Origin of the sequence: Flammeovirga sp. EKP202, from assembly GCF_014534745.1 — a bacterium.
Lineage (GTDB): Bacteria > Bacteroidota > Bacteroidia > Cytophagales > Flammeovirgaceae > Flammeovirga.
The window spans coordinates 1-57671 of record NZ_JACVVP010000006.1; the positions used below are offsets into that span (position 1 = coordinate 1).

At 33.8% G+C, this 57671-nt stretch carries 54 protein-coding genes, 2 tRNA genes and 1 pseudogene; 26 read left to right on the forward strand and 31 right to left on the reverse strand.

What is annotated here, in order from left to right; all coding sequences use genetic code 11:
* Nucleotides 1-109 precede the first annotated feature (109 nt).
* From IC221_RS04720 to IC221_RS04735, 4 genes are all read right to left on the reverse strand, one after another.
* A tRNA-Leu gene (locus IC221_RS04720) sits at nucleotides 110-192 on the reverse strand.
* Between the two features lie 23 nt (nucleotides 193-215).
* Nucleotides 216-298: transfer RNA gene (locus tag IC221_RS04725), tRNA-Leu, on the reverse strand.
* 581 nt (nucleotides 299-879) lie between these two features.
* Nucleotides 880-1647: a 5'/3'-nucleotidase SurE gene (surE, locus tag IC221_RS04730; protein ID WP_188167864.1), complete on the reverse strand. Its 768-nt coding sequence runs from the start codon at nucleotides 1645-1647 to the stop codon at nucleotides 880-882.
* A gap of 173 nt (nucleotides 1648-1820) precedes the next feature.
* Nucleotides 1821-2471 carry a hypothetical protein gene (locus tag IC221_RS04735; protein ID WP_188167865.1) on the reverse strand — a complete coding sequence of 217 codons (651 nt, stop codon included), beginning with the start codon at nucleotides 2469-2471 and terminating at the stop codon, nucleotides 1821-1823.
* Between the two features lie 536 nt (nucleotides 2472-3007).
* Here IC221_RS04735 and aceB point away from each other — a divergent pair.
* Nucleotides 3008-4609, forward strand: a complete 1602-nt coding sequence (aceB, locus tag IC221_RS04740) for a malate synthase A (RefSeq protein ID WP_188167866.1) — start codon at nucleotides 3008-3010, stop codon at nucleotides 4607-4609.
* Between the two features lie 163 nt (nucleotides 4610-4772).
* On the forward strand, nucleotides 4773-6047 hold the full coding sequence (aceA, locus tag IC221_RS04745) for an isocitrate lyase (RefSeq protein ID WP_188167867.1): 1275 nt from the start codon (nucleotides 4773-4775) through the stop codon (nucleotides 6045-6047).
* A 415-nt stretch (nucleotides 6048-6462) separates the two neighbouring features.
* Here the strand turns inward: aceA and IC221_RS04750 are convergent, their stop codons facing one another.
* The 3 genes from IC221_RS04750 to IC221_RS04760 all read right to left on the reverse strand — a co-directional run bounded on the left by IC221_RS04750 (nucleotide 6463) and on the right by IC221_RS04760 (nucleotide 8716).
* The gene (locus IC221_RS04750) at nucleotides 6463-7761 is read right to left on the reverse strand and encodes a deoxyribodipyrimidine photo-lyase (RefSeq protein ID WP_188167868.1); all 1299 of its coding nucleotides are present in this window, start codon (nucleotides 7759-7761) and stop codon (nucleotides 6463-6465) included.
* Nucleotides 7762-7850: 89 nt separating this feature from the next.
* Nucleotides 7851-8345, reverse strand: a complete 495-nt coding sequence (locus tag IC221_RS04755) for a flavodoxin family protein (protein WP_188167869.1) — start codon at nucleotides 8343-8345, stop codon at nucleotides 7851-7853.
* Between the two features lie 8 nt (nucleotides 8346-8353).
* On the reverse strand, nucleotides 8354-8716 hold the full coding sequence (locus IC221_RS04760; protein WP_188167870.1) for a helix-turn-helix domain-containing protein: 363 nt from the start codon (nucleotides 8714-8716) through the stop codon (nucleotides 8354-8356).
* Nucleotides 8717-8826: 110 nt separating this feature from the next.
* Between IC221_RS04760 and IC221_RS04765 the strand changes: the two genes are divergently transcribed.
* Both IC221_RS04765 and IC221_RS04770 read left to right on the forward strand, forming a co-directional pair.
* Nucleotides 8827-9420 carry an NAD(P)H-dependent oxidoreductase gene (locus IC221_RS04765; RefSeq protein WP_188167871.1) on the forward strand — a complete coding sequence of 198 codons (594 nt, stop codon included), beginning with the start codon at nucleotides 8827-8829 and terminating at the stop codon, nucleotides 9418-9420.
* Between the two features lie 2 nt (nucleotides 9421-9422).
* Nucleotides 9423-10070 (forward strand): peroxiredoxin-like family protein, encoded by a 648-nt coding sequence (locus tag IC221_RS04770; RefSeq protein WP_188167872.1) that lies wholly within the window; start codon nucleotides 9423-9425, stop codon nucleotides 10068-10070.
* A gap of 71 nt (nucleotides 10071-10141) precedes the next feature.
* On the opposite strand, the gene IC221_RS04775 is transcribed toward IC221_RS04770, so the two are convergent.
* The 3 genes from IC221_RS04775 to IC221_RS04785 all read right to left on the reverse strand — a co-directional run bounded on the left by IC221_RS04775 (nucleotide 10142) and on the right by IC221_RS04785 (nucleotide 12192).
* A complete protein-coding gene (locus tag IC221_RS04775; RefSeq protein ID WP_188167873.1) occupies nucleotides 10142-10549 on the reverse strand; it encodes a GNAT family N-acetyltransferase in 408 nt (135 codons plus the stop codon).
* 80 nt (nucleotides 10550-10629) lie between these two features.
* Entirely contained in the window at nucleotides 10630-11589 is a 960-nt protein-coding gene (locus IC221_RS04780; protein WP_188167874.1) for a hypothetical protein, read from the reverse strand.
* A gap of 57 nt (nucleotides 11590-11646) precedes the next feature.
* Nucleotides 11647-12192, reverse strand: a complete 546-nt coding sequence (locus tag IC221_RS04785) for a GNAT family N-acetyltransferase (RefSeq protein ID WP_188167875.1) — start codon at nucleotides 12190-12192, stop codon at nucleotides 11647-11649.
* A gap of 280 nt (nucleotides 12193-12472) precedes the next feature.
* Between IC221_RS04785 and IC221_RS04790 the strand changes: the two genes are divergently transcribed.
* From IC221_RS04790 to IC221_RS04835, 10 genes are all read left to right on the forward strand, one after another.
* Nucleotides 12473-13360, forward strand: a complete 888-nt coding sequence (locus IC221_RS04790; RefSeq protein ID WP_188167876.1) for a protoglobin domain-containing protein — start codon at nucleotides 12473-12475, stop codon at nucleotides 13358-13360.
* 5 nt (nucleotides 13361-13365) lie between these two features.
* Entirely contained in the window at nucleotides 13366-13737 is a 372-nt protein-coding gene (locus tag IC221_RS04795) for an STAS domain-containing protein (protein ID WP_188167877.1), read from the forward strand.
* Nucleotides 13734-14123: an ATP-binding protein gene (locus IC221_RS04800; RefSeq protein ID WP_188167878.1), complete on the forward strand. Its 390-nt coding sequence runs from the start codon at nucleotides 13734-13736 to the stop codon at nucleotides 14121-14123. Before IC221_RS04795 ends, IC221_RS04800 begins: the two co-directional genes overlap by 4 nt.
* On the forward strand, nucleotides 14111-14695 hold the full coding sequence (locus tag IC221_RS04805; RefSeq protein WP_188167879.1) for a SpoIIE family protein phosphatase: 585 nt from the start codon (nucleotides 14111-14113) through the stop codon (nucleotides 14693-14695). Before IC221_RS04800 ends, IC221_RS04805 begins: the two co-directional genes overlap by 13 nt.
* Nucleotides 14695-16326 carry a SpoIIE family protein phosphatase gene (locus tag IC221_RS04810; RefSeq protein ID WP_188167880.1) on the forward strand — a complete coding sequence of 544 codons (1632 nt, stop codon included), beginning with the start codon at nucleotides 14695-14697 and terminating at the stop codon, nucleotides 16324-16326. Before IC221_RS04805 ends, IC221_RS04810 begins: the two co-directional genes overlap by 1 nt.
* Before the next feature lie 3 nt (nucleotides 16327-16329).
* Nucleotides 16330-16662, forward strand: coding sequence for an STAS domain-containing protein (locus IC221_RS04815; RefSeq protein WP_188167881.1), 333 nt, complete (start codon nucleotides 16330-16332; stop codon nucleotides 16660-16662).
* 870 nt (nucleotides 16663-17532) lie between these two features.
* Nucleotides 17533-18060: a TlpA disulfide reductase family protein gene (locus IC221_RS04820; RefSeq protein WP_188167882.1), complete on the forward strand. Its 528-nt coding sequence runs from the start codon at nucleotides 17533-17535 to the stop codon at nucleotides 18058-18060.
* A gap of 96 nt (nucleotides 18061-18156) precedes the next feature.
* A complete protein-coding gene (locus tag IC221_RS04825; protein ID WP_188167883.1) occupies nucleotides 18157-18831 on the forward strand; it encodes a thioredoxin family protein in 675 nt (224 codons plus the stop codon).
* 181 nt (nucleotides 18832-19012) lie between these two features.
* Nucleotides 19013-19876, forward strand: coding sequence for a glycoside hydrolase family 25 protein (locus tag IC221_RS04830; RefSeq protein ID WP_188167884.1), 864 nt, complete (start codon nucleotides 19013-19015; stop codon nucleotides 19874-19876).
* 101 nt (nucleotides 19877-19977) lie between these two features.
* Complete coding sequence (locus tag IC221_RS04835; RefSeq protein ID WP_188167885.1) at nucleotides 19978-20652, forward strand: hypothetical protein; 675 nt, start codon at nucleotides 19978-19980, stop codon at nucleotides 20650-20652.
* A 79-nt stretch (nucleotides 20653-20731) separates the two neighbouring features.
* Here IC221_RS04835 and IC221_RS04840 read toward each other — a convergent pair whose 3' ends face one another.
* Together IC221_RS04840 and IC221_RS04845 are read right to left on the reverse strand one after the other, a co-directional pair.
* Nucleotides 20732-21430, reverse strand: coding sequence for an SDR family oxidoreductase (locus IC221_RS04840; protein ID WP_188167886.1), 699 nt, complete (start codon nucleotides 21428-21430; stop codon nucleotides 20732-20734).
* A 218-nt stretch (nucleotides 21431-21648) separates the two neighbouring features.
* A complete protein-coding gene (locus IC221_RS04845; protein ID WP_188167887.1) occupies nucleotides 21649-22521 on the reverse strand; it encodes a phosphatase PAP2 family protein in 873 nt (290 codons plus the stop codon).
* Between the two features lie 380 nt (nucleotides 22522-22901).
* On the opposite strand from IC221_RS04845, the gene IC221_RS04850 reads away from it, so the two are divergent.
* The 5 genes from IC221_RS04850 (at nucleotide 22902) to IC221_RS04870 (ending at nucleotide 30656) form a co-directional block, all read left to right on the forward strand.
* Entirely contained in the window at nucleotides 22902-23723 is an 822-nt protein-coding gene (locus tag IC221_RS04850) for an SdiA-regulated domain-containing protein (RefSeq protein WP_188167888.1), read from the forward strand.
* Nucleotide 23724: 1 nt separating this feature from the next.
* A complete protein-coding gene (locus IC221_RS04855) occupies nucleotides 23725-27354 on the forward strand; it encodes a metallophosphoesterase (RefSeq protein WP_188167889.1) in 3630 nt (1209 codons plus the stop codon).
* A 10-nt stretch (nucleotides 27355-27364) separates the two neighbouring features.
* Nucleotides 27365-28576, forward strand: coding sequence for a Pycsar system effector family protein (locus IC221_RS04860; protein WP_188167890.1), 1212 nt, complete (start codon nucleotides 27365-27367; stop codon nucleotides 28574-28576).
* A gap of 11 nt (nucleotides 28577-28587) precedes the next feature.
* Nucleotides 28588-29760, forward strand: a complete 1173-nt coding sequence (locus IC221_RS04865) for an adenylate/guanylate cyclase domain-containing protein (RefSeq protein WP_188167891.1) — start codon at nucleotides 28588-28590, stop codon at nucleotides 29758-29760.
* Nucleotides 29761-30299: 539 nt separating this feature from the next.
* Entirely contained in the window at nucleotides 30300-30656 is a 357-nt protein-coding gene (locus tag IC221_RS04870) for a hypothetical protein (RefSeq protein WP_188167892.1), read from the forward strand.
* Between the two features lie 76 nt (nucleotides 30657-30732).
* On the opposite strand, the gene IC221_RS04875 is transcribed toward IC221_RS04870, so the two are convergent.
* The 7 genes from IC221_RS04875 to IC221_RS04905 form a co-directional block, all read right to left on the reverse strand.
* A complete protein-coding gene (locus IC221_RS04875) occupies nucleotides 30733-31050 on the reverse strand; it encodes an antibiotic biosynthesis monooxygenase (protein ID WP_223241301.1) in 318 nt (105 codons plus the stop codon).
* A 45-nt stretch (nucleotides 31051-31095) separates the two neighbouring features.
* On the reverse strand, nucleotides 31096-31608 hold the full coding sequence (locus IC221_RS04880) for an adenine phosphoribosyltransferase (RefSeq protein WP_188167893.1): 513 nt from the start codon (nucleotides 31606-31608) through the stop codon (nucleotides 31096-31098).
* 94 nt (nucleotides 31609-31702) lie between these two features.
* Nucleotides 31703-32233, reverse strand: a complete 531-nt coding sequence (locus IC221_RS04885) for a mechanosensitive ion channel domain-containing protein (protein ID WP_188167894.1) — start codon at nucleotides 32231-32233, stop codon at nucleotides 31703-31705.
* Between the two features lie 12 nt (nucleotides 32234-32245).
* Nucleotides 32246-32857, reverse strand: coding sequence for a MarC family protein (locus IC221_RS04890; protein ID WP_188167895.1), 612 nt, complete (start codon nucleotides 32855-32857; stop codon nucleotides 32246-32248).
* 261 nt (nucleotides 32858-33118) lie between these two features.
* Nucleotides 33119-33682: a hypothetical protein gene (locus IC221_RS04895; protein ID WP_188167896.1), complete on the reverse strand. Its 564-nt coding sequence runs from the start codon at nucleotides 33680-33682 to the stop codon at nucleotides 33119-33121.
* Between the two features lie 303 nt (nucleotides 33683-33985).
* A complete protein-coding gene (locus IC221_RS04900; RefSeq protein ID WP_188167897.1) occupies nucleotides 33986-34579 on the reverse strand; it encodes a hypothetical protein in 594 nt (197 codons plus the stop codon).
* A gap of 16 nt (nucleotides 34580-34595) precedes the next feature.
* Nucleotides 34596-35123 (reverse strand): hypothetical protein, encoded by a 528-nt coding sequence (locus IC221_RS04905; protein WP_188167898.1) that lies wholly within the window; start codon nucleotides 35121-35123, stop codon nucleotides 34596-34598.
* A gap of 153 nt (nucleotides 35124-35276) precedes the next feature.
* Between IC221_RS04905 and IC221_RS04910 the strand changes: the two genes are divergently transcribed.
* Complete coding sequence (locus tag IC221_RS04910; RefSeq protein ID WP_188167899.1) at nucleotides 35277-38636, forward strand: CHAT domain-containing protein; 3360 nt, start codon at nucleotides 35277-35279, stop codon at nucleotides 38634-38636.
* 78 nt (nucleotides 38637-38714) lie between these two features.
* Here the strand turns inward: IC221_RS04910 and IC221_RS04915 are convergent, their stop codons facing one another.
* The 6 genes from IC221_RS04915 to IC221_RS04940 all read right to left on the reverse strand — a co-directional run bounded on the left by IC221_RS04915 (nucleotide 38715) and on the right by IC221_RS04940 (nucleotide 42741).
* Entirely contained in the window at nucleotides 38715-39167 is a 453-nt protein-coding gene (locus IC221_RS04915) for a hypothetical protein (RefSeq protein WP_188167900.1), read from the reverse strand.
* A 183-nt stretch (nucleotides 39168-39350) separates the two neighbouring features.
* Nucleotides 39351-39659, reverse strand: a complete 309-nt coding sequence (locus IC221_RS04920; protein WP_044208853.1) for an MTH1187 family thiamine-binding protein — start codon at nucleotides 39657-39659, stop codon at nucleotides 39351-39353.
* A gap of 61 nt (nucleotides 39660-39720) precedes the next feature.
* A complete protein-coding gene (locus IC221_RS04925; protein ID WP_188167901.1) occupies nucleotides 39721-40170 on the reverse strand; it encodes a hypothetical protein in 450 nt (149 codons plus the stop codon).
* Nucleotides 40171-41045: 875 nt separating this feature from the next.
* Nucleotides 41046-41555 (reverse strand): hypothetical protein, encoded by a 510-nt coding sequence (locus tag IC221_RS04930; RefSeq protein WP_188167902.1) that lies wholly within the window; start codon nucleotides 41553-41555, stop codon nucleotides 41046-41048.
* Nucleotides 41555-42208, reverse strand: coding sequence for a bifunctional 4-hydroxy-2-oxoglutarate aldolase/2-dehydro-3-deoxy-phosphogluconate aldolase (locus tag IC221_RS04935; protein ID WP_188167903.1), 654 nt, complete (start codon nucleotides 42206-42208; stop codon nucleotides 41555-41557). Before IC221_RS04935 ends, IC221_RS04930 begins: the two co-directional genes overlap by 1 nt.
* A gap of 2 nt (nucleotides 42209-42210) precedes the next feature.
* Nucleotides 42211-42741, reverse strand: a complete 531-nt coding sequence (locus IC221_RS04940) for a DinB family protein (protein ID WP_188167904.1) — start codon at nucleotides 42739-42741, stop codon at nucleotides 42211-42213.
* Nucleotides 42742-42968: 227 nt separating this feature from the next.
* On the opposite strand from IC221_RS04940, the gene IC221_RS04945 reads away from it, so the two are divergent.
* Both IC221_RS04945 and IC221_RS04950 read left to right on the forward strand, forming a co-directional pair.
* Nucleotides 42969-43799 (forward strand): sulfurtransferase, encoded by an 831-nt coding sequence (locus tag IC221_RS04945; protein ID WP_188167905.1) that lies wholly within the window; start codon nucleotides 42969-42971, stop codon nucleotides 43797-43799.
* A gap of 117 nt (nucleotides 43800-43916) precedes the next feature.
* Entirely contained in the window at nucleotides 43917-44852 is a 936-nt protein-coding gene (locus IC221_RS04950) for a CPBP family intramembrane metalloprotease (protein ID WP_188167906.1), read from the forward strand.
* A 65-nt stretch (nucleotides 44853-44917) separates the two neighbouring features.
* On the opposite strand, the gene IC221_RS04955 is transcribed toward IC221_RS04950, so the two are convergent.
* The 5 genes and pseudogenes from IC221_RS04955 to IC221_RS29485 all read right to left on the reverse strand — a co-directional run.
* Nucleotides 44918-45295 carry a hypothetical protein gene (locus IC221_RS04955; protein WP_188167907.1) on the reverse strand — a complete coding sequence of 126 codons (378 nt, stop codon included), beginning with the start codon at nucleotides 45293-45295 and terminating at the stop codon, nucleotides 44918-44920.
* A gap of 144 nt (nucleotides 45296-45439) precedes the next feature.
* Nucleotides 45440-46210, reverse strand: coding sequence for an AraC family transcriptional regulator (locus tag IC221_RS04960; protein ID WP_188167908.1), 771 nt, complete (start codon nucleotides 46208-46210; stop codon nucleotides 45440-45442).
* A gap of 11 nt (nucleotides 46211-46221) precedes the next feature.
* Nucleotides 46222-46608 (reverse strand): VOC family protein, encoded by a 387-nt coding sequence (locus IC221_RS04965; RefSeq protein ID WP_188167909.1) that lies wholly within the window; start codon nucleotides 46606-46608, stop codon nucleotides 46222-46224.
* 111 nt (nucleotides 46609-46719) lie between these two features.
* On the reverse strand, nucleotides 46720-48084 hold the full coding sequence (locus tag IC221_RS04970) for a DEAD/DEAH box helicase (protein WP_367397760.1): 1365 nt from the start codon (nucleotides 48082-48084) through the stop codon (nucleotides 46720-46722).
* Between the two features lie 108 nt (nucleotides 48085-48192).
* A pseudogene (locus IC221_RS29485) lies at nucleotides 48193-48780 on the reverse strand (histidine phosphatase family protein); the annotation flags it as partial.
* A gap of 158 nt (nucleotides 48781-48938) precedes the next feature.
* Here IC221_RS29485 and IC221_RS29820 point away from each other — a divergent pair.
* Complete coding sequence (locus tag IC221_RS29820; protein WP_188167910.1) at nucleotides 48939-50942, forward strand: OmpA family protein; 2004 nt, start codon at nucleotides 48939-48941, stop codon at nucleotides 50940-50942.
* A 69-nt stretch (nucleotides 50943-51011) separates the two neighbouring features.
* On the opposite strand, the gene IC221_RS04980 is transcribed toward IC221_RS29820, so the two are convergent.
* Nucleotides 51012-51530: a hypothetical protein gene (locus IC221_RS04980; RefSeq protein WP_188167911.1), complete on the reverse strand. Its 519-nt coding sequence runs from the start codon at nucleotides 51528-51530 to the stop codon at nucleotides 51012-51014.
* A gap of 538 nt (nucleotides 51531-52068) precedes the next feature.
* Between IC221_RS04980 and IC221_RS04985 the strand changes: the two genes are divergently transcribed.
* Genes IC221_RS04985 through IC221_RS04995 form a run of 3 tightly spaced genes read left to right on the forward strand, consistent with a single transcriptional unit; the run spans nucleotide 52069 to nucleotide 57523 of the window.
* Entirely contained in the window at nucleotides 52069-53157 is a 1089-nt protein-coding gene (locus IC221_RS04985; protein WP_188167912.1) for an efflux RND transporter periplasmic adaptor subunit, read from the forward strand.
* Nucleotides 53158-53177: 20 nt separating this feature from the next.
* Complete coding sequence (locus IC221_RS04990; protein ID WP_188167913.1) at nucleotides 53178-56210, forward strand: efflux RND transporter permease subunit; 3033 nt, start codon at nucleotides 53178-53180, stop codon at nucleotides 56208-56210.
* A 2-nt stretch (nucleotides 56211-56212) separates the two neighbouring features.
* Nucleotides 56213-57523: a TolC family protein gene (locus IC221_RS04995; RefSeq protein ID WP_188167914.1), complete on the forward strand. Its 1311-nt coding sequence runs from the start codon at nucleotides 56213-56215 to the stop codon at nucleotides 57521-57523.
* The last annotated feature ends 148 nt before the right edge of the window (nucleotides 57524-57671 follow it).

A 57671-nucleotide genomic window follows, 5' to 3' on the forward strand; every position in this document is an offset into this window, starting at 1 on the left:
GGGTGGGACTCGAACCCACACGAGCAAAGCTCACAAGATTTTGAGTCTAGCGTGTCTACCAATTCCACCACCTAGGCAAATTGTTTTTTAATTTCAATATGGACAAAAGTACTTGAGGTGGGACTCGAACCCACACGAGCAAAGCTCACAAGATTTTGAGTCTAGCGTGTCTACCAATTCCACCACTCAAGCGAAAAATAAGAAAATGAACGTAGTACCTAGGGTGGGACTCGAACCCACACGAGCAAAGCTCACAAGATTTTGAGTCTAGCGTGTCTACCAATTCCACCACCTAGGCGGTTCATTTCATATTTTGTGTACTTGCTTTTCGTTTAAAGCGATGCAAATATGCAAGGTTAATTCATATAAAACAAACTGAATTTCGCATCACAATAGAATTACCTTATTAAATCCTTGAATCACAGGTAGAAATTCTTAGAATAATAAATGTAAAGTGGGTTATAAGTACCAAGACAAAATTATATACTACTAATTCTATTTATTGTTTTGCGATTACTTCCTTCAAAAAACTTTCAATAGAACCACTATTAATGCGTTTTTTAGCGTTGTACTCACAAAAAATAAATTAGAATTAACTATGATTTATTTTTGGCTTAGTACTTATAGGCAAAATATGTAAGATAGATAAGCTTTGTTAGTACTTGTATAAAGGATTGATTTTTCCAATGTATATCAAAGTAATAGGTCATTGATAATACATTCATTAATTCTCTTCTTCTTAAAAGAAGCTGTACAATTAAAATTAAACCCCTCACCAACTACTCCATTTTGTGTTAATGAGGGGTTTATTTTGAAAGCATTACAAATAAAACTGTAAAACAACTTTATTGATCGCTTTCCTTTTTAAATCAACAGTTATTATTCCCAAAGACCTTTTAAACTGTCCATATACTTATAGTCCGTCAGGTCAATTTTGGTTGGAACGATACTACCATAATTATGTTCTATCGCATATTCATCAGTATCTTCCGCATTATCAGGATTTACAAACTTTCCGGTCAACCACAAGTATTTTCTTCCACTAGGGTTTACTCTTTCATCAAACTGCTCATGCCAACGTCCTTTTGCTTGTCTGCCAACTTTCATACCTTTAATGGGCTCTCCATTGTATTTCGGAAAGTTGACGTTGAGTGCCGTTCCTTGAGGAAGACCATTTTCTAATACTGATGTAGCTACTTTTTTGACCCACTCTCGTGTATGTTCAAACTCCGCATCGTAACTGTAATCACATACACTAAAACCCACACTTGGTAATCCTTCAATAGTTCCTTCCAAAGCCGCTGACATTGTGCCCGAGTAGAGTACACTGACAGAGGTGTTACTTCCATGATTGACACCACTTACTACCAAGTCTGGTTTTTTGGGAAGAATATGATTTTTGGCCAACTTAATACAATCGGCAGGTGTACCCGAACATTGGTAGGCTTCTATACCCCAATCGCTAAATAAATCTGACTTATGGTATCTTAATGGATCTTCAATGGTGATTGCATGCCCCTGCCCCGATTGTGGACTATCCGGAGCCACAATAACTACTTCACCAAGTTCACGCATTATATCTGCTAAAAATTTAATTCCCTTTGATGTGATTCCATCATCATTGGAAATAAGAATTAAGGGTTTCATATTATTATTTTGTTTTTATTCAAAGCGAACATTTATGACCTATAGCGTTCCCATAAAAATGAACGGTGGGAAGAACTTTAGAACTTGATCTAATCTTCCTTCTTTCTCATTATAGTATGATAGGTCTGCTGCTTAAAAAAGGGCTATTGATTTAACAGCCCTAATTTAGTTTATTAATTTGAAATTTCTTTTTTCTCTACGAGTGAATCATAATACCTTACAATTTGTAGAAAATCTTCTCGGTCTTTATAATCCAATTTATTGATATTAATGAAAGCTTTTACTTTATCTTTATACTTACCAAAATAAGCCAGCATAGTTTCTTCTTTCCTCATATCTACTTGTCTGATATCTGCAAACATATCCATGAGGTAAAAATCGTGAACTAAAACACGTCTACGTGTATTGAAGTTACTACCCCAATAAGGATCATAAGAAGTTTCTGATATTTCAGCGATTCTCTCTCTTGCAAATAAGATGTAAGGTTCTCCTTCTTCTATCAACTCAAAAAAGTGGTTTTTCACATATCCTTTTGATTTTTTAAATGGTAAAGAGAAAAAGACTCTTTGTCGTTTGGTCATCGCATCCATGATCTCAAACGATTGAACGTTTTGAGCACCGTACGATTTAATGACGCCATTGACAATCACCTGTATTGACTCCACACCTTCTTCTAATGAATATTTGACTCTACCTCTCATAGAGTTACCATTTTTTAAATCTACTTCACCTTGATGCCAATATTCAGATGGAAAATCTTGTGCAAAGATGGATAGCGGGAGAATAAAAATAAGTAAATAGGTTAGTGTTACTTTAAATTTCATGTGCATGCTTTTTCAAGTTCAGTGAATATGTGCAAGTGCTAAATTATAGAAAATGATATGAAAATAATGAAAAGAGACAGTTTTATCATTAGACTTTATCACGATTTTAATTGTAATAGTCTCAAAACTCTCTTATCCTCCTCACTAGCACACGACTTAAGCTGCTTGAGCTAATGAGGAGGAGATAAACCGAAACGATTTAATAGTGATTTCTATTAAGAAGCCCTTATATAAAAATACATTATTTTTTTTACATCAGAAACTATTCCGCAAAATTTGTTAATGAAGCACTCAAAAGATGACATAAGTTCTGTTTTAAATATTTGTTGATTTTTTTTGCGAAATTTCGCAATTTTTTCACTCTTTATTTATTTATATTTTAAAATGTATTTAAAACTCTTTATATGACATACATATTTTATTATTTATATTTTTTAATTTTGAATTTATATTCACTAGCGAATTTTCGCTTTTTTTATTCAATTCGCTTTACATATATTTGAGACATCATTCACCCAGACATAACTTTAAATACTATGAGAGCACAACCAATAACACAGCTTGAGAATTTAGAGATTAAAGGCTTAATTTCTAATCAGTTTGAAGAGATACTAACTCCAGAGGCTTTAGAGTTTGTAGTCCTTTTACACGAGAAATTCAACAAAAGAAGAATTGCACTTTTGGAAGCCCGTATCAAAAGACAACAGTCGATTGATGAAGGCAAGCGACCTAACTTTTTGGCAGAAACTGCTTACATCCGTAACAGCGAATGGACGGTAGCTGAGGTAAAAGATGATTTACAAGATCGTCGAGTTGAGATCACAGGTCCAGTTGATCGAAAGATGATCATAAATGCATTAAACAGTGGAGCCAATGTATTTATGTCTGATTTCGAAGATGCTAACTCCCCTACTTGGGACAACAACATCAATGGACAAATCAATCTAAGAGATGCCATCAGAGGAACAATTCAGTACACTCACCCTAAAACAGGCAAAGAGTATCAGTTAAATGAAAAAACTGCTACATTGATGGTTCGTCCTAGAGGGTGGCATTTGATTGAAAAGCACATTATCATTGATGGACAACCTGCATCTGGAAGTTTAATTGACTTTGGTCTTTATTTTTTCCATAACGCACATGCTCTATTGGCTAAAGGGAGTGCTCCTTATTTCTATCTCCCAAAAATTGAAAGTCATTTGGAAGCAAGACTTTGGAATGACATCTTCATTTATGCACAAGACTATTTAAACATCCCTCAGGGGAGTATTAAAGCGACAGTATTGATTGAGACCATTTTGGCAGCTTTTGAGATGGACGAAATCTTATACGCACTAAAAGACCACTCTGCTGGCTTGAATTGTGGTAGATGGGATTATATTTTCTCTTATATCAAGAAGTTTAGAAACGATCCTGATTTTATGTTGCCAAATCGTGCCCAAGTGACAATGAAAGTACACTTTATGAAGTCTTATTATGAGCTTCTAATTCAGACTTGTCACAAAAGAGGTGCCTTTGCAATGGGTGGTATGGCTGCACAAATTCCTATCAAAGAGGATGAAAAAGCCAATCAACGTGCCATTGAGAAAGTAGCGAAAGATAAAACTCGTGAAGCAATGGCTGGACATGACGGCACTTGGGTAGCACACCCTGGTTTGGTTCAAACGGCCAAAGATGTATTTGATCGTTACATGGGCGGTCCTAATAATTTGAAAAAACCGATCACTCATAAAAAAATCACAGCTGAAGACTTGTTAAAAGTACCTGAAGGTGAGATTACGATGGAAGGATTAAAAAACAACATTGATGTGGGTATTCAATATATCGCAAGATGGTTGGATGGACAAGGTGCGGTACCTATCTATAATTTAATGGAAGATGCCGCTACTGCCGAAATCTCAAGAACACAAGTTTGGCAATGGATCAAACATAAAGCAACAATGGCAGATGGTACATTAATCACTACTGAACTTTATAGAAGTTTACTTCCTGAAATAATGGATACCATTAAAAATTATGTTGGGGAAGCACAGTACAACAATGGCAAATATCAAGAGGCCAAAAACATATTTGATGAATTGGTAACTACAAATGAATTCATAGAATTCTTAACGTTACCTGCTTATCAACAAATCTAGGAAGCGGAAGTAATTACGCTTCAAACCAGAATACCAATACAATTATTGAATTAAAAAAGGGCACTATCAACTTACATTGTAGTGCCCCCAATAAAGTGAATGCTGGATGGGGGTCCATTGCAAACACGTTTATACATTTTCAACACAGTAAATTTAACACAAAATGACAAAGCAAGAAAGAATCAACGCACTAAAAGAAGATTGGTCAACAAACCCAAGATGGGCAAATATAGAACGTCCTTATTCCGCTGAAGAAGTGATAAAGCTTCAAGGAAATGTTTTTGTGGAGTATTCTCTTGCACGTCAAGGGGCTGAGAAATTTTGGAAAGGATTACATACAGAACATTTTATGGCAGGACTGGGAGCTTTGACAGGTAATCAGGCTATTCAAGAAGTGGAAGCAGGATTAAAAGCGATTTATCTTTCGGGATGGCAAGTAGCCGCTGATGCCAATTTAGCGGGCCAAATGTACCCAGATCAATCTTTATACCCTGCCGATAGTGTTCCTAAAGTAGTAGCAAGAATCAATAATGCATTAAGAAGAGCCGATCAAATTCAATCTGTAGCAGACAAAAACGATACAGATTATATGGTACCAATTATTGCCGATGCTGAAGCAGGTTTTGGTGGAAACCTAAATGCATTTGAGCTTATGAAAATGATGATTGAATCAGGTGCTTCAGGGGTTCATTTTGAAGACCAATTATCATCTGCTAAAAAATGTGGACACTTGGGAGGTAAAGTATTAGTACCTACTCAAGAGGCAATTAATAAATTGGTTGCTGCTCGATTGGCTGCTGATGTTTGTGGAGTACCCACTCTTATTATTGCAAGAACAGATGCAGATGCAGCAAATTTACTAACAAGTGATATTGATCCTAGAGATCGTGAATTTATTCATGGTGAAAGATCTTCGGAAGGTTTTTATGAAGTAAAAAACGGTTTGGATCAAGCCATCTCAAGAGGTTTATCTTATGCTCCTTATGCTGATCTAATTTGGTGTGAAACTTCTCACCCTGACTTAGAAGAAGCAAAAAGATTTGCAGAGGCTATCCATGCGAAGTTCCCTGGTAAAATGTTGGCGTATAACTGTTCTCCATCATTTAACTGGGCATCAAAATTAAGCGTGGAGGAAATGGAAACGTTCAGAGAAAATCTTGCGGATATGGGATATAAATTCCAATTCATCACACTAGCAGGCTTCCACGCCTTGAATACTAGTATGTTTGAATTGGCCAAAGCATACAAAGAGAGAGGAATGGCAGGTTACTCTCAATTACAAGAAAAGGAATTCAGCTTACAAACAGACGGTTTCAGAGCAGTGAAACATCAAGCATTTGTTGGTACTACGTATTTCGACGCTATCCAAAATACAGTAACTGCGGGTACTGCATCTACGACAGCAATGGAAGGTAGTACAGAAACTGCTCAGTTCTAGGAGTTTGCGGACTATAGATTTTCAATAGATGAAAAAATCAAATAGTTAAATCTCAAACCTGGTTTAAACTTAATAATTGGCTTATAAACAGAATATTTTTAATCATCTATTTGAAGATCTTTTAGTTCTCACATACTCCGAACAACTTACATATGGTTACCTAAAATTTTTAAAACTCTTTCATATTTATGGAAGAGTTTTTTTGAGGGATGAGGGAAGTTATAGTGACAGACTTCATCATACAACAGAACATCAATTTTTTATGATACTATTTATATAGGCTGTTATTGAAGGAATGATGTCGTAAAACCTACTAATGTGATAATATTCATTTCAACTAAAAAACCACTCTATACTATTAAAATAGAGTGGTTTTTATCTAAATTTTCAAATAAGATTTGTACAAATGAGGTGTTTATTGTTCACTCATAGCCAAGCCATACTTATAGACATCTAAAGCTCTTTCTCTGGCCATTTTGTGATCCACCATAGGTTGTGGATAACCAAATCCATCAAATTCGGGCACCCATTTTTTGATGTATTTAAAGTCAGGGTCAAATTTCTTCGTTTGAGCTGTTGGATTAAATACCCTAAAGTACGGAGCTGCATCACAACCTGTTCCAGCTGCCCATTGCCAGTTTCCATTATTGGAAGAGAGTTCAAAATCCAATAGTTTTTTAGCAAAATAAGCTTCTCCCCATCTCCAATCGATGAGTAAGTGTTTACAAAGGAAACTTGCCACTACCATTCTCACCCTATTGTGCATATAACCTGTCGCGTTGAGTTCTCGCATACCTGCATCGACAATTGGATAACCTGTTTGACCATTTTTCCATTTCTCAAAATCAGCCTCATTATTTCTCCATTCTATATGATCGTATTTTTTCTTAAAACTTGTGTTGATCACATCTGGGAAATGCCATAGAATTTGCATAAAGAACTCCCTCCATATCAACTCCGAAAAGAAACTAGGATGATCTTGTACTTTGTGTACTAATTCCCTGACACTTACCGTTCCAAAGCGTAGATGAACTGACAAGTTACTTGTCCCTCTTTTAGAAGGAATATCTCTGTCAGTATCATAATGGTCTAGATGATCAATTTTATAATCAAGAACTTTAATCTCTGACCTTACAAAACCAATATCTTCCAAAGTTGGAAATTCAAAAATTTGATCTATTAACTTTGAAGCATCTAACTCAACTTTATATTCTAAAGTTTTTGATGAATCAAATTGTTTCAGCCATTGGTTTTTGAAGGGTGTAAAAACAGTATAAGGTTTTCCATCTTTTTTCAGCACCTCATTTTTAGCAAATATGACTTGATCTTTGAAAAGGTGAAATGGAATATTTATTTCATTAAAATAACCTCCTATCTCTTGGTCTCTTTTAATGGCATAAGGTTCGTAATCCTCATTCGTGTAGATTCCTTTTATATTAAACTCATTATCAAGTTCTTTATATACTTCTAAAGGTTTTCCCATCTTCACTAATAAGCCACTATTAACCTTATTGAGTTGTTTATTTATTTTATTTAATTGATCATAGATAAATGATATTCGTGCATCATCCCTATCCAATTCATTGATAATATCTGTATCAAAAATAAACAGTAATAATGTAGGTGCCTCATTTTTTAATGCATGACTTAGTGCCGCATTATCAAATAGGCGGAGGTCTCTTCTATACCAAAAAATTGAAATATCTTTTTTCATTATCGTTTCTAGGTAGATTTATTGTCTTCTAAGCTATAAAACTTAAACTATCTGATTGTAAAACCTAACTGCAGAAACGTTTAATTGTTCTATTTTTGGCTGAAGAAATCCATAAAAGACTGTAATGCTTCTTTAGAATCCATACCATTCACCACATGTTCACCACCCAAGAAATTCATACCTAAGTATAATGCTGAATGTTTGAACGGATGCCAGAAATCATCACCAAGATTACCGCCATTTGAAGTGGTAATTACTGCCATATTCTTACCTCTTAATTGACGACCTAATTCTTTTTCAATGGTGATTAGATCCGTAATGCGATCAAAGAATACCTTCATCTTGCCACTCATAGCGTACCAATACACCGGAGTGGCAAAAACTAAGGTATCGTACTTACTGATAATCGTTTTCATCAGTGCTATAAAATCATCATCCTTATATTGATGCTCATAGTCAAAATGACCGATACGATAATCGAGCAAGTTCACAATATCAAAATCACCTTCTTTCTGAAGCCTTTCAGCTACTTTCAATGTGTTGCTATCATTTCTCACACTCCCTACAATAATTACTGATTTCATCTTTCCTATTATAAGGTTACAATTCTACATTGCTCAAAACCAATTTCACTTCCGTAAGTTTCCATTGTCCAATCGCTCAACGCTTTTAATACAGGCAACAATGCCTTCCCTTTTTCAGACAAGGAGTACTCCACTCTCGGTGGTATTTCTGGAAACTTCTTTCGGATGATTAAGCCATCTTCCTCCAATTCCTTTAATTGCTCTGTTAAAACTTTTTTTGAGATTGTCGGCGTGAACATTAAAAGTTTTCCAAAACGCAAACTACCATTGGCCAATAAATACATAATTATTGGTTTCCACTTCCCTCCTATAATGTTCATGGCATGCACCAATGAGCATAAATTGGGGTTGTCTATTACTTTTCTTCCCATAAGTCACCTTTTTGTAACCACTATTTTTTCAGTTATCAAAACTATTAGTTTCTTTTTTAAACTAATGTTAGTTCCTTTAAGAAACAAATATAACACTAATCGAAAGAAACATGAAAAAAATATTAATTATTAACGGCCATCAGTATTATCCATTCGCAGAAGGTAAGCTTAATAATGCTTTGATTGAGAAGGCTTCTACTTGGTTGGAAGAGGCTGATTATGAAATCAAGTTCACTGCTTCCGAAAAAGAATATGACGTGGAAGAAGAAATGGAAAAATTCCTTTGGGCAGACGTGGTATTATTACAAACGCCACTAAACTGGATGGGTGTCACTTGGAGTTTCAAAAAATACATGGATGATGTATTAACTGCAGGTATAATGGGCAAAATGTCACAAGGTGATGGTAGAACAGCCGAAAACCCTAAACAAAACTACGGTTTAGGTGGTTTGCTAAAAGGTAAATATATGATCTCTGTAACTGCAAATGCCCCTAAAGAAGCTTTCAACAATCCTGAGGAAAAATTCTTTAACGGTATCAGTGAAGATGATTTGATGTTGCCAATGCACCTAAACTTTAAATGGTTTGGTTTGGAACCTTTGGAAACATTTTTCGCTTATGATGTTATGAAAAACCCAGAAGTGGAAAATGATTTTGTACGTTTTGAAAAACACATTAAAGAAGAATTAATCCAAAAAGCTTAATTATGGAATTACAAGAATCACTAAGTAGACTTAAAGAAAAAATCGAAGGCGGAATGCCTCCCGAATTTGTGGAAATTATGCATCAATCCACTCGTGACCTTGAAGCATCGGGTATTGGTGAGAAGACCTTAAAAGCTGGAGACAAAGCCCCTTCCTTTTCTTTACCAAATCACAAAGGAGAGATTGTTTCTAGTGATGAATTATTGAAACAAGGACCTTTGGTAATCACATTCTACAGAGGGGTGTGGTGTCCTTACTGTAATACTGACTTGGCTTTTCTGAAAAGATACAAGGCTCAGTTTGATGAAATGGGTGTAAGCATGGTTAGTATTTCTCCTCAAACTATTGAAAACAATAAGAAAATTATCGATCAACAAAGATTGAATTTTGATCTACTTAGAGATGCTGAAAACAACATCGCTGCACAATTCGGTTTAAGATGGGAAATGGTAGACCCGTTGAAATCATTATACAACGACAAATTCAATATAAAATTGAATGAGTATAATGGTGATGATTCTTGGACACTGCCTGTCCCTGCAAGGTTTATCATTGACACTGATGGTATCATCAAATATGCTGAATATTCGGTGGACTACACAAAACGTCCCAACCCTGATGTTTTAGTGTCTGAATTGCAAGCAGTGTAAAGTTCTCACATTATTAGATAGATATTTTTACTCCAATTGCCCTATGTGGTAATTGGAGTTTTTTATATAGATCAATGCTCATTTCCTTCATAAATCCACATTGGTGTCGTATTCCCAGCCTTAGTAAAGCCCATTTTCTTATAAAAATGAACGGCCTCTCCATCAGAAGTCAACATCTGCATATGGAAGGATTTATACTTCTGATACATTTTCTCCATGATTAATTTCCCAATTCCTTTTCCCTGATGATCGGGATGCACCAACAAATGAGGATAATAAACGACTAAGTATCCATCTGAAATAGCATTCCCAATACCCACCAATTTTTCTCCTTCCCAAGCTGAAATTAAAGTATGAGAATTGGTCAATGCCTTGTAAAGGACATCGGGTTTATCTGCTGAACTCCATTTATTGGCTTTATATAATTCGATGATTTGTTCTTGAGGAATTTCCGTTGATTCTGATAGAGTGATGTTCATTAGCATACGTACCTTTTAGGATTAAAATTATTTGAATTTAAATGTACGAATGATTGTGATTAAATTATCATCAGACTGATTTAATCTTCCTCCTCCAAAATTAGTATCTCTCCTTTTACCCAATCAGGCAAATAAAATTTCAAACCTACTTTCTTTTCAATTTTCACTAATTTATTTCTCAACTCTATAGATCTTAAACCTATTTTATATCTATTTTTATTGATTTGTTTTAATGTTTGAATAGTAGGTGGATTGACATAACCAAAAGCAATAGTGGAGGAGTCACGTAACACAGCATTTCTCCAATCTTCCATCAAAGCCATTTCATAAGGTGAAAGTTGTCCATCCCTTAATGATTCGATTAAATAAGGCTTAAGATCAGTAAATAATGTATCACGTTTTACATAGTTGTATGACATGGAATTGTGATGAGAAATAACAGTGGCCCCCCAATAGTTATTTCCAATTAATTGTTCACCTGGGTAGCCTTTTGAAATGATAATGTGCTTCAATGTTTTCATCTGCTTTTCACTATGAGGAGCAAACTTTGAATCCATAAACTTTTCTTGTGCTTTATCTCCCCATTTCAAAAAACCTTTCAGTGCCATTTTTTGATCTTCTTTGAAAAGATGATGGACTGCTTCTTTAGTATTGAGATCTAAATTAGAAATATACTGTTGATGTAATTGTGATGCTTGTTGCCTTAAGTTTTCATACTCACTCTTTGATAAAAGTTCTTTTAATCTATCCTTTTGAAAACTTTTCAATTCCCATCCCCTACTCAAACATGTTGATATTAACGATATGGATTGTTCTTTTCTTTTTAAGAATAACGATAGATCTGCTGCAATTTTCAAGTCTCGCTTAAAAATATAATCATACTGATCAAACAGTTTTACGTATTCATCCAATGCTACATTATACTGCTCGTCAACTATCATTTCTTCAATATGAATGATTTGCTGATGATAATTTTGATAATCTGCAGTGTCAGAATAAGGATATAAAGAGAAGATCAATGAAAGAAATAGAGTGCTCATAAAATAAAGTTTTGATGCTTAATAGTATGGACACATCATTTTGTAAAAATGAAAAAACTAAATCACTATTCCATCACTTTTCAGTAAACTAAATACTTCAAGATTCGCAAATTGCCCATCAATCATAACAATGCTTTCTCTTTCTAAACCTTCGTATTTAAATCCAATTTTCTGAGGGATTCTTTTACTTGGATAATTTTCCTCAGCACATTTGATCACAATTCTGTTCATCTTCCATTCCTCAAAAGCCATTTTACACATCTGCCTCACGGCATCCGTCATAATCCCTCTTCCTTGGTGATCTTGAGAAATCCAATACCCTATTTCTGTTGATTTATTGACCTTGCTGATGTCTTTAAAACTGATCAATCCAATCAACTCACATCCTAATAGAATGGAGTAAACTTTAGTAGTATTTTTTTCAGCTTCTTCAATCATTGAAGCCACAAACTTACGTGTATCTTCAATCTTATGAGTATACTGTACAAAAGGGAGCCATTTTCCAATATAATCCCTTTGTTGATCCAGAATTGTAAAAATAGATGTTGAATCCCCCATCTCTAAAGGTTTCAATTCTATCTGTGGGTTAACTTTAATATTCATTTATGGTAGTATTTCGATGTGGTACTTAGGTTTCAAGTATGCTATATCTCGTCTTAAGATAGACAATATCCCATTGAGCCTTACTATACAAACCTCATTTTTAAAATAATAATTGCGAATTTGTAACTAAACACTAAATTTGTTTATGTACTAGGTCAATAATTGTTTATCAAACTCTCCTTAATATTTTTTAGATAAGTAATTTTGACATAGCACAAATAGTACAATTTTTCTACTATTCAATCTTTTGATAATTATTCTTTAATATATATACCGACCAATGGAAGTGATATCTAGAAATGCTACCCAACTTTGTGATCTATACGAAATCACCAAAGAAGACATAGAAGCTGTACGTGAATTTAAGCCTGTAGCCATTGATAAAATTCCAGAAATGGTAGACTCATGGTATAAATGGCTAAAAACCACAGCTGAATTTCAAGAGTATTTTGCTGATCCATTAACATTGCATCGAGTTCAGAAACTTCAGTTGAGCTTTTGGGAAGAATTCTTTGATGCAAACATCAATGATCAATATGTCTCAAGCCGAAAAAGCGTTGGAGAAGTGCATGCTCGAATTGGATTATCACAAGAAATCTATTTAGCGGGGGTAGATCATTTTCTAAGTTTATTCATAGAAATTCTTTTGGCTCAAGATTGGGACAATGCCAAAATCAATAAAGTCAGAAGAGCTTTAAATAAAATAGCTCACATGGACATGACTATTATTGTACAAAGTTATGAGCATGTGGTCAATCAAAAAATTACGGCCCAAAGTAAAACGTTAATGGCCATGTCAACTCCTGTCACACAACTTTGGGATGGACTATTACTATTACCTGTAGTAGGACTTATTGACTCAAGAAGGGCACAAGACATCATGGACAATACTTTAAATCATATTTCACAACATCATGCACAAAGCTTTATTTTAGATATTTCTGGTGTGGCTGTCGTAGATACTGCAGTAGCAAATCACCTGATCAAAATTACAAAAGCTACCAAACTCATGGGATGTGAATGTATTATCTCTGGGCTATCGCCGGCAGTTGCTCAAACCATTGTTGAACTTGGAATTGATGTAGGAACCATTAGAACGACAGCCAATTTAAAAGCAGCGATAGGAATTGCTTTTCAAAAATTGAATATGAAAATTGTTAAACAATAGCTTCCATGAGTAATTGGGTAAAATCTGGAATTCCAATTCAATTACATAGTCAATGTGTAATTGCATCGTTCCAATTGGACCTCCAAAAGGACTTATTAAAATTATTTCAGCAAGAATTACTAGATGAGATTGTAAAGCACAATCACATCAAAGGTATAATATTCGATTTATCTGGATTGGATATTATTGACTTGATGGATTTTGAGCATCTGCGTTCTATCATTAGTATGATTAAATTAACGGGGTACGATACTGTAATCTCAGGTTTGAGGCCTACCGTCGTTTCCTCCTTGATCATGATGGATGCAAATATTGACAATCTCTTATCTTCCATCAGTTTAGATGAGGCAGTGGTTATTTTAGATACTAAAAAATGACAATTAGTATTAGATCAGAAGACGACGTTCATTATGCACGTCATGAAGGAATTGAGTATGCCAATAGTATTGGAATGGAAACGCTTGACAGCACCAAAGTTTCTATTATTATCTCTGAACTTGCACACAATATTATTAAATATGCCAAGAAGGGATTTATACGTTTTTCTAAAGTAACCAATGAAATTAATACTGGAATTTTAATTGAAGCAATAGATAATGGTCCGGCAATTCACGATATTGAAAAGGCACTGAAAGATAATTACTCAACAGGTGGTTCATTAGGTTTAGGTCTACCTGGAATCAAACGAATTTCTGACGACCTGATTATTCATTCATCAAAAGAAAAAGGAACACATATCAAAGTAACATATTGGAAAAAATAAATATTGATATTGGAGGTTATACAAGGCCATTTGTTGGTGAGCATAAAAATGGGGATGCTATTTTTATTCATCAAAAAGAAGACTTCTGTTTTTTTGCAATAGTAGACGGAATTGGTCATGGTCAGCCTGCGTTTGAAATTTCATCAAAAATAAAGGAATTTCTCTCTCGAAATATCAGTATCAATATTTCCAAAGTGATACAAGATACTCATCAATATATGTTAGGTTGTGAGGGTGCCGCATTAGGAATAGGCGTCATTGATCATAATAACTTTTACTTTGGCAGTTTGGGTAATATTTCCTGCAAAGTCATTAATAAGGAAAATATTGATCTACTTTCAACGGATGGATTACTGGGTGTACGTGGACGAACGGTTAAAGTAAGCCACAAACCTCTTGAAGATAACGATCTTATACTAATCCATAGTGATGGACTTGATTCCTCTTTCACTAACAGTAAGTTCAAAAATTATCATTTGTTTTCAAGTGAAATTTTAGCTAAAAAAATCATTAAACAATGGGGTTCAATGTTTGATGATGCCTCTCTTATCGCAGTTAAAATTAAGAAATGATGCATCAAGAATTTAGCAGACAGCAAATTACCAATGAGCATGATGTTGTCAACTTAAGAAAAAAAATATATCAAGCTTTCTTAATTTGTTTTGACGACAACAGTTTCTCTGTAAAAGTCACTACTATGCTATCGTCATTACTGAAAAAAATCATTATTGATCATCAGCAAATATATTTAGAGACTGAGGTACTTTTATCAGGTGATTTTGTGAAATCAGTAAAGATTAGGGTATTCGATCCTTTTTATGCGATTGCCAAAGAAATCCCGGACATTTACTTGCATCATGTAGAATTAGCCATCAAAGATGATCTTTTGGAAATAGTAATTGATAAAATGTTTCCTGTTGACAGACTAGAAGATGCAGTGGTTACTTTTAATGAAAGATCTAGGGATGAGTTATTATCTGAATTGCGATCAAAAAATAAAGATTTACTAGAATCTTACGAAAATCTAAAAAAAGCCAAAGACAATAGTGCAAGAATGGAGAGTGAACTTGCTGTAGGTAGAAATATTCAGATGAGTATGCTTCCCACAGATTTCCCTTCAAATGACAATGTTGATTTGCACGCAAAACTTGTTCCGGCTCGTGAAGTTGGGGGTGATTTTTATGACTTTCAAATTATAGAAGATAATTACCTTTATTTTGTTGTTGGAGATGTTTCAGGTAAAGGGGTTCCTGCTGCCTTATTAATGGCAATGACGAAGTCTTTATTAAGAAGTGTTGCCATCACCGAACGTTCTACCAGTCAAATCATCACTCATGTAAATACCGAAATCGCAAAGGAGAATAAAAACAATATGTTTGTGACTATTTTCCTGGGGTTATTGAATATCAAAACGGGTGAATTTACGTACACCAATGCAGGACATAACCCCTCTTATATACTTTCAGAAAATAATGAAGCCGTAAAACTGACCGAAAGACATGGACCAGTGGTAGGTGCTTTAGAAGGCTTTGAATACAACGAAAGTACGCTACAGTTAACCTCTGGACAACTGATTTTTGCCTATACAGATGGTGTAACAGAAGCTCAGAATATTCAACGAGAACTGTACTCTGATGAAAAATTGCTTGGATTATTAGAATCAATTAAGGGGCAGTCCTTAATGTCCATCGTTGACACTGTCATTCAAGATGTAGAATTACATGAAAAAGGGTCAGAACAAGCAGATGACATCACTGTACTCAGTGTTAAGTACTCAAAGAAAAGTGACCCTGACTTCTTTTTACAGTTTAAAGCTCAACTCGAAGACAAAGAAGAATTGACATCTCAATTACAATCCTTTTTTATAGACAATAAATATAATGTAACCGTTATACAAAAAGTTCAAATAATAATGGATGAATTGATCAGTAATATTATAAATTATGCTACTGCAGAAGAAAAAAATACCGATATTCAGTTATATATTTTCTTATTGGAAAATAAAAGTGGAATAAAAATACAATTACTTGACAATGGTATTCCTTTCAATCCTTTAGAAAAAGAAGCTCCTGATATTAGCTTACCTGTTGAAAGTAGGCCGATTGGAGGTTTGGGAATACATATTGTAAAGAGTTTGGTCAGTACTATTACTTACGCAAGGACCGATAGTCAAAATAAAATTATGTTATTAATAAAGGTATAACACATGGAAATAGAAGTAACAAATGTAAAAGACATCTTTGTAGTACATGTCAATGGATTCATGGATGCAAGTACTTCACCCATTGTAGAAAAAGAAGTGTTAAAGCTAATTGATGAGGGAAAAACAAAACTTTTGCTCAACTTAAAAGATGTTTCTTACATGAGTAGCTCAGGACTAAGAGTTTTTCTTGCCGCCTCTAAAAGTATAAAAGGTGTTCAAGGTAAATTTATAGTTTGCGAAGCGAATGATGTTGTTCAGGAAATTCTTAAGATTTCTGGTTTTGATCTAATTATAGAGGTACAAGACAAATATGAAGAGGCCATTTTAAGTTTCTAATCTGAAGCACTCATCCCCTTCAATTCATTTTTGAGAGACAAAAAATAAAGCTCCCCGATTTTTCGGAGAGCTCTCTTTTTACAATTAGGTTTTCATTACCTCTCACTGAGGTAAAGACGAAGGGGCTTAATTTTAACTTCTTCGAAGCCCGTAGTTTGAGAAAAAGTCAAGGGTACTTGAATCTTTTCTTTCATAGTGTCATTTAAAACAACTGACTTTTTTTCGCTTTTATACGTTAAGCCTCCAGCGATAAAAACTGACGCTACAAGAAATAACGCCATGCAGCAAATAATTAAAACGCTTTTAATCATAAAAAGTATTTAGGTTGGTCTACTACCAATATGCATAAAATACAATTTCAATAAAAGAATTCTAATTGATTATGCAATCATTACTTCTATAAGTGCAATTCAATGTGTATAGTGCCACCTCAGGTGATGCTGGTTCATAATACCATTCACCACTAGTGAATCTTTTTCTAAATTCAATTTTTCGATTTTCTGGTCCAGTATAATGGCCGTTGACATTGTAAACAAAGTTATCAAACAAATAACAACCAGTTTTCTTTTGGAGTTTGGGGTCAAAGCTGACATAATAGTAATTGTATAATTAAATATTGCCTCTACTACCATTTATCTACTGGTTCAGTTCATACGCATTTAGCAATGAAAGTAAGTTTTACAGACAGAGTTATATATTAACTTCACCTTTGTGGATTTATGGTAATTCTTTATTTCACTTAAAAAGAGCTAAAAGTAGCCCTACTTCACTGGATCAGCAAAAAAGTTACTGAAAATAGTATTACATTAGCTGTGTAATTTTTGATCGGAAAATTAAACTTAAAATTACATTTAAACTCCCAACATCATTATGACAAGCTTTATTAAGTACGCATTATCAATTATCACATTCTTTATTGTCATTTCATGCAATCAATCACCTAAGCTCGTTTTACAAGCTGATGAGGTCATTCAACTTGAACAGCAAGAAGTTTTAAAGTTCAATAAGTTTGATGGTCTTTCTCCATTATTTTCTCATAAAGACGATACGCTAAGAGTGATCAATTTCTGGGCGACATGGTGTAAACCTTGTGTAAAGGAACTACCCTATTTCCAGCAACTTGATGAAAAGTTCAAAAAGAATGGAGAAAAAGCTAAGGTAATTCTAATTAGCCTTGACATGAATGAGAAAAACTTGTCAAATTATATCAAAAAAAAGAACCTCACTACTTCCACATTTTGGTTGGATGATCCTGATGCCAATGCATGGTTAGGTAGGGTCAATGAAAATTGGGATGGTGCAATTCCGGTTACTTTAACCATCGATAAAAATAAAACTGTTTTTCATAACACGGACTTTCATGATTATGAAGAGCTAGAAAAATTTATTTCACAGTAAAATATAGAACCTCAGAAGATTGCAGAAAGACAATCATTCAACAGGTACATATCTTCTAAACTTTAATTTACTTTTTATCAAAATAATTTCTTTAAAATGAAATATCTTAAACTCTTTGTCTTATCCTTATTAATCGGTTTTACAGTCGGTTGTTCAGCTCCTCAAAACAAAGAAGAATCTTCCACTGAAACCGTAAAAGCGACGGCACTTACTCCAGCAAAAAAAGCGGGTTTGAGTGTTGGTGATGAGGCAACTACTTTCAATCTTAAAAATGTAGATGATCAAATGTTCGGTCTTAACGACCTGAAAGACAATAAAGGAGCAGTTGTGATTTTCACTTGTAATCACTGTCCTTATGCAGTTGCATATGAAGATCGTATTCTAGCTATTGATCAAAAATACAAAGCATTAGGATACCCTGTTATTGCAATCAACCCGAACGATCCTGAACAACAACCTGATGATTCATTTGAAAAAATGAAAGTAAGAGCTGAAGAAAAAGGTTTTACTTTCCCTTACTTATTTGATGAAGGTCAGAAAATTTACCCTGCCTACGGAGCAACTAAAACTCCTCATGTTTTCTTATTGGAAAAAGAAAATGAAAAGTATTTTGTAAGATACATTGGTGCAATTGACGATAACTACAAGAGTGCTGAAAATGTAAAAGTTACTTACTTAGAAAATGCTCTTGATGCATTGTTAGAGAATAAGGAAGTTGCTGAAACAACTACAAAAGCGGTAGGTTGTTCTATCAAAACTTCAAAAGGATAACGAAGAATGGACTGATAGAAGTGAACGTCAATTCAAATCAAATTGCGTTTTTTTCTCTTCACTAGGTACTTCATTTTCTTTAATGGCGGTACTTAAATCCATCAAAATTTCATAAATTTAAGGTTGTAATTGGCTTTCTGCCATTACAACCTTTTTTATTTTTTCAGCTTAAGACAATTTGATGAGAAAAAAAGTAAACATATTTCCTTTTTCCTCTTTTGTACTCTTATTTTTTATGGCATTAGGCTATTATATCAATGTCAATCAAGAGGCTCATAAAAAATTTGCTCCATACCTCCAGAGAGGTATTGATTTTACTTTAAATCTTAAAGATTATGTGGAGTCTCCATTTTATAAAAATTTCAAAGGATATGGTGTAAAACTACCCGACAATTATTCTGTCCACGGTATTGATATTTCTCATCATCAAAAACTTATCGATTTTCAGAGAGTCTCAGCATTTTATGCCCAAAATACTTCTATCAAATTTGTTTATGCAAAAGCTACAGAAGGTAAAGATCACAAAGACAGGCATTTTGACAGGAATAGAAATGAAATTAGAGAACACAATCTGTTATTTGGAGCCTATCATTTTTTTAGACCTAAAACTTCAGGAAAAGAACAAGCGGAATATTTCATCAAAACAGTGGGTGCACTCGACCCAAGTGATTTAGTGCCCGTTGTTGATATAGAAGTTTTAGATGGTGTTGACCCAAGTCTAATGAGAGATCGTCTTGAAGAATTTGTATTAAGGGTTGAAGAAGAATATGGGGTAAAACCCATGATCTACACTGGTGACTCTTTCTATAAAGACTATTTTAAAGGACACTTCAGAAAGTATAGAGTTTGGATTGCCAATTATGGACAGTCTACAAAAGCACCCAAAGCTCGATGGACCATGTGGCAACACACTCAAGAAGCAAATATTGATGGAATTCCGAATAAGGTTGATATGAATGTTTTTGATGGCAACTGGGAGAAATTCCAGAAAAGTCTATTGATTGGTCATCAAAAAGGATATAAACAGCTCACTAATAGTAAATAATTGTCCTTTAGAATTATTACAATTACAATTTAACGGTTTGACATTTTTTGAGAAATGGTTCTCATAAATTTGCATATTCTATGTACTACCCTATCAAAAATATGCAATACAAAAACCTAATTTCTTTTGTTTCAATAGCGTTTATAGCACTTTCGAGTTGTCAAAAAGATTCATTTGATCATGATCTTCCTGTTATTGATGGCAATGTGGCGTTAAATATTATTTCAGATTATAGAAAACCCAATAATGCCAGGAATGAACCTGATTATATTTTTACCGATGCAAAAATTGCATTAGATGAAATCACATTCTTACAAAAAGACACCAGCAACTCAAATGCACATTTTGAGGGGCCCTTTATTTGTGATTTAATTGAAAATACAACTACACCTCAATTACCTTATGGCAATATTGAAGTAGGACAGTATCAATTATTTCAATTGGACATTGTAGAGAACCTGGAAAATAACTTGTCCATTGACATACATGGTAATTACCATCCAAATGGAGTAGTTATACACCCTTTTCATTATTCTTCAACAATAGAAGAGACAGTGACTATACTTCAGCAAGTTGGTATTGACATCATTCAAGACTCCCTACATCAAGTAGCCATTGTTGTTGATCTGGCTGCAATTTTTGATGGTGTTGATTATGACAATGCCTACTATGAAGAAGATGGCTTTTTAGATTTTAATGCAGAAGAAAATGCTGTACACCACGAAGGAATAACAAACCGTTTTATGGAAAGTTTTAGGGTACATCAAATCCGATAAATCCCTTCTACAACACAAAAGGCATCCTTTTTTATTAAAGAATGCCTTTTGTGTTTTTATAGAGGTTGATAATTATTTTTTACCATTCTATTATTTTCTTATCTCTAAAGAACTTTCCATTTAAGTTCGGGTCTTCTAGCTCTGCTAACCAAATAATCGTTTCAGCCCCTTCTTCTGGCGTTCTTGGTGCACTAGCTCCACCCATATCGGTTTTTACCCAACCTGGACAAACTGAATTAATCAAAATATCATTTCCATTGACCTCATGTGCAAACTTTATCGTCAATACATTTAGGGCCGTCTTAGAAATACTGTAACCTGGAGTTCCAGCTCCCATTTCATTCATTGCCCCTGATCCGCTTGAAACATTCACAATTCTACCGTATTTGTTTTTTTTCATCATTGGTAAAAATGCTTTAATCATTTTCCAAGGACCGAAAACATTGGTCTCAATTGTTTCGTGGACTTCATCCAAATCGGCATTTAGTGCTGTCTGCCAGGTATCATAATTAATGCCCGCATTGTTGACTAATATATCTAGCTGAGAGTATTCTTTTTCAATATATTCTTTTAATTGACGTATGCTTTCATCGTCAGATACATCTAAGGTATGATAGTCTACATCTCCAAATACGCTCAAATATTTTACCGCTTTTCTTCCATCAATTTCTTTTCTTGATGTCACAATTACTTTATGTCCTTTTAATAAGAGGCCTTTCGCAACAGCAAACCCAATCCCACGGTTGGATCCTGTCACTAATGCAATTTTCTCGTACATATTTCTGATAATTTCTATAGCGTATGCTTTTTCATACACTATAATTCGATAGTGTTTAGTTTGTGTTTGAGAACAAAGGTAAACAATAATATGTTAGAGCGTACTCTTAAGTACAAATTCAAAATCATCTAATACTAATTCTATTTATTGTTTTACGATTACTTCCATCAAAAAACTTTCAATAGAACCACTATCAATACGTTTTTTTGACTTAGTACTTAAAATGTTTTCTTAACGTACAAGCCCATCATTTGAGGCTGCATAATCGGCATAAATGCTGTACCTGAACCGTCAGCTCTTTTTGTTCTTAACTTTTTATGGATATGTGGTACAAAAACACCTGTTAAAGCACCTACAGCACAACCCGTGATCACATCAGTGTAGAAATGTTTGTACGCTCTAGTTCTGTAGTAACCTACTAATGCAGGAGGAATAAAAGCAGCTACATAAACACCAATTTTGGCTCCAGTTGACCATTCGGGGTGATAATCCGTAAGTACTTTTGCTGTAAAGAAAGTACCACAAGCTGTATTAGAAGTGTGACCACTGAAAAAAGAACGTTCATTATTATTGTCAGTTAATTCTGCATCAGGCACATCTGGATGACCATGCATATACGCAATTGGTCTGTATCTCCTAAAAACACCCGGCCCTAAATAATTATAGATATTTACGGCAATCATCTGTGTCTCCAAATACATTAAGGATACTTCGACCCAATCTTTTCTAATCTCGTCATCAAAAAATAATGTAAAAGGTAGCACTACAGAAACATAAAGTCCCCAATCCGTAAAGTTATGTGAATCTTCTCTTTCTTCAACGGGATGATCAAATACATGACGATCAAAAGCATTGACTGAATTAATATCCAATCTTCTAATATCATTTATATTTAATTCAGGGCGGTTATTCAACATACGAATCCCAAGATAATTGGCTAATAAACCAGCCGCTGCAATACTCCCTGTTGTGACAGGGGGAGCATAATACACCTTGGAATGTGATTTATACCATTTTACTGAGTCTGCTTTTTGTGCAAATGAAAGGGTGGAATATGATAAACATAAAATAAAAAAAACTAATCTTGTCATGTTCAATAGATGAGATTGAAAAAAATGATGTTTTGAGAGGGTGTTAAAAACTTTGATTGAAGTGAAAAATCACCCTTGGACAGAATCCTAGAGTTTGAATCTATTAATTTTTTTAATAAAGTACTATTCTTCTTTTATGAATATTTAAAAAACTATAAATTATTAGAGTAATGAGATTCTTTAATTACAAACTTAACCATGTAATATTTTGTTTAGACAAATTATGTATTTTTGATTAACTTTGTAATAGAAATACAATTTTAGTTTCAATGAATCGATGTATTCTCTATTTTTATATTTCTAAGTACAAAGTCAAAAATAAATATTAGATAATTTTGAATTTGTACTTATTCTTATCTCAACTCTTTAAATAAGTGAATTTGAAATACATTTTACTACTATTCATTATCACTGCGTCTTTAACATCTTGCGCTCAATCAAAAAATGAAACCAAAGGACGTTTTGATACACCAAAAAACAAGTGGTTTCTCCCTCATCAGTTAGAAGAAATTTCAGGGCTTGCTTGGCATTCAAAAAACACCATTGCCACAATTAATGATGAAAAAGGAAAAATATATCTTTATAATATCAAGAAAAAGGAAATTGTAAAAACCATCTCTTTTGGAAAAAATGGAGATTACGAAGGTATAGCGTATGCCAAACCTTTCTTCTATGTTATCAATAGTAAAGGAAAACTCTATTTCGTCAATGAAGAAAATGGCAATGTGGATAAATACCAGCTCCCTTTTACGGTTGAAAATGATGTAGAAGGACTTTGTACTTTTGGTCCTAAACATCTTCTCGTAGCTCTAAAAGGAAGGGGTGGAATGAACGGTAAAAAAGCGGATTTTAAAGGTATTTATAAAGTAAGTATTGAAGATCCATCTGATGTGAAATTGGCTTACAAGATTCCTAAAGGGAAAAGTACTGGACCATCGGGAGTTTTTTTTGACGAGAAAAATAATGAGGTCATTGTATTATCTCATCGATCTAAAGAAATATTTTTCATCGATGCTGCTTCAAGTGGAGATAGTGTCACTTCAGATAAAGCTAATAGCAGTTCAAATGGAATTATTAAAACTGTAAAAATTAAAAGAAGTATTTTTGAACAACCTGAAGGAATTTGTATTTCCCCTGATGGGCGTTTATTTATTTCTAATGAAATGGGAAATAATTTGAAGGGTAATCTACTTGAATTTTAACATGAAAAAATTAATCTACTTTTTTAGCTTCTACTCTATTTTTTGTGTAAACGCATTTGCTCAAGATCATACTGTATACTTGATTGGTGACGCTGGCTTAGCTTCTGAAGAAGATGTGGTGCTACGTTCTTTTTTTGAAAAAATTAATAAGTCAGATCAAAAGAATAGTACGGTTATTTTTCTGGGCGATAATGTCTATCCTCATGGATTAGAAAATGTTGGAGAAAAAAGACGTAAAGAAGGTGAAGATATCCTAAAGGCCCAATTATCACCTTTAAAATCCTTTGGAGGAAATGTTTTCATGGTTCCAGGTAATCATGATTACAACAGAGGAAAAAAGAATGGTTTAGCTCGATTACGAAATCAGGAAAAGTTCGTCACCTCTATATTAGGGGATTCTACGCTTGCTCCTTTTGACGGTTGTCCTGACCCTGTTGAAATTCCGCTCAATGACAAAGTCACTCTCCTTTTAATAGATACGCAATGGCTGATCTTTGATTACCCTGAAACAGCAGAATACAACGGTTGTCAATACAGAAGTGTAGATGAAGCCTTAATTGCATTACAAGATATTGTTGCTAGAAATAAGGAGAAGAAACTAATTGTTGCAGGGCATCATCCTGTCATCACATATGGTGAACATGGGGGTGTTTTCACTGCAAAAGATCATATTTTCCCATTGACCGCATTTGCATCATGGGCTTATTTACCGCTGCCTGTTGTGGGTTCAGTTTACCCTATTGCTAGAAAATCAGGAGTCAATAGACAAGATTTAGGGAATAAAGTCAATCAAAAAATGACTTCTTCGTTCCAAAATATCTTTAAGAGTCATCCCAATATTATTTATGCAAGTGGTCATGAACACACATTACAATATAACCTTAAAGACAACGTACACTATATTGTTTCTGGTTCAGGTTCAAAAACGTCTCATGTAGTACAAGGTAAATATTCAAAGTTTGCTCAAAGTACAAAAGGGTTTAGTACCGTAACTTTTAAAGAAGACGGTGCGACTAACATTCAATATTTTGATGCAAATAAGGAATTATTCAATACTTCATTTTTACCGAAAGAAGTTCCATCTGTAGCGAATGTAAAACAAGTTGAGTTTGCTGACAGTGTCATTGTCCCTGCCAGCACTCAATATGCAACAAGTGCTTCTCAGCAAAAATGGATGGGTGAGAATTACAGAAAAGAATGGGAAACTCCTATTAAAATGCCAGTCTTTGATTTATCAAAATTCAAAGGAGGCGTAAAAATTGTTCAAAGAGGTGGTGGTATGGCTACACTTTCCTTTAGACTTCAAGACTCTTTAGGAAACCAATATACATTACGCTCTATTGATAAAAATCCCATCAAAGCCATTCCTGCTGAATTAAAGCAAACTATCGCGAAAGCAGTTGTACAAGATCAGATTTCTGCTGCACACCCCTATTCTCCTTTAACGGTACCTATTATGGCAGACGCCATTGGCATTTATCATGCAAACCCACAAGTGGTTTATGTTGGTGATGACCCGCAATTTGGGATTTATCAAGAGATAGCAGCCAATAAGGTGTACATGCTGGAAGAAAGACCATCTAAGAATACAGGTGATATTGAGAGTTTTGGAAATGCTAAAAAAATCTACAGCACTATCAAAACAGTCAACAAGCTCAAAGAAGATAATGATAATTACACCGATTATCAATTTACGCTCAAATCGAGATTATTTGACATGTTAATTGGTGATTGGGACAGACATGATGATCAGTGGCGCTGGGCTGCTTTTAAAGAGAAAAAAGGAAGAAGAATGTTCCGTCCTATTCCTAGAGATCGTGATCAAGTCTTTTTCTTAAATGAAGGAATTATTCCAAATATTGCTTCTCATCGATGGGTTTTACCTAAGTTTGAAGGATTTGATGAAGAAATGAATTGGGCGCCAGGCTTTAATTTCAATGCAAGGTATTTTGATCGATATTTCCTCGCTCAAGCCAACTTAGAAGACTGGTTAGCACAAGCTCAGTTTATACAAGAAAACATTACTGACGATGTTATTCTAGAAGCACTTCAGTATTTACCAAAGGAAATTAAAGACTTCCATCATGATGAAATCTTCGAAGTATTAAAAGCAAGAAGAGTTCAACTGCCTGCTATCGCAAAAGAATATTATTTACACCTTTCCAAAAACGTATCAGTATTAGGTTCTGATAAAAAAGAACAAGTAGTTATTGAACGTTTAGAAAATGGTTTTACTGAAGTTACCTTAAAAAAGATTTCTAAAAAAGGTAATATTCAACAAACACTATATCATAGAGTGTTTAATCCAAAGGAAACAAAAGAAATCCGAATTTATGGTTTTGGTGGTAAAGACACTTTCATCTTTAAAGGTGAACATAAGAGTAAAATCAAAGTTAGAGTTGTTGGTGGAAACGGAGAAGATACTATTGAGGATACAACAGATAAGAAATCTTCAAAAAACATCTTATTGTATGATACTAAAGACAGTACCAATATTGTACATAAAGGTGGAGCTGTAAAGAAAAAGCTTTCTTCAAAGTCAGAAGTGAATGACTACAATAGAGCTGAATTTAAGTTTAACTCTTTACTTCCATTATTATATGGTGGTTATCTTCCTGACGATGGAGTACAACTAGGTGGTGGTTTTATTTTTACCAACCATAGCTTTAGAAAAATTCCTTTTGCCTCAAAACACACTTTATATGGTGCAATAGCCACAGCAAATGCTGGTGCATTCAAACTAAAATATAAAGGGCAATTTACCGACGTATTAGGAAATTCTGATCTTGTGGTTCAAGCTGAACTTCGTTCTCCTAAAAACTCCAATTACTATGGAATAGGGAATGAAACAGTTTTCAATGAAGAAAATGGCGTTGATTATTATAGATTTCTTTACATCTACCATAAAGTTAATACTCACTTCCTTGTGGAATTCAACAAAAGCGTAAACATAAAACTTGGAGGAACGTTTATACATACAGATGTCAGTAATGATAAATACTTACAAGATCGATATTTCGTTGAATCTGGCGATTATCTTTTATTTGAAGATGCACTAGATCCACAAAATTATTTTGGTCCTGAAATAAGTTTTGAAATTGATAAACGTAATAATAGTTTACTACCAAAGAAAGGCGGACATTTTGAAATTGGAGGTATGGCACTTCGCAACTTCAGCAATGACAACCTAAATTATATCAATTTAAATGGTCAATTTACTTATCATTACACATTTAAGTTACCTACTGATCTAACGTTAGCCTACAATGTAGGTGGTGGCACCAATTTCGGTGATTACCATTATATAATGGCTAATAAAATTGGAGGAAATAAGAACATGAGAGGTTTCAGAAGAGACCGTTTTTATGGAGATGCGAGTTTGTATAACAGCCTTGATGCTCATCTTGATATTTTTAAATTTAAAAATAGTATCATACCTTTCACCTTTGGAGTCATTGGATTCTATGATTTTGGTAGAGTTTGGCTGGAAGGGGAATCTTCAAACAAATGGCATGAATCATATGGAGGAGGTATATATATTGCTCCAGTTGATAAAATCGCTCTTTCCTCAATCGTAGGTGCATCTGATGAACGTTTAAATGTATATTTCAACATAGGCTTTAGTTTTTAATACCATGGAAATGACTGATATAAATTTTGATAATTTGATCGCTTCAGCATCTGAGTTTGCTAAACAAAATATTCAAGATCTTCCTTATCATAATATAAAACACACTGAACATGTTGTTCGTGCCGTTCGTGAAATTGGTGAAAACGAAGGGGTTGATGAAAAAAATATCCATCTCTTAGAGATTGCTGCATGGTTTCATGATACTGGTTATACGCAAGCAAGTTGTAGCAATCATGAAGCAAACAGCTCAAAAATCTGTAAAGAGTTCTTGAATGAAAAACTAGCAGAAGAAGACATTAAAGTAATTCAAGAGTGTATTATGGCTACACAGATTCCGCAAACTCCAAGAAACCTAATGGAGCAAATCATTTGCGATGCAGATTTAGCTCATTTAGGTAAAGAAGATTTTAATACTTTTTCTGAAGCCTTACGTCAAGAAAAATCTGAGATCCTTGAAACTGGAAATATCTCAAAGACTCAATGGTTAATGATGAATGCAAGATTTATGACGGACCATAGGTATTTTACAAACTATGCTAGAACTCACTTTGGACCTCGTAAAAGAGAATATTTACAATCTATTTTAAAAGAGGCTGAAACAATCATTGAAGATGTTGAGCCCAAACCTGAAAAAGAGAAAAAAAAGAAAAAGAAAAAGAAGGCTCCCTCAGAAGAAGTAGAGATGCTGAATGGGGTACCTATGTTGACAAAGCCTAGAAGAGATATTGAATCAATGTACACTACTCTAGCAAGAAATCAATTAGGTTTAAGCTCCATCGCTGACCGAAAAGCAAGTACTTTGCTTTCCATTAACTCCATCATAACTTCTTTCGCAATTGGTTATCTTTTCAGAAAAATTGATGAGTTACCAGAACTGCTTTGGCCCAGTTTAACCTTGGCTATCACAGGTTTAGTTTCTGCCATTTTAGCTGTTTTGGCAACTAGACCTAATGTAAAAAAGCATTTAAAGAAAGATAAAAAGGATCTGAATTTACTTTTCTTTGGAGATTTCGTAGATTTGGAACTAGAAGAATACCAACAACTATTAAGAGAAGCCACCTTATACCCTGAACAAGTATATGATAAACTTAGTAAGGATGCCTACTACTTAGGCAAGGTGCTTGACCTAAAATATAAGAAAGTAAGAAATGCATTCAATTTCTTTATGGTTGGTATAACTATTTCCGTGATCTCATTTATTATCACTTTCTCAGTGTACTAACCAACTAACCCATGCAATATTTAAAAAATCGCTATCAATTCGAAAAATATATCAAAGGATATCTCATTTCGAGTGCCTTTTGGTATGTTATTAATGCCTTGTATCTTCTAATTAGATATGATGCATTACAGTTCTATAATCGTTTTATAGATAATAATGAATTTTTTATCATACATAGTGAACTAAAGTTCGCTTTACTTGCCAATGCTGTACTTGCTTTATTTTTAGGATGGTTCTCTTGGAATTTTTATTTCTTTCTTGATAAAAGATCTAAGCTAAAATCCTGGCAAAGAGGCACACTAATCTTTATTATTGTTTCTGTTGAAACTTCATTATTATTAAGTATTGGGGATTATATGGGTAAAAATATTTATCCAGAAGGTCTTCCTTACTTTAATGAGTTATCACAACAAAGCTTCATTATTTATGCGGTTTATGTGATGATGGCAGGTGCTTTGATTAATTCTTTATTCCAATTAAAGGATATACTTGGACCCGAGTTATTTCAAACTGCATTAAGAGGTGATTATTATACTCCAAAAGAAGAACATAGAGTGTTTATGTTTTTAGACTTATATAACTCTACTTCTATTGCTGAATGTTTAGGCCACATGAAATATAGTCGATTAATACAAGATTGTTACCGTACAATGACTGATCCTATTAGCTTTTCAAAAGCTTCTGTTTATCAGTATGTTGGTGATGAGATTGTCTTGACCTGGCCACTAGAAAAAGGAATTAAAAATAACCGTTGTATACAATTATTCTATGATATAGACGCTACTCTAAAAAGCCGTAGAGATTACTTTATGGAAAAATATGGTGTAATGCCAGAATTTAAAGCCGGTATTCATGCTGGTATTGTTGCTACCTCTCAAGTGGGAGTTATTAAAAGAGAAGTCGCCTATCACGGTGACACCGTTAATGCAACATCAAGATTGCAAGAAAAATGTAAAGAATTGGGCTATCAAGTTTTAATGTCCGAGGATGTTGTAACCTTGTTGAATTCCCAATTTAAAGAAGTTGGAACACATCAATTCAGAGGTAAAAAGCAACCTCTTAAGATTTTCACAACAGAGGATAAACCTTTAGCTAATTCATTCACACATGAATGTCCTTCTATTGAAAGTACAGTAGGTGCACTACTTCCTAAAAAAGTAGATGGCTCAGTAGAAGGAATATAATATTACTCATCTTTTATAATAATTAAACATCGATGTGTTTTGACATAAACATTTTAATATCTGATTAGAAAGTTGAAGTAAATTAATATAGGGATTTTGGTAATTCTATTGATTCAAAAGAGAGGTTTTTGATGTGATGGTCTTATCAAAATCCTTTCTTTTTTCTTATATCATGAATAATGTTATCGGAATAAGAGTTTAAAATCTGATGATAATTTTCTTAAAAATCACTTCATAAAAATTTAATCTTTACTTCAATTTAAAGTATAAAAACTAGAGTTAAACCAACTAATTATCTGTATAAATAACACTTATATTCTTAGTGATTAACGCTATATATCTCAACTCAATTAAGTTAATAAATATTTATAAGTAGCTGATAAAGAATTACATTTGTAACAAAAAGATATAAAAAATAAAGAAAATTAGACAAAATTCATTACAAATAATTACAAAGCTAACTTTTTAAAGAATTGAGCTTTTACAATTGTTTACAATGACCTATTTTTACGGAAGTTTTGTCACTTTAACTATTTTTTATGAACAAGCTACTAACCTATTCATTAATAGGACTACTTTCATTTCTGCTGTTTTCATGCTTTCAGGAAGAAGTCGTAACAGAAGGATGTATCATCGACCCAGGTTTTCTTAATTTAGAATCAAAATTTGCTGCTGAACTTGCGACTCTCGGTAGCGATGAAGCGACTTGTGAAGAAAAGAAAACTGCAGGAGATACAATTATCAATTTCTTTAACGAAAATGAGGATTGTATAAATGAAGCTATCGATTACTATTATGATTCAGAAGATGAATTAGAAAAAGCTGAACAACTAAAGACTAAATATGAAACTACAATTCCAATGCTAAAAGAAATGGCATTGGTGACATGTTCATAGTTTAGTACAAGAAAGCTAACACAGCGTCCCAAGGATAGTATAGAAATCAATTCTATCTACCTTGGGATTTTTCTTTTTACAATTTCCCATAATCTTTTTCGACCAATGCGATTCTGGTTTTGAAAGCTGTATACCATTTCTTATTGCCCTGTTGACGAGCTAAGGAATGTTCTAAATTAAACTTCCAATTTTTGATACTATTTAAATCTTTCCAATAAGACACGGTAATGCCTATACCATCTCTTGCAGATTCAAAACCTAGAAAACCATCTTGTTGTTTTGCTAATTCTACCATTCTTGTCGCTGTTTCTTCATACCCTTCTAATTGTTCTGAAGTAATAGAAGTAAAAATAACCGCATAGTAGGGTGGCTGTGGTGTGTTTGCTATTTCCATAATAAAAAAAAGTGTTGAAATTTTACATCTCAACACTGCTTATATTTAATATTCAATTAAAGAATTAATCTGATATCCTTCAAGTTTCTTCTTTCCATTGAGGAAGGTTAAATCAATCAGAAAGTCCAGTTGGACAATCTCCCCTCCTGCTTTTTCTACCATTTTCACTACTGCTTCGGCAGTACCTCCTGTGGCCAATACATCATCATGTATCAAAACCTTATCTCCTTTTTGGATCGCATCTACATGCATTTCCAAAACATCTGTTCCATACTCCAATTCGTATTCCTGAGAGATCGTATCATAAGGTAATTTATTTGGCTTTCTAACAGGTACAAATCCAGCACCAATTGCATTGGCTATTAATGGCCCGAAGAAAAAGCCTCTTGACTCCATGGCCACTACCTTATCGATCTTTTTTCCTTCTACCAATTTTACAAATTGATTAACACCTTCTGAAAGTGCTTTGGGGTTTAATAAAAGTGTAGTGATATCCTTAAAACCAATACCAGGCTTTGGAAAGTCTTGTACGTCTCTGATGTATTCCTTTAAATTCATTTTTGTCAAATTTTATCGATTTTTAAAATTACAATAAAATTACCTTGGATAAAATTTGCCTTAAAATTATTAAGAGTATGTTACTTGTCCCTAACTATAATAAGCTTTTGGAAGGTGGGTGTGGATCTTCATTTTTAATTTTCTTGATAGGCTTTTGGATCGCTAAATTATTAGGATAAGCCACATCAAATCCATCTTCAGTTAAAATACGAATATTGAAAAGTGTAATATTAATGATCTTTCCTTCTATAGAGTTCTCCCCTCCATCTTGAATTCTAATATGATCTCCTATCTTAAAAGGATAAGCAAAGAATAATAAAATAGAAGCTGTAATATTACTTAGCAGTGACCATTGTGCCACAAATGCAACGCCTAAAAGGGTGAAAATTGAAGAAATAAATAAGGAAACACCTTGTATAGAAACATCCCAAATACTAATTAAAACTATGACGACCACAATTATATAACCCACAGTAAAAAAATTGCTCACGTACACTTTTCTATGATCAGAGAAACCCTTTTCATCTGCTACTTTCGTCAAATACCTGCTTGTCACTCCTAATAATATGATCAGTGATAAAATCACTCCAAGGGTGATTAATATTTTAGTTTCTAAACCGTCCATCGTTTTGTACTATTAGTTTTCAAAAAATGACTGCAATCCTATTAAAACATGATTGACCGCAACCGCTGACAAAATTAATCCCATTACTCTACTTATTAAAGCTGCACCACTGTTACCTATTTTATGGAATATTTTTGAGGAAAAAAGCATAAAAATCCATGCTAAACCCATTACGGTAAGCATGATTAATGAAGTTAAAAGCTGTTCTTGCAAACTATATTTACTTTTTTCTGTGAGAAGCATTACAGCCAAAATAGCTCCCGGACTTGCTAAGGAAGGCATGGCTAAAGGAAAAATTGCAACATCTTCTTTCTGATCAATATGTGAAATTTCCTCTTCAGGTTTACTTGCTCCAAAAATCATCGTTAAAGCAAATAAGAACAGTACAATACCACCAGCAATTTGAAAATTAGACATTGGAATTTTAATCACCTCCAAAATGACCTCTCCCACTGCTATAAAAAACAATAATACTCCACTAGCCGCAAAAGTAGCTTTTTTAGCAATTGTCACTTTTTGATTTCGATCCATATTGGCAGTGACAGCTATAAAAACAGGTAGGGTTCCAATCGGATCAATCACAGTGAAAAATGCAATAAATTTTGTAAAGAACAGCTGAAACATAAAGTTATTAATTTATCAATTTGTGTAATGGGATAAAGATTAAAATCGGTATTGATGGGAATACAACTTATTTCACTCCCCACCTTTATCGGTACAACAATCTCATTATGAATTTGTTTTGTAGACCATTTAACTAATACTGATGGAAAGGAAACAACAAGAGAGTTTCAAGGTTCTTATAACACCAATCAAAATTTATTTTCCCTTGAAACTCTCTCAAACAAATGATAAAATAACTACTTATTTTATCAGTCGTGATTCTTATTTCTGAAGCATAGTAATGTCTTTAAATCTGAATTCCTTATAACCTTCTTCTCCCCTTTTAAAATATGCTACTTTTGTCTTTTCAGCTTGAAGTAATGTCACTTTATAAACCTCTACTTGTTCTGCTGAGGTAGGTTGGATTACGGTTCTTTTTATCACCTCACAAGCAGGTTTTACATTAGTAAAATTGGCTAAAATCTCTGCAGGGAAAGTCTCATTTGAATGTTCCGAAATAATAAGAAAGGCTTGTCCTGTAGCATTATAATATCTTGTCTCAATTGTATCGTCAAGTAACAGAACTACTTCAAAAGCATCTTCATCAATGAGGTATTCGGACACCTCTTGATATACAGAAAAATAGTCTTCTTCAATTTGTTCAAAACTTACCATAGAAATGCCTTCCAAATAGGCATGAGGTTCTGTATTAAAAATACCTTCTACAATCTCTTCTGCTATTTTCTCAGAGTCATCAATGATATCCTCTGATATATACCTTTTCTGGGCAAACATAGAATGGGATACTACCATCATAAGAATCGTAATTTGAACTATCGCTTTCATCTAAAATATTTTTTTGTTATTGATAAGATATTAAACGATTGTCGCAGACTCTATTTTGTACAAAAAATGGCTATGAGTATATAAAATCCAACTAATTCTAAAAGGAAAAAATGAGCCTATTGAAACACAAAAAAGTAACCGATTCCTAAGCAGGCTTCGGTTACTCCATATCATTCAAAATGTGATCTTAACTTTTTTGGGTTATAAAAGAGGGAGTAGTCATTGGGTAAATTGATCATTACAATCAAAACTATCTATCGTCTTTATCTATTTCTAATTTTATCAATTTTAGGGTAAAACGTTTTATTGAACTTTATACAAGAACATTAATCCGTTTTGATAACTTTTACTTTCTTTCTGCGAAAGGATAAATTGCCCCTCATTATTTTGGATGACCTGTAAGCTATGCAAGAAGTCTAACTTGATACCATAGGACGATCCCTTTTTTATATCGTTATCGGAATACAATTCAAAATCAAAATAAGGATTATCTACTATTAGATTGTATTTATTTCCGGTATGATCTACCAAATAATTACCTTCCTGTTCAATTTTTAATGTGGCAGCACGTCCAATTTTACCTACATCCACAGATATATTCTCCCACAAAACGGTATCTCTTGATACAAAACTCAACAAATCAATGCGATGTTTTGATGATGGTCGATGATAAAGTGTATCATTATTAATAGGTAATTGAAAAGAATTAATGTTGATACAAACCGAGTCAAAATCCATGAATGCTTGGTGTACAATACCCTGTCCATCTTTACTTTCCAATCCAGTAGATTGAATATCTACCATTAACGTGGTTGTACTATGAGCCACATACTGTTTCTCATATATTTTATAGGAACAAATCACAAAAGTGATCATTATAAGCGCTATTAAAACCATTTTCAAAACCACTCAATTAGAATTGAAATCTTACCATAAGTGCAAAGTCACCTGCGTCAAAATGAGAATGATTCGCCAACCACCAAGTAGGTCTCCAATCAAAACCTACAGCTATTGGAGCACCCGAAAATGCATATTGAACACCAAGATTACCACCTAAACCAAACGGAGACCAGTCTTCAAAACGAACCGCCATACCAGCACCTCCATACACTGACAAGCCTGGAGCTGAACTTACATTAAACATCCAATCATAATACATTGCCAATTGGAAGTTATGAGTAAATGTACCCGTGAAATGTAATCTGTTTTTATTCAAATTGTAAGTCATATCAATACCAACATCTGAAAGAAAACGAAGACCTAACTCAATTTTTCCTTTTTTACCACCATTCATATCAATTGTCCCTTGTGGGGTTTGGAATAAATAGGTTTTATCAATTGCTCCATCTGAATTTTTAATATTCCCCAATTCCACATCTGAAGCTTTAGCAAAATGAACAATTGCTGTCATTAAAATTAAAAGTGTAAATCTAATTTTCATTGTTATTGTGTTTTTTGAATAATGAATGTTTCACTGTTGTCAAGTGACATTATTCTTTAACTCTATTCTTGAAATGCTTATTTTTAAAAAACAGCTGTCTTTGATCAAAAAACGATTATCTTAACAGGATCAACACATCTTTTTTCATGCTCTATGAATAAAATTTATTTTCAACTCTTCTTTTACGTTATTTTTCAATGCCTATTCTTCCATACACTTCTGGGTCAAGAATCCATGCAAACCAATGCGTTGGGAGCATTCTATTTGAATGGCAACTTAAGTGAAGAAAAGAAAATTGTACTTCAGCAACTCGAAGAAGCTGAACTTCATCATAATAGTCCAATTGAACTTGTTTTTCCACTTATGAACGCCGGTAAGGTTTGCATTTTTCTAGAAAAATATAAAAAAGGCAATGAGTACTTAGAGCGTGTATTAAAAATTATAGAAGACAATACAGGTTGGCTTTACCCTGACTATGGAATAGCATTAAATTTCTATATCTACTCCAAACTAAAACTAAATGAACTTGAGGGTATTGAACATTTGTTGAAGGAAGTCAATGAAGTGCATCAAAAAAGTATAGGAAAGGATAATATTAGTTACGCAAATTTACTTTTTAATGAAGGTATATTTGCTTACAAACAAAAACGTTATGATGTGGCAGAAAAGAAAGTTAACGAAGCCATTAAAATGTGTCGCAATATGACTACCGTTTCTGAATATTATGGCCGCTATTTATTTATGGAGCTTTATCTTAATAAACTCTATTTCAAAACAGCCCGTGAAGATCTAGCATTAGAAAACCTGCATCAAATCAAAAGTAAACTGGAATCCATTGGCCACCGATCTACTTTACTATATGCGAAAACAATATTGTTTTTAGGGAATGCTTATTTCGCAAAAGAGCAATTTGAGGAGAGTGAAAAACGTTATGTTGAATACGAAACTGTGATTAACCAAATACTTCCTGATCATAATGAATTTTTGGGTGATGTCTACAGCAGAAGAAGTGCTATAATGATGTATACTTCCCGGTTTCATGAGTGTATTCCTCTTTTACAAAAAACACTAAAACTATATGACAACGATACAAACAAGGATAAGATCAACCGAATTAAAGTCAAACTTGCTTACTGCTATTTTGAACTTGGGATGTATGACAAAGTTGATGATGCTTTAGAAGACATCAAGGATATAACGTTTGATAAAGAAGAATACAATACACTACTTCACATCGTAAAAACAGAGAGAGCCATGACGTTGGGTGAATACAACAAAGCAGAAATTCATCTCTCTAAAATTCCCAACCCCATTCTTCAGGGGGCTAAATATTTATCCTATGATGAACACCTTGCTGTACAGCTCAATATAAGATTGACCATTCTTTTAGGAAGGCTAAATAAAGCCGAAGTTCTACTTGCCCAATGGAAAAAGTATTTAAATGAATCAAAAAGTAGCAATGAGAAATTTAATATTAATGTTGAACTCTTAGAGGTTTTTCGTTTGCTGACCAGTAATAATTATAAACAGTCTATTCTCAATTTAGAAACTATTTTAGCGAACAACCCTGAGGTAATACCTTATGAAAACTTTATCATTCATCTTTTTCTTGGACACGCTTATTATGCAAATAGGGATTTTAAATTGGCCAAAACCACTTTACTAAAAGCACTTGAAATTGGGAAAGAAATACAGTATACGGACTATCAAGTTGATATATTAAAAGTCAAGACGTATTTACTGAATATCAAAGTAGAAGAAGGTGAATTTGATGGGGTTGAAAAAAGTTTTAAGAAGATATTATCGCATATAGAAACAAGTCATATTCTTTATTCAAAAGCATTGAGTGATTTGGCTTACTTTTATTCTGCTCAAAATAAATGGGACCTTGCTTACCAAACAATTCATCAAGCTATACAAAATAGGACAGCACTTTACTATGATTATTTTGCGTCAGCGAGTGAAGTCGACAAACGGTTATACCTCCGGAAAACAAAATATGCATTTGATATTTTTTACGACTTATTAATGAGGTGTGATACCACTACCAAAGAGAAATTTATTGCTCAAGCTTATGATATTCAATTGATGAATTATCAATTTTACTGGTTGGATGCTCAAGAAAGAAATTCTAAATTATATCATTTTCAACAAAATAGAAGAAACCATCATTACCCCTCCTACCTTACCCAACTTAACTTGATGAAGTCAAGAATTTCAACTTTTAAGTTTGCCTCTTCATCAGATCAAGAAAAATATCAAAACGAGTGGATTATTACTGACCTAAGAGCTGGAAACTTAGAAAAAACATTAATTAGAGCCTCAGCTCAAATTGATGATAAAAGTAATTCAGAACTTTATACTTGGAAAGACATAAAAAGCCAACTTCAAGAGAATGAAGTTGTAATTGAAATTGTGAAGGCTCAACTGTATGAAACTACTCAAAAGGCACATTATTTTGCTTTATTGATCTCAAAAAATAGTACTGCACCCGAATTTATTCCTCTTGAAAAAGCAGAAGTTTTGGAAAAAAAGGGATATGCTTCTTATTTAAATGAGATGACATCTAGACGTTCTCTAGTGCTTAACGAAGAACATGAGTATAATACCTATGAGCTCTTTTGGGCACCAATTCAACATAAAATAGATGAACTTAAAATAAATCCCAATTCTATTTATTTAATCAATGATGGTATCTATAGACTGATCAATCTCAATACCCTTAAGAACAAAAAAACGGATAAATATATTTTAGAGACACATGCTATTGTTCCATTGGTATCTTCTGCAAAACTGATGGATGATGATAAAATTGAATTCAAAGAAAAAACAGCAGTCTTATTTGGGAACCCTGATTTTTCAAAAAAGGTAGAAAATAGTAGAGGAATGCTTTCTAATTTTAGAATATCAGACCTTCCTGGTACTCAGAAAGAAGTAGATCAGGTCAGTGATATTTTGAAAAATGACAATTGGAATGTGAAGTTATTTACTCAAGAAAATGCTTCTGAAACAAATATTAAAAACATAAATTCATCACCTGAGATCCTTCATATTGCTACTCACGGCTTCTTTTTTAATCAAAACACGAATAAAAATATCAATAGTTCACTCTTTCAATCAGGTCTTATTTTAAGTGAAATTAGCTCAAAACCCTTTGACGAAAAGTTCAAAGAAGGTAATGACGGTATTCTATCAGCTTATGAGGTTTTAAACCTTGACCTCACCAATACAAAACTTTTAATACTTTCTGCATGTAAAACAGGTATCACTAATTCGTTTGATGACGAAGAGGTATTGGGCTTAAAGTTTTCGTTTCATACAGCTGGAGTCAAAAGTATGATCATGAGTTTATGGGATGTCGATGATTTCGCGACTCAAAAATTGATGAGCAATTTTTATCGCTATTTCATCGGTGGAGAGTCTAAAAACAAAGCTTTCCGAATGGCACAATTAAATATGCTTGAAGAATTTGGTAGTCCCTATTATTGGGGAGCATTTACCATTACCAATTAAGGAGAGTAAGAGCTAAGAAAACTACCTCTTAATCGTAAAGAGACATTTATCAAACAACTTTTATTGGGTACTTATAAATCATTTATTTTGCCAATGAGACTGTACCTCTTGAGGTATAAGCCTGTAATATTCTCTTTCAAGTGGACCTATATTTCCCATCGAAAAGGGTTTGCCGATACGGACGCCTATTTCCTTCATTTTTTGAAGCATTTTTTCATCTTTTGTATACGTTTTCTGTTGTTGAAGAATAAAAGAAAGCTCCGTCAAAAATTCTTCTAGTGATAAAGATTTTACTTTTTCCAAAGAAGGGTTGGGAACTACCGACTCCTTTGAACTTACATTTTGATGCTTTCTTGCTTTTTGGCTATAATAGACCAACACAATTGGAAACCCATAATTGTAAATATCCTCAATTTTTTGAGCATTTTCTGATACCAAATCTGTTGAACGTTGAATCTCTCTATAAGCATTAAAAGCGGTCAGAATACCCGCAATACCAAGAATAATCAGTAAACGATTATTGAATTCCATTTTCCTAATTACAATTTATTGAAGAATAAAACATCAAACCTAATTGAAGAGTGCAATGATTTGATGAGAGTTATAATTAGAAACGGGAATTTGAATCCTTACTTTGTATAAATTTTGGTGATCTAGTGTAAAAAAATGGTTATTAAAAAAGGAACCTCTTATTTTGAGATTCCTTCTAGATCTTTAGTCAACTTTACCAATTCTTTTTTCAATTGATTCCGTTTTTGACTTAATCATATTTGATTTATTCTTGTTGTAATCCATGTTCATGACACAATAAATGCGGTCTGAAATGGGATCCATAATTTTATAAGCCTCATCCACTACTTTCAATAATTCAGTAACTGTTTCAGCTTCAATGACTGTTCCCATAGGTGAAAACTGATAAGTCAAACCCGACTCCTTTATGTGTTGAACCACTTTACTTACATATTCACCAATATGATCTCCCTTGTCAATGGGGAAGATCGCAAAATTCATAATAGCTCCCATAAAATGTGTTTGTTTTTACGTTCAGCACAAATTTAGAAGTAATAATGAATCCAAACCTAATTTATTTAACTAGATTCTGGGGAGAAGATAATTTCTCATACCATACCACAAAAAAGATATCATATTCATCACCAATCTTTTCGCGACTCAATTCATATTCCACCCCTGTCTCTTTATGAATAAAGAATTTCATAGAAGTGTCTCCGTAATGAAGTACGCTATCAAACTTTATATCATATTCTTTGGTTATCTCCTTTTCAAAGGAAGAAATATTCGATTTAGTAAGAGTAGTCGGAATTTGTGAATCTTCATTTACAGGTTGGTACATCACACCGCAGGTGACATTAGTCTCTTCGTCCTCAATAGGCATGACTTGAAATAATTGATCATTGATTTGTGTAAAAGTACTTTTTTGATCTCGTTCTCCTAATTGAATTCCTTCAATTTCTTGGGCAAATAGATATTGGGTAAAAACAAATAAACCAGCTGTTACGATTAATTTATAAATCATTAGAATAATAAAATTTAGTTTGAATACTAACATATTTATTTACTCCTGTTTTACATTTTGGGTTTTCTGATTGATAATAAATAGTTTAATGAATAATAGTTATTAGGAATAATTTAAAGGCATTATAAAATTTCACTCAATAACTTTATAAAACAATGTAGCTAATGTGCTGTAAACTACAACTTTTAATTGACCCATTCTGCAAGCATTTATAGGATCTACTTTCAAACTTCCTTCTTCTTCATTTTTGTCTTAACACAAAAACGAAGCAAAAAAGTCAAGGCTTAGAAGTCAAAAGCTAAATTCCATTCCTCTCGCCTAAATGATTTTAAACTCGCTAAAGCTCAAACAAGAAAATCATTTTTAACGGCTCAATACATGAAATTCTTAACGCTTTTCCCTTCAAGGCCGAGGTAATTACTACTAAATGATAGGATCATTACACATAAAAAGGCAAGGGTTTTATAATAATCTTCTAAAATGCAGTGCTGTATGGATATTACATTGTAACATCCTTGCGAAACACAAAATACTACCATATACCCTTCATAAAAAGAGATGCATAATTTAATTTATAGTGTAGTTGCAAAATACCTTAGATCGTAAGAAGTAACTTACCTGTCTTTGTGAAATTATGAAGTGCGAAATTCTTCATTCAAACCATAAATGAAAAAAACATCACTCATGAAGTGATGTTTTTCTATTCCCAATAATTGGGATTCTAACTACTTTTGTAACTTAATAAATGTTTAACAAAATTAGTCAGTAGTATTACGCAACGCAATAACCATTTTTGAGTATTTTTCTGATTTTTCAATCATTTTTATCCCATTAAAAATAGGAAAATGCTAAAAATCAAAGTACTACTTTTCTTACTACATTTTCTTTCCCAAAAATACATTAACGCCTTTTGGCTGAGGATTTCCTGCAATTCTTCTCCAACTGACCACTTGTCCTACATGGGTTAAAGCGTCTGCGATTTGACCATTGATTAAATACCAAAAAGGAAAAGATTGTGTAGCCCCATTGTAATTGTGATTTTCCAAGGATTGAGGATCCATTTTTCTTAAATATTGGCTTAATTCCCAATATAGGTTTAAGGTTTCTTTACGGTAATCTCCAAAACTTGACAATTCTTTTTTAGGAGAAATACTATTGGTCAGAACCTTATGAGCCGCAAAAGCCAGATCATAAATATGTCCAATCAATTCCAACATATTTCGGCTCGACTCAATGGGCCTAAATTCTATTTCGTTTTCAGTAAGGCCTTCTGTTCCCCAATGATACCTAAAACCTAGTCCATCCACCAATCTACTTAAAATAGTAGCTGCATTGGTTACTTCAGGAAGTTTTGGTATTTCATAATACGGAAGTTCATTGTTCATTATTTCAAAATGGTTTTGATCTCTTTTAGCTTTGCATAAAGCTTCTTAAAATGTTCTAATAACTCTGCTTCTTTTCCCTCTTGCATTAGTTGCGGAGTGAATAAAGCACTTCCTCCCATTCCTACTCCATACACTCCTACATTGAAGTATTCAAACAGATTGTCTTGGTTGATTCCTCCCATTGGTAAAAGTGGAACTTCATTTAAGGGGCCTTTGATATCCTTTATGTACTTAGGGCCTAATTGTGAACATGGAAATACTTTGACCGCTTTTGCTCCTAATTGCCATGCTTTATAAATCTCTGAAGGTGTAAATGCACCCGGAAAAATAGGTGTGTTACTTGTTTTACACTTCTCAAATAACTCTTCATTTAAAATAGGAGTTACAATAAAATTGGCTCCAGCATGAATTGCTTTTTGAAGGTCTTGTACTGAACAAACCGTACCCGCTCCAATATTTAGATTTGGGAAATGTTGGATTGCATTATGAATCAATACTTCAGCCTTTGGGGTGTTCATTGTAATTTCTAAAGTGGTAAACCCTGCCTCTTCATACAATGGTAAAATTCTTTTTAATGTTTCCCAATCTACACCTCTCAACACACCCATAATAGGTGCTCTTTCAAAAGCACTTGATGAAAATGTATTTATCATTTTTATTTTGATTCTAAAAGTGGGAAATACCTTTCTTTAATGATATCCATGTGGTGTAATTGATGCCCTGCAATCGTAAAGCCCAAAGCCAACGTTGAGATCTCATTACCGTTAGCAGAACCGGCATGCTGTAACATATCATCTGTAAAGCTTTTGAATAAAGAAATAGTATTTACTCTCAATATTTGGAATTCATTGATCATATCGTCCAACTCTCTATGGTTAGCCATACTTGATATTACGTAATCATCTTCCTCAAAACCCGGCAAATTCGTTTTATCCTCTCTTGCTATTGTCAAAGCTCTGTAGGCCAATATTCTTTCAGTATCAATCATATGCTGCATTAATTCATGCGTTGTCCATTTATTAGGAGCATACACATTCATTTTCAACGCTTTTAAATCAGCCACAAAATCAGCATCAATTTTTACGATCGTTTCTGAAAGTGCATCAATAACTGACAATTTATCATCTACTTTATTAATATACCTATCAAAAAAATTAGGCGTAAAAGGAAGGTCTTTCTTTTTCATAAAAATTATTATTCGGTTATAAAAAATCTACTGAGTTCATATTCCTATAAAAAATTTCAGCAATCTCTAAATTAATGAATTCTTTTAAAATAAGTACTTTGATAAGTAGAATATGGGCTACATAGTTCAACATAGATCACAATCGAAGATTCTTAAGAGGTAAGGTCGTTGTATAAAATGAAATATTATTATCTTCAATCCTAAATTCGTCAATAATCAATTTACAAATGAAAAATCTAATCACACCTCAACAATTATCAGATCAATTAGGAGATAAGGACCTTGTGTTATTGGACGCAAGTCAGGATGGTAAAGCGGCGGGCTTAGCGACTATTTATCCTGATTTAATGATTGGTGGGGCTCGTTTTTTTGATATCAAAAATACCTTTAGCGATACATCAAGTGGATTACCGAATACTTTTCCTTCTGCGACTCACTTTGAAAATGAATGCCAAAAACTTGGAATTAATAAAAATAGTAAAATTGTAGTTTATGATAATATTGGACTTTTTTCGAGTCCTAGAGCCTGGTGGATGTTTAAAGCCATGGGACATAATAACGTAAAAGTGTTGAATGGTGGATTACCTGCATGGTTGAAGGAAGGTTTCGAAACGGTCTCAAAAAATCATAATGCAACATTTCAAAAAGGGGATTTTAAAGCCCATTTTGATCCTAAGAAAATAAAATCTATGGAAGAGGTATTGGAAAATATTACTTCAAAAAAAGAAATCGTTGTAGATGCAAGAGGAAAACAACGGTTTGATGGTACTGTTGACGAACCAAGACCAGGCATGAAGAGTGGACACATTCCCCATGCTGTCAATATTCCCTTTAAAGACTTGCTTATAGAAGGAAAACTAAAGCCAGAGGAGGATTTAGAAACTATTTTTAATGATGTACTTCCTCAAGGTCAAAATTTGATTTTTAGTTGTGGATCAGGTATTACAGCTTGTATTGTACATCTTGCTGCTTCAGAAATTATGGAGGCACCCATGTCTGTTTATGATGGTTCATGGTCTGAATGGGGAAAATCTGAAAACCCTATTGTTAAAAGCTAATCACATTACAAATATATAAAATTCAATACTTTGCTTTCAGTTTTATGTAATAGAGAAGCAAAGTATTGATCTCCCATCTTCTTTTTTCAACTTCTCTGTAGATTTTTTTTTCTGATAATGAAACAACTAATTACTTACTTCAAAGATTTTCATCAAAACCTTTACGGTCCAGTTACTTTCCTGTTAATTGGTCTTTGGGCTGCCTTTCTAATTGGTGTGAACTATTATTTTGACATTGAGGATGGTTACATTGATCACATCAACTCTTTACCACTTAAAGGAGTGGCATTTTTCCTGTATCATTTGGTCGGCTATCTGGGTGTATTAGTTATTATTCATTGGAGTACGGACAGGAAAGTCCTGACGCAAAACAAAGATTTTTGGATCAAGCTCACTTTCGTTTTTATCGTTTTAGCGGCTGCGAGAAGTTTCTTTTTTCATCACTATTTAGTCTCTGGCTTAGATGGCTATACGAAGGTTTACTTTTTTAAGGTATTTTCGAAAGCGAGAAAAGTTATCATTTTTTTTACGGGAGCCATTTTTCTTTATTTCTTCTTTGATAAAAAAGAACTTTCTCACTTTTATGGCTTGTCTTTGAAAGCTAAAAACCTTCGCCCCTATTTTATTCTATTGGCTCTCATTGCTCCATTTATTATAGGAGCTTCTTTTACACCTTCCTTTCAAAAATTTTATCCCTTTGTAAAGTATGCTTACCCTGAGGTAATGGCAAAACTGTATCATTTCCCAAAAGCGCTTTTTATTGTATTTTATGAAATGGTCTACGCTTTAGAGTTTTTTGGCGTAGAATTATTTTTTAGGGGTGTTTTAATTTTTGGATTGACAAAATTCATTGGTAAAGATGTGGTCGTTCCTATGGCCATTACCTATGCAGTTTTTCATTTTGGAAAACCTATGGGCGAAGCAATCAGTTCTATATTTGGTGGGTATATTTTAGGAGTAATTGCCTATTATTCGAAAAGTCTTTGGGGAGGAATTATCATCCATATTGGTATTGCTCTTTTAATGGAGTTTTTTGCTTATATCCAATTATAAAAAATTACCCATGCCTAAGACATGGGTAAATCTTTGTATCTGAATTGCTATGAATTCCAATGTTGTTAATCGTTTGAGACAACTTGTACTCGGATAATTTCGTCATCGATTTCTACTGTGAATCGTGTAAACTCCAATGACAGCTCTTCACAAACGGTTTCTTCCAACTCGGATTTATTTTCCATAGTCACTTCATAACCTCTGTCAATTTCTCTTTTTATTGAAGCAGAACCTACCTTGTTCTCCCAATATTCAATGACAGAAGCAATATAAGCTAGATTAGGTATATCAGACATTTGCTCGAAGATTTCTTCTTCCTCATCATCTGTTTCTGCTTCTGCTAGATCCATTAATAAGTCATAGTGATCTTCATGCAATAAAAACTCATGATTTACCACTTGATCGTTGCTGTTTAGATTTCTTAGTTTTTCTAAAGTTGACATATCTTAATCAGTTTGTTCGCAAGCCAATTTAATAAAAAAAAATTGAGATCGCTTTAACCTAATATTAACTGCCTTTTTTTATCCAATAAAACTACCATCCAATTAAGAATGGTAGTCCAAAAACAACTTCAATCTTGAGTAAATTCATATCATTCTAAAGTTATAGTTGATTATCTGGCTCTTCTGATCTGCTTTTTCAATTACCTTTTTGAAGGACGAAGGAGTGTTTCCAACAAAGAACTTAAACTCTCTTATAAAATGAGCTTGATCGAAATATCCTGAAGATAAACCTATGGCTGTCAATTGATCTTCTTTATCAATGATACTACATAATGCTTTTCTAAACTTTATCAAACGTTCAAACTTCTTGGGAGAAATACCGATCTGATTTGAAAATAATCGATGGAGTGAAGTGTAATTCGTTGCATTAGATTCACAAAAATCCTCAATGGTTTTTATAGGGTCATCTCCTCTAAAATTCCAGTAAAAATCTTTGACTATAGAAGGGGATTTATCCTCCATATATTGTTTAGAGAGCTGAATGATAACCTCTTGTTCTAGTGGAGAGTTTTGTTTAGTGAAAGAAAAATCATAATCAACCACTTTATTAATTATGGCTTTAGAACCCATAGTAAAAAAAGATTGTAAAGCATAGGGATAAAATCTCACACCTAATAATTTAACGCCTTTAGGGTAAAATTGAACAGATGTAGACAAGCTTAACCCTTCAAGATGTGGGGTATTTTTCGGAGAGTTGTTATAATAATACCCTACCTCTGATAAAGGTATAATCAGATTGATATACTGACTTGGAGGGGAGTAGATTTCAACATCATCAGTACTATTTTCCAATACCCAGACTCTTTCTATTAAATCTGAGTATTGAAAAGGTGTATATGATTTTAAATCAATCAAAACTGTTTTTTTTAAGCCATAAGTTCTATCCTATTTCCATCCGGATCCAAAAGTACACTTTCATAATATCCATCACCGGTGAGACGTGGTTCTCCTACAATAACGATTCCTTCTTTTTGAAAAGATGCTGTCATCTGATCTACTTTTTCTTTACTTCCGACATCAAAAGCAAAATGCGTTAAGCCTATTCTTTCTTGCATTTCGGTGGGTAAATCAAGTTGATTGGATTGCATTATCTCAAATCGAGTACTTTCCCCATCCATTGAAAGAAAATATGAAGAAAAACCTTTCTTTGAATTAATGTACTTTTCATTGGCCTTCATTCCAAAGTATTTGACATAAAAGATTTTTAATCTTTCTAAGTCCTCAGTCCAAATGGCAATATGTTCTAATCTCATCTTACTTCTATTAAATGATTAATGTAACAAAAGTAAGTCAATGAAAATGGGTGAAATTGTATATTTTAAACAGTTTAAAAAAAGCCAACCCATTGCTGAGTTGGCTGTTCCTTATTTTTTCTTTTTTCCGGAGCCTATGTAAGCACTGACCTTACCACTTGCTCTTTGTTTGTCGATAGATGCTTTATTTTTCAATCTTCGCTTCTTATCTACTTTATCTTTGTTCTTTTTCTTCTCATGGAAAGCCCCCTGGAAAGTTGGATCTTCTTTTCTTTTTTGAATATCAATTTCCATCGCCATTTCTTTCGCTTCGTCTTTTGGTGTTTCAGCAATTTCAATATCCAAAGGAAGATCTAATTCTGGAATATCTTTCTTGATCAGTTTTTCAATTTTCTTCAAGTGATATTTCTCCGCTTGATTACAGAATGTTAAAGCTATACCTTCATTGTTCGCTCTACCCGTTCTACCTACTCTGTGTACATAATCCTCATACATCACTGGTACATCAAAATTGATCACGTGAGATACCATACTTACATCTAGACCACGTGCGGCAACGTCAGTTGCTACCAAAATACGTACATTTCCTTCTTTAAAGGCTTCAATACTATTAATTCTAGCATTTTGGCCTTTATTGGCGTGAATTACTTTTATTTCACCTTCAACTTTACGCTCCAAATACTTGAAAATGCCATTCGCATGGTCTTTCTTTTTCACAAACACAATGATTCTTGAAAGTTCATCATCCTCATTCAAAAGATATTCCAATAAATTCAGTTTCGTTCTGAAGTTAGGTACGTTATAAACATACTGATCTACCATTTCTGCAGTAGTTGCTTGTGGTGTAATTTCCACTCTTGTAGGGAATTCTAAGAACTCCTCACTCAAACGTACTACAATATCAGGCATTGTGGCAGAGAACAATAAGTTTTGACGTTTACGAGGAATGATTTCCAACATCTGACGGATCTGAGGCATAAATCCCATATCCATAATACGGTCCGCTTCATCCAAGACCATATATTTGATTTGTTTTGTTTTTAATTTTCCTCTTGAATAGATGTCCATGACTCTCCCCGGAGTACCAATTAAAATATCAATTCCTTTTTCAACTTCTTCAATTTGTGTCTTTGGTCCAATACCACCATAAACCACGGCATGACGAAGTCCTGTATATTTACCAAGCTTCTCCACTTCTTTCCCTACTTGAATAGATAGTTCACGAGTAGGCACCAAAATCAAGACTCTAGGGTCATTACCTTGAGCATATTTTGCTTTGAATAATAAAGGCAACAAGTAAGCAGCAGTTTTACCAGTACCTGTTTGAGCAATACCAAAAAGGTCATGACCTGCCAATACTAAAGGAATCGCTTTATCTTGGATAGGTGTAGGCGTTGTATAGCCTTGATCATCACAAGCGTTATAAAGTTGTTTGTTTAACTTGAACTTACGAAACCCTAGTTCTTCATTTCCAATGTTTTTTTTTTCACCCGTTTGTAATTCCAAACCGGGTTTCTGAGGTAAGTGAGTCAACTCTGGATCTCCACCCAAGTGATCCACATTATTGAACTCTATCAGCTTAAACTCACCAGTATATTCGTTGTATTCAAGAGTAGTTACCCCTGTATTCTTAGGAGCATAATTTTTCATTTGGTCGAAGTCCATGTCTAAAAGCAGACATAAGAAAACACGAATGGAACGGCTATGCATACAGATCATTACATTACGTTCATTTTCTTTTTTCATGATCTTCTCCAACCCTTCAGCTTCTCTCCTTAAGACATCAATTAGTGCCTCTCCATTTTTTGGAAAACAATCAAAGTTTCCTTTCTCCCACTCATCAGAAATATCCTGTACGGTCATGCCATCGATCACATGATCATCAATAGAATTTCCTTCGAAATCACCGTAATTCATTTCATCAAACTCCGGCATGATTTCATATTCTAAGCCCGCATCCATAAAGCCTTTTGCAGTCTGATGCGTTCTTTTTAATGAAGTCACATACAGCTTGTCAAAAGGAAAATCCTTGTAAGCATCATATAAAAGTGCTGCTTGCTTTTGACCGTTCTCATTGAGATCAGCGTTAATTTTTCTCCCTTGTACAATTCTTTTTGTATTGTAAGCCGTTTGACCGTGTCTGACTAAATAAATTCTTTTTGAATCACTCATTATGATGTATTAATGTTTTCAAGTGCAAAGTTAAAGGGATAATCAAAAAACAAATAGATTTATTATTAAAAATAAATGAATAAAATGTAATTATTAACGAAATACAGATTTGGAATGGAATAGTGATTCTTTACTAAATGTTGTATAATTGTATTACTATGACATTAAATCAACGAAATTTCATATCATTTCCTTTAACAATTGTCTTTGTTTGGGTATTTTCTCTTTGTTCTAATGCTCAAACAATTTTTTGGGCCGATACGGTCTTTCACTATTCTACACAATACAGTGACGTTGCATTTGGCGCTACACAGGCACTTGGAAAACCCAATGTCCCCAACAATATTCTAAAGAATCCTTTGGCTTGGCTTTCTGATGAAGATGAAAGTGCTGAGATTACCGTTGGTTTCAGTTTACCTATTCCCAACGTCAATCAGATTATTATCGCTGAATCTTTCTATCACAATGCTATTCAAGAAGTTACCATCATTGATGCGAATAACATAGAGTCAATCGTTTACGATCAAGTGCCTTCTTATGTAAAAGATGGTGGAAGTATTTCTAGTTTATTTATTAAGAAAAACTCTGCTGGAATTAAAGCCATACGAATACGATTACAAGCAAAATCATCCATAAGACAATGCGGAATTGATGCAGTTGGGGTCTCTACTTCTTCAAAATCTATAGCTATTTTACCAGAAGTAAGTCAACTTATTGCTCCTACTGTCATGACGTATCAGTTGAACAATACCCTAAATACAGATTATGATGAGTTTACACCAACTCTAGATATAAAAGGACAAAAATTACTGTTTACAAGAAACATTAATGGTAAACCTCTCCTTTTTGAAGCATCATTAGACAGTCAAAATGTATGGAATGCACAACCTGTTCAAATAGATTCTTCCACCAATGTTTTACAACAATACATTACTGCGATAAGCCCTGATGGAATTACAGCACTTTCAGTCATCGATGGTAGTGGTTCTGAATTTCACCTTTCAACCTTGGAACTTTCCGATTCTACTTGGATAGAACAAGAGCAAATCATCATTCCAAATTTCCAACTACTAAAGCAAAAGTCTGATTTCTTTCTGTCTAATAGTAGAAAAGTTATGTTGATGTCTCTTACGGATCATCGTTCTGAAAATGAAAGTAATATTTATGTGAGTTTTAAAGATAAAGATGGCAGGTGGTCGGCTCCTCAAAACCTAGGAAATACCATTAATACGCTTGGAAAAGAGACTTCACCTTTCCTCTCCAGCGATGAAAAAACATTATATTTTGCTTCTACCGGTCATGGTGGTTTTGGAGGAAGTGACCTTTTTGCAGTAAGAAGGATAGATGACACATGGACAAACTGGTCTTCACCTGAAAATCTAGGGTCCTTGATCAATACAAAAAGTGATGAAACAGACCTTTGCGTACCCATTACTGGTGATATAGGCTTTTTTTCCAGAAGAAATACAAAGGGTAATTTTGATATCTATAGTGTAAAACTACCCATTTTGTTACCTCCTGAGCCAGTAGCAGTGATCTCTGGAAAAGTAGTGAACAAAGACAATCAATCTCCTCTGAATGCTAAAATAGTTTACACTGATCTTGAAACGCAACAAGAAGTGGGGACCGTTTATTCTAATGGAACTACTGGTACTTATTATATTACTTTGCCTTTAGGTAAATCATATTCATTCTTGGCTCAATCAAAAGGCTTTCTATCTCAAAGTGAACATATTGACTTAGGAGAACAAAAAAAACAAGTACATGCCATTCAAAACCTTTTGCTTGTTCCCTTAGAAGAAACTGCAACACTTGTTTTGAAAAATATTTTTTACAAGACCAACAGCAGCTATTTAGAAAAAACATCTCATGATGAATTGGATCGTATTGTCGAACTTTTAAAGTCGGAATCGACTATTGAGGAAGTAACGATAACAGGCTATACAGATGACCAAGGGAAAGAAAGTTATAATCAGTGGTTGAGTGAGAAAAGAGCTCAAACTGTTAAAAATTATCTCGTTAAAAAGGGAATAGCGGCCACTAGACTTATTGTGGAAGGAAAAGGGGAAAGTGAACCTGTTGACAGTAATGAAACAGAAGAAGGGAGAAAACAGAACCGACGAGTTGAGTTTAAAATTACAACTTTAGGTGAAGTGTACTAAAAAAGTTGTACTGTCACGCCTAATTCAAAGAATATTAACAGTTCAATACAACTTTTTATTATATATTTCCTATTCAAAAAATAGAACAAACAGTGTCAATACAATTCCTCCGATTGTAAAATACATCCCTTTTTTGAAAATTTTTGTTTTTGGAGCGAACATCCAAAAAGTCGATAACACAAAAAAGAAAAGTGACACGCCGAAGAAGATATTAAGGAAGAACAATGGATCACCTGAAGTTGCTTTGTGCATATGATTCATTTTTTCGATCATATAAGGTTGTTTCTTCAATGTGTATTTAGCTTCACCTGTTTTCACATTATAAGTACCTTGTTTATAATGGTACAAATCCCCTTCTACTTTGCTTACTTTTAACCTTCTTACACCAATTGCCTTTCCGATCTTGTCTTTTTCAAGTCCAGCATCTACAGTTTTTTCAAAATAGTAATCCCTTTTCAAAAAGTCAGTATCCCTAAAAATTAGAATAATTCCACTGAATGAATAGACTGCCATAATACCCGCTAAAAAAAATCCGAGATAACGGTGGATGATTCTCATCCAATAAGCGGTAGTATTTTTCTTTGCCATGCTTAGTTTAAATTAGATTTAGTCTAAATAATTTCATGCAATTATACAAAATAATCAATTCTGAAAAAAGAATAATCTATTACATGCATTTTACCTATGGAATTTCAACTATGAAAACTACTATTTAATATCATTTTTTTATATAAGTACTAAGTCAAAAATAAATGATAACTAATTCTTATTTATTTTTTGGGAGTACAACGCTAAAAAACGTATGAATAGTGGTTCTATTTAGCGTTTTTTAAAGGAAGTAATCGCAAAATAATAAATAGAATTAGTGGTATATAATTTTGTCTTAGTACTTATAACAAATCGAACTTGTTATAACTGTTAGATGAAATGTAACTTTAAATTTGTTACGTATTCAATAATATTACACTGTTATTTTGGTATAGTACTAAAGTAATTATGCCTATACATCACAACTAGATTAGAAATTAAATGATTTATTCTTATTAACAGTATTTATTGATCATTCGTTCGATTTGTAACGTATACACAACCATAATCATTAATACAGATAACTCACTTAATTGATATGAAAAAAAATATTATACATTCACTTTCTTTTCTTTTTGTTTTCTCTCTTCTATTTTCTTGCAATGAACAAGAAGAAAATAAACAAGAAACAATCAGACCGGTAAAAGTAATTACTACGACAACTGCTGATTTTCTTTCTAAGAAAACATTTAGTGCAACCACAAAAGAGACCAAAGAATCTAGTCTTTCATTTAGAGTTGGAGGTCCATTAATCAAGTTAAGTGCTGAAGAAGGACAGCATATTAAAAAAGGAAATTTAATTGCAGAAATTGATCCTAGGGATTTCAGAATAAACGTTCAAGCGAAGAAAGCTCGTTTTATTCAAGCGGAATCTGAAAAGACAAGATATGAAGGTCTTTTGGAAAAAGGATCCATTCCTCAAAACGAATATGATCAGAAATTAGCGGCTTATTTAATTGCAAAATCGGAGTATGAAGATGCTGAAAACGCATTAAAAGATACGAAGCTTTATGCACCATTTGACGCTGTAGTTTCTAAAAAATTGGTTGAAAACTACCAAGAAGTAGCTGCTAAACAACCTATTGCGAGCTTATTGGACTTCTCAGCTATAGAAGTGAAATTTACAATCCCTGAAAGCTTTATCCGTTATTTTGACTATGTAACGAGCTTTAAAGTGAAATTAAATGCTTATCCAGATGTGGAATTTCATGCTACGCTAAAAGAAATTGGTGCTCGTTCTGAAGGTGCTACTGGTTTTCCAGTTTTCTTATACCTTACCACTACAAAAGACATCATAGACAATACTCCAGTGGGTTCAGGTATGGCTTGTCAAGTGACAGTAGAAATGGACCAAAGAAACACCTCAAGAGGTGATGTCATCTTACTTCCAGTCTATTCAGTACTTCAAAAAGGGTCTGACAATAAACCTTCTGTAATGGTTTTTGATCCAGAACATAATGTAGTTAGCAAAAGAAATGTTCGATTGGGACAGTTGGTCAACAAAGACAAAATCCAAATTCTTGGAGGTCTTAAATCAGGTGAATTAGTAGTCGAATATGGTGCCAATCTACTTCAAGATGGTCAAAAAGCGAGAGTACTTGACTTCAATCCAACTGCTTCTAAATAACAATTTCAAAAAACATAGTCATGAGTATTGCAAAGTATTCCATTGAAAATAAAAAAGTAATACACTTCTTTCTTGTTGTGTTGCTTGTTGCGGGTATTCAATCTTTCTTCAGTCTTGGTAAACAAGAAGATGCCCCATTTACCATTAAACAAGTCATCATCACTACTGAATATCCTGGGGCTACTCAGTGGGAAGTTGAAGAATTGGTGACGGAAGTAATTGAAAAAGAACTTCAAAAAGTCGGTTACTTAAAACAAATCAAATCAGAATCCAGAAGAGGATTGTCTCAGATAGATGTAGAGATAGTTCCTAACTTTGAGCCTGATCAGCTCCAACAAAAATGGGATGAAATCAGACGTAGAGTAAGAGACGCAGAAATCAATCTACCAGAAGGTGCTGGTCCTGTAAACATCAATGACAACTTCGGTGACGTGCTGGGAATGTACTATGCACTAAAAGCGGAAAATGGTATTGATCCTGGAACATTGAGAGATTATGCGATTTATATTCAAAAGAGTTTAAAACCTATCAAAGGGGTGGCTAAAGTAGACCTTTACGGTGAACAACAACCCGTAATTGATGTGGAAATCTCTCAAACGAAATTAGCCAACTTAGGTGTAAGTCCTCAAGTAGTTTTTCAAACCATAGAAAATCATAATAAAATAGTTCAAGGTGGTACTTTTAATTCAGGAAGAACTTCTCTAAAAGTAGATGCAACGAACTCTTTCACAAGTATTGAAGACATTCAGGAGTTAATCATAAAAGGTAAAAATGGACAACAGTTCCGTTTGAAAGACATTGCCACAGTAAAACAAGGTTTCCAAGACCCTGCCGATGTACTGATGAGAGTGAGTGGACAACCTGCAATTGGTATTGCAGTCTCGAATGAAGCAGGATTGAACATTGTAGAAACAGGTGAAAAAGTAGATGCAAAACTTCAAGAATTAAAAGGAACAATTCCTGTTGGTTTAGAGCTTGTGGGTATCTACCATGAAGATCAAGTGGCTCAAGAGGCCAATATGGATTTCATTGACAACTTAGTAATGTCAGTAGTTATTGTAGTCTTGATCTTAATGTTTGCGATGGGTGTTCGTCCAAGTTTATTGATCGGTTCAAGTTTGGTGTTTGCCATTGTGACGACACTTGTGTTTATGGAATACATTGGACTGACGCTTAACAGAACAACACTTGCTGCGATTATTATTGCCATGGGTATGTTGGTAGATAATGCCATTGTGGTGGCTGACAATGCTATTAACGCCATGAAAAAAGGAGTGAAGAAAAAAGAAGCCTTAATTAAAGGTGCTTCTATCCCTCAGTGGGGATTATTTGGTGCAACTTTTATCGCTATCTTCTCTTTCCTTCCATTGGCTTTAGCAACGGATGATACTGCAGAGACAATCCAACCTTTATTCTATGTATTGTCGATCTCATTGTTACTGAGCTGGGTATTCGCCCTTACACAAACAGTGGTCTATGGTGATTTCATGTTGAAAGAGCCTAAAGAAACAGGTGATCCTTATGATAATGTGTTTTTTAAATCATTCAAACGTTTAATTGAAAAGTTAATTCAATATAGATGGATGAGTTTAGGAGGTGTGATTGTCGTCTTTGTTGGGTTTGCAATATGGGGTAATTCAGTAAAACAAAGTTTCTTCCCATTTGTATCCAAACCTTTATTCAAAGTAGATTACTGGTTACCAACAGACACTCCTATCGATTTCACTTATGAGGATTCTAAAAAACTGGAAGATTTCTTATTGAGACAAGATGAGGTAGAGAAAGTATCGATCACCATCGGTAGTACTCCTCCAAGATATTACCTCGCTTCAGTGTCATGGAGTAGCACTAGAAACCTTGCTTCTTTCATGGTGGAAGTGAAAGATCCATCGATGTCTAATGAAGTAATGGAAAGAGCGCAGCAATTTGCTCAAGACAGTTTACCACATGCTATTAGCGTATTCCAGTTATTTAAAGCAGCACCAACACCAAAAGCGGATATCGAAGCTTGTTTCACAGGTCCAGATCCAAAAGTGTTGAGAGAATTGGCAGAGGAGGCAAAAAATAGAATCGCTCATGTCAAAACTGCAAAGAATGTTAGAGATAACTGGCGTGAAAAAACTCCGATTTGGAAACCAATTTATTCTGAAGAAAAAGGTAGAAGATTAGGAATTACGAAGGAACATATTGCCACAGCAACTAGAATGTTACGTGAAGGTGTTCAGGTAGGTGAATACAGAGAAAGAGATAAGAGAATGCCGATTCTTGTCAAAGAAAAAACAAGAAAGAATTACGATAACAGTAACCTAGGTACAATGCCCGTTTTCTCTGATGAAGGTAAAATGGTGACACTTGATCAAATCGTAGACGACTATGAATACAAGTACGAGGAGGATTGGGTTTGGAGATTCAACCGTCAAAGAATGATCGCTGTACAATGTGATGTAGTGATGGGATATGAAAGCCCTGAGGTAGAAAATGAGATCGTACCAATCATTGAGGCTATGGAACTTCCTGAAGGATATACACTCTTCTGGGACGGTCTTAAGAGGTACCAACAACAATCCAATGAGGCGATCTCTGCACCACTTCCAATTGCTGCAGTACTGATGCTAGGCGTATTGATTATCCTTTTCAAAGGATTCAGAAAGCCGTTAGCCATCATCGCAATTTTACCATTGATCTGGGTGGGAATCATCTTAGGAATGAAAGTTTTCGGTCAGACTATCGGTTTCATGGCCATCTTAGGTCTACTAGGTCTTGTAGGTATGGTAATTAAAAATGCCATCGTCTTGGTAGAACAAGTAGAGATAGAAATGGAGGCAGGTTTGAATGAATATGATGCCTTAATTATGGCAGCCCTTTCAAGAACAATTCCGGTATCAATGGCAGCTGCAACGACCATTTTAGGTATGGCACCGATCATCACTGATCCATTATTCGGAGGTATGGCTGCCGCAATTATGGGAGGTTTATTTGCCGCAACAATTGCCACACTGGTAGTACTTCCAATTTTCTACGCGATTTTCTTCAACTTAAAAAAGGCTCAATAGTCATGAAAAAATATATTTTATTCGTCTTCACTGCTTTCTATTTTACATTTAATGTACAAGCTCAAGAAGTATTGAAAATAAAAGATTATAGACAAAAAGTTTTAGAATATAATCAAGATATCCAAGCTGCTCAAAAGCAAATCAGTGCTGCTGATGAGTACATTAAAGTAGCAAATAGTGATAAAGGGCCAAGAATTGATGCCGGTGCAAGTTACAGTTACACAGGCCGTCCGTTTGATCCAACTGGATTTAAGCCTAGCAATGCTCCTATTGGTGAATGGTTGCCGGTTCATCATAACTACAATGCCAATGTCACCATCAAACAGGATATCTATACAGGTGGTAGAATCAAGAGTTCTATCAAATTGGCACAGATGAAAAAGGAAATTGCTTCTGCTCACCGAGATTATACAGGTTCAGAATTATTGTTTTATGCTGATCAATTGTATTGGAAAAGTGTTGGAGATAAAGAAGCATTAGAATTGGCTCGTCAGTATCAAACATCAGTTCAAACGTTAGTAGATGTTGCTAAAAACAAGTACGAAGCTGAAATCGTAAGTAGAAATGATCTTTTGATGGCTGAAGTGAAGCTTAATGAAGCCGAACTTGAAGTATTAAAAGCACAAAACAACTACAATATCTCTATCATGAACTTGAACAGATTGATGGGAAAAGAGATTATTTCTTCAACGATTGTAGAAGATACTGTAGATTTTTCTGAATTCATTTTCGATACGAATGATGTTGTAACAAGAGCTTTAGGACAAAGAGCAGAAATTAGACAGTCGCTTGCGGAAGTAAAGGCTACGCATGCTAATGCTGATTTGACCGCTTCAAAATATAAAGGTAACCTTCATGTGTTTGCCAAAGGTGTTTATGGAGCACCAAGTCCACAATTGGCCAACTCTCCTGAAGGTAACTACTATGCTGGTGCAGGATTCTCCATTCCAATTTATCATTCTAGTAAAAAGAAAAGAGAAATGGCTGCTCGAAAAATTGAATCTGAAATTGCAATTCTTAATAAAGAGAAAGTAACAGATCAAGTAATTTTAGATATCAATGAAGCAATGTACTTATTAGATGAAGCAGCAAAGAGAGTTCAATTAACAAATGCTTCTTTAGCAAAGGCGGATGAAAATTTAGATATGATCATTGATCGTTATAAAGACGGATTATCTCCGATCATCGAAGTGACAGATGCACAAGTAAATTGGCAATTAGCTTACGGTGAGTATATCGATGCAAAAGTAAAATACAAAGTAGCTTGTACAAATATTGAAAAAGCAAGCGGCGATTTATATCAATCCAAGTAATGAAGTGATGTATTAATGAGTGAAGGGGTCAACAAAAGTTGGCTCCTTTTATTATTATTCTTAATTATATAACGTAAAAAAGTCATCCCACTTCACATTATCGGGATGACAATTTAAATAAAGTAATTTGTAACTCATAAAAAATGAC

Excerpts from the sequence above, each read along its gene's own strand:
- surE (WP_188167864.1), bottom strand. The coding sequence starts at position 1,647 with ATGAAACCCTTAATTCTTATTTCCAATGATGATGGAATCACATCAAAG.
- IC221_RS04735 (WP_188167865.1), bottom strand. The coding sequence starts at position 2,471 with ATGAAATTTAAAGTAACACTAACCTATTTACTTATTTTTATTCTCCCG.
- aceB (WP_188167866.1), top strand. The coding sequence starts at position 3,008 with ATGAGAGCACAACCAATAACACAGCTTGAGAATTTAGAGATTAAAGGC.
- aceA (WP_188167867.1), top strand. The coding sequence starts at position 4,773 with ATGACAAAGCAAGAAAGAATCAACGCACTAAAAGAAGATTGGTCAACA.
- IC221_RS04750 (WP_188167868.1), bottom strand. The coding sequence starts at position 7,761 with ATGAAAAAAGATATTTCAATTTTTTGGTATAGAAGAGACCTCCGCCTA.
- IC221_RS04755 (WP_188167869.1), bottom strand. The coding sequence starts at position 8,345 with ATGAAATCAGTAATTATTGTAGGGAGTGTGAGAAATGATAGCAACACA.
- IC221_RS04760 (WP_188167870.1), bottom strand. The coding sequence starts at position 8,716 with ATGGGAAGAAAAGTAATAGACAACCCCAATTTATGCTCATTGGTGCAT.
- IC221_RS04765 (WP_188167871.1), top strand. The coding sequence starts at position 8,827 with ATGAAAAAAATATTAATTATTAACGGCCATCAGTATTATCCATTCGCA.
- IC221_RS04770 (WP_188167872.1), top strand. The coding sequence starts at position 9,423 with ATGGAATTACAAGAATCACTAAGTAGACTTAAAGAAAAAATCGAAGGC.
- IC221_RS04775 (WP_188167873.1), bottom strand. The coding sequence starts at position 10,549 with ATGAACATCACTCTATCAGAATCAACGGAAATTCCTCAAGAACAAATC.
- IC221_RS04780 (WP_188167874.1), bottom strand. The coding sequence starts at position 11,589 with ATGAGCACTCTATTTCTTTCATTGATCTTCTCTTTATATCCTTATTCT.
- IC221_RS04785 (WP_188167875.1), bottom strand. The coding sequence starts at position 12,192 with ATGAATATTAAAGTTAACCCACAGATAGAATTGAAACCTTTAGAGATG.
- IC221_RS04790 (WP_188167876.1), top strand. The coding sequence starts at position 12,473 with ATGGAAGTGATATCTAGAAATGCTACCCAACTTTGTGATCTATACGAA.
- IC221_RS04795 (WP_188167877.1), top strand. The coding sequence starts at position 13,366 with ATGAGTAATTGGGTAAAATCTGGAATTCCAATTCAATTACATAGTCAA.
- IC221_RS04800 (WP_188167878.1), top strand. The coding sequence starts at position 13,734 with ATGACAATTAGTATTAGATCAGAAGACGACGTTCATTATGCACGTCAT.
- IC221_RS04810 (WP_188167880.1), top strand. The coding sequence starts at position 14,695 with ATGCATCAAGAATTTAGCAGACAGCAAATTACCAATGAGCATGATGTT.
- IC221_RS04815 (WP_188167881.1), top strand. The coding sequence starts at position 16,330 with ATGGAAATAGAAGTAACAAATGTAAAAGACATCTTTGTAGTACATGTC.
- IC221_RS04820 (WP_188167882.1), top strand. The coding sequence starts at position 17,533 with ATGACAAGCTTTATTAAGTACGCATTATCAATTATCACATTCTTTATT.
- IC221_RS04825 (WP_188167883.1), top strand. The coding sequence starts at position 18,157 with ATGAAATATCTTAAACTCTTTGTCTTATCCTTATTAATCGGTTTTACA.
- IC221_RS04830 (WP_188167884.1), top strand. The coding sequence starts at position 19,013 with ATGAGAAAAAAAGTAAACATATTTCCTTTTTCCTCTTTTGTACTCTTA.
- IC221_RS04835 (WP_188167885.1), top strand. The coding sequence starts at position 19,978 with ATGCAATACAAAAACCTAATTTCTTTTGTTTCAATAGCGTTTATAGCA.
- IC221_RS04840 (WP_188167886.1), bottom strand. The coding sequence starts at position 21,430 with ATGTACGAGAAAATTGCATTAGTGACAGGATCCAACCGTGGGATTGGG.
- IC221_RS04845 (WP_188167887.1), bottom strand. The coding sequence starts at position 22,521 with ATGACAAGATTAGTTTTTTTTATTTTATGTTTATCATATTCCACCCTT.
- IC221_RS04855 (WP_188167889.1), top strand. The coding sequence starts at position 23,725 with ATGAAAAAATTAATCTACTTTTTTAGCTTCTACTCTATTTTTTGTGTA.
- IC221_RS04860 (WP_188167890.1), top strand. The coding sequence starts at position 27,365 with ATGACTGATATAAATTTTGATAATTTGATCGCTTCAGCATCTGAGTTT.
- IC221_RS04865 (WP_188167891.1), top strand. The coding sequence starts at position 28,588 with ATGCAATATTTAAAAAATCGCTATCAATTCGAAAAATATATCAAAGGA.
- IC221_RS04870 (WP_188167892.1), top strand. The coding sequence starts at position 30,300 with ATGAACAAGCTACTAACCTATTCATTAATAGGACTACTTTCATTTCTG.
- IC221_RS04875 (WP_223241301.1), bottom strand. The coding sequence starts at position 31,050 with ATGGAAATAGCAAACACACCACAGCCACCCTACTATGCGGTTATTTTT.
- IC221_RS04880 (WP_188167893.1), bottom strand. The coding sequence starts at position 31,608 with ATGAATTTAAAGGAATACATCAGAGACGTACAAGACTTTCCAAAGCCT.
- IC221_RS04885 (WP_188167894.1), bottom strand. The coding sequence starts at position 32,233 with ATGGACGGTTTAGAAACTAAAATATTAATCACCCTTGGAGTGATTTTA.
- IC221_RS04890 (WP_188167895.1), bottom strand. The coding sequence starts at position 32,857 with ATGTTTCAGCTGTTCTTTACAAAATTTATTGCATTTTTCACTGTGATT.
- IC221_RS04895 (WP_188167896.1), bottom strand. The coding sequence starts at position 33,682 with ATGAAAGCGATAGTTCAAATTACGATTCTTATGATGGTAGTATCCCAT.
- IC221_RS04900 (WP_188167897.1), bottom strand. The coding sequence starts at position 34,579 with ATGGTTTTAATAGCGCTTATAATGATCACTTTTGTGATTTGTTCCTAT.
- IC221_RS04905 (WP_188167898.1), bottom strand. The coding sequence starts at position 35,123 with ATGAAAATTAGATTTACACTTTTAATTTTAATGACAGCAATTGTTCAT.
- IC221_RS04910 (WP_188167899.1), top strand. The coding sequence starts at position 35,277 with ATGAATAAAATTTATTTTCAACTCTTCTTTTACGTTATTTTTCAATGC.
- IC221_RS04915 (WP_188167900.1), bottom strand. The coding sequence starts at position 39,167 with ATGGAATTCAATAATCGTTTACTGATTATTCTTGGTATTGCGGGTATT.
- IC221_RS04920 (WP_044208853.1), bottom strand. The coding sequence starts at position 39,659 with ATGGGAGCTATTATGAATTTTGCGATCTTCCCCATTGACAAGGGAGAT.
- IC221_RS04925 (WP_188167901.1), bottom strand. The coding sequence starts at position 40,170 with ATGATTTATAAATTAATCGTAACAGCTGGTTTATTTGTTTTTACCCAA.
- IC221_RS04930 (WP_188167902.1), bottom strand. The coding sequence starts at position 41,555 with ATGAACAATGAACTTCCGTATTATGAAATACCAAAACTTCCTGAAGTA.
- IC221_RS04935 (WP_188167903.1), bottom strand. The coding sequence starts at position 42,208 with ATGATAAATACATTTTCATCAAGTGCTTTTGAAAGAGCACCTATTATG.
- IC221_RS04940 (WP_188167904.1), bottom strand. The coding sequence starts at position 42,741 with ATGAAAAAGAAAGACCTTCCTTTTACGCCTAATTTTTTTGATAGGTAT.
- IC221_RS04945 (WP_188167905.1), top strand. The coding sequence starts at position 42,969 with ATGAAAAATCTAATCACACCTCAACAATTATCAGATCAATTAGGAGAT.
- IC221_RS04950 (WP_188167906.1), top strand. The coding sequence starts at position 43,917 with ATGAAACAACTAATTACTTACTTCAAAGATTTTCATCAAAACCTTTAC.
- IC221_RS04955 (WP_188167907.1), bottom strand. The coding sequence starts at position 45,295 with ATGTCAACTTTAGAAAAACTAAGAAATCTAAACAGCAACGATCAAGTG.
- IC221_RS04965 (WP_188167909.1), bottom strand. The coding sequence starts at position 46,608 with ATGAGATTAGAACATATTGCCATTTGGACTGAGGACTTAGAAAGATTA.
- IC221_RS29820 (WP_188167910.1), top strand. The coding sequence starts at position 48,939 with ATGACATTAAATCAACGAAATTTCATATCATTTCCTTTAACAATTGTC.
- IC221_RS04980 (WP_188167911.1), bottom strand. The coding sequence starts at position 51,530 with ATGGCAAAGAAAAATACTACCGCTTATTGGATGAGAATCATCCACCGT.
- IC221_RS04985 (WP_188167912.1), top strand. The coding sequence starts at position 52,069 with ATGAAAAAAAATATTATACATTCACTTTCTTTTCTTTTTGTTTTCTCT.
- IC221_RS04990 (WP_188167913.1), top strand. The coding sequence starts at position 53,178 with ATGAGTATTGCAAAGTATTCCATTGAAAATAAAAAAGTAATACACTTC.
- IC221_RS04995 (WP_188167914.1), top strand. The coding sequence starts at position 56,213 with ATGAAAAAATATATTTTATTCGTCTTCACTGCTTTCTATTTTACATTT.